Raw genomic sequence first — 56,372 nt, forward strand, 5'->3', positions numbered from 1 at the left:
GGAAGCTGAAGCCGCGTATTATCGACAACTCGACGAGTCAGCCCTGGCGGCATGACTCAAACCAGAGAGCCTCCGGAATTCCCGGGGCGGTTCAGCTGATCAACTCAAGATCGCTGTAATCCGCCAGCAGATCGCCGGCACAGTAGAACGCCAACGGCGCCACGCTGTTGGCGGGCATGAAATAGCGCACGCTCAGGCCCATCTTGCTGAAGTACGCATCAGTCAGTGAGTGCTCGTCCTGCCGATACTCAACCCCCAGTACCGGGTGCACGTTGTCGGTGCGCTGGTAGGTCTTGGTATGGGACACACTGAGGCAAATAAGTGGCGGCTTCTTGAAGTGCTCACGGTAGGCACTGGAGCTGACGAAGTGCTTGAACAGCTGCCCGTGCAGCTCGCCAAAGCCTTCGGGCACGCTGAACTCGGACTGATGCTGGTTATGCTCGAGCAGACGCACGCTGAAGTCGTAGTCGCGGACATACGAGGAGAAACTGTTGCCGACTACGCCGTCGATCTTTGCGTTTTTATGCCGATCGATGATGTTGGTTTTGAGCAGCTCGATCAGCGGCAGACACTGATCCGCGGCCTGCCCGGTCAGCCCGATGTCCACCGAGACGATCTCCAGCTCGACCGAATACCGATCACCGTTTGGATTATCCCAATGCGCCAGTGCGTTAAAGCGGTTGTCGATCATCTTCAGGGTATTGCGCAGGTTCTCCTGACGACGCGCCCCGCGGGCCAGATTGGCAAAGTTGGTGGTCAGCCGGGTATTTCCGGCCGGGACATAGTGCTCATCAAACCTCGTGCTGTTGACGGAAAACTGGAAGTCGGTACTCATATTCCACGCGCTCTGTACTTGAAATGGATCCTGACGGCGACATCGATCTTTTGGCCAACAGGCGCTGCGGCAGCGCTTGACCGTTTGTCTGGGATTCATTTTCAGCACCGGCAACCAATTAGACAAACTCATTTTATTCTTTGTGAAATAAAATTTTATTCATGATTGCAGGCGTGCGAGCACCGATCTCAACAGGGAACGGGTGATCGGTCTTGACGCAAATTGAACGGCGACTCTCTTCGTGGCGCATGCATCACGGGGCGCAAAACTACCGGCGATATACGCCCAACGCCGGTGCAAGCCCGCTGAATACAAGCGAAAGATCATGCTATGCTGCGGTCGCGACTGCAGTGGCAGAGGAGGCTGCGCCAGCCTGAAGCGAGACCTATCCGCTCGCCTTCCAGTGCTTGCCGGTCTGATGCCACACAACAACAAGCAGCCGAAGGCCACAAGCCGATGCGCTTGGAACAACCTCAAGAGGTACTTTCCTGAGCGCATCAAGACTCTGTGCAACCACAGCAAAACTGAGGGTTAGATCAAAAGATGTCCACCTCCAAAATTATCTATACCTTGACCGACGAAGCACCGGCGCTGGCCACCTACTCCCTGCTTCCGATCATCCAGGCCTACACCGCTTCTTCCGGTATTGCCGTTGAAACCCGGGACATCTCCCTCGCCGGCCGTATCATTGCCCTCTTCCCCGAATACCTGAAGCCCGAGCAGCAGATTGGTGATCACCTCACCGAGCTGGGCCAGCTGGCCACCACGCCTGAAGCCAACATCATCAAGCTGCCGAACATCAGTGCCTCCGTTCCGCAGCTGCTCGCCGCCATCAAAGAGCTGCAGAGCCAGGGTTATGCCCTGCCGGACTATCCGGAAAATCCGGCCAACGACACCGAAAAAGACATCAAGGCCCGCTACGACCGCGTCAAGGGCAGTGCCGTGAACCCGGTGCTGCGCGAGGGCAACTCCGATCGCCGCGCCCCGCTGTCGGTCAAGAACTACGCTCGCAAGAATCCGCACAAGATGGGTGCCTGGAGCGCTGATTCCCAGTCCCACATTGCCTTCATGACGCAGGGCGATTTCTACGGCAGTGAAAAGGCCGTGACCGTAGCCGCCGATGGCAGCGTGAAGATCGAGCTGATCGCCGCCGATGGCAACAGCACCGTGCTCAAGGCCAAGACCAGTGTCAAGGCGGGCGAGATCCTCGACTGCTCGGTGATGAGCAAGCAGGCGCTGCGCCAGTTCATCGCTGCCCAGATCGACGAAGCCAAGCAGCAGGGCGTGCTGCTCTCCGCGCACCTCAAGGCCACCATGATGAAGGTCTCCGACCCGATCATGTTCGGCCACATCGTCAGCGAGTACTACAAGGACGCCCTGACCAAGCACGCCGACGTGCTGGCGGAAGTCGGCTTCAATCCGAACAACGGCATTGGCGACCTGTACGCGCGCATCAAGGCGCTGCCGGCTGAGCAGCAGGCCGCCATCGAAGCCGATGTGCAGGCCGTCTACGCCGTGCGTCCGCCGCTGGCGATGGTCAACTCCGACAAGGGCATCACCAACCTGCATGTGCCGAGCGACATCATCGTCGACGCCTCGATGCCGGCCATGATCCGTGACTCCGGCAAGATGTGGGGCCCGGATGGTCAGCTGCACGACACCAAGGCACTGATCCCTGACCGCTGCTACGCCACCATCTACCAGGCGGTCATCGAGGACTGCAAAGCGCACGGCGCCTTCGATCCGGTGACCATGGGCAGCGTGCCCAACGTCGGTCTGATGGCGCAGAAGGCCGAGGAATACGGCTCCCACGACAAGACCTTTGAAATCGCCCAGGCCGGCGTGGTGCGCGTCAGCGACGAAGCCGGTCAGGTGCTGATGGAGCAGCCGGTTGAAGCCGGTGACATCTGGCGCATGTGCCAGGCCAAGGACGCACCGATCCAGGACTGGGTCAAGCTCGCCGTCAACCGCGCCCGCGCCAGCAACACCCCGGCCATCTTCTGGCTGGACGCCCAGCGCGCCCACGATGCCGAGATGATCAAGAAGGTCGAGCAGTGCCTGAAGGATCACGACACCAGCGGCCTGGATATCCGTGTCCTCGCCCCGGTAGAGGCGATGAAGCTGTCCCTGGAGCGCATCCGCGCCGGCCAAGACACCATCTCGGTGACCGGCAACGTGCTGCGTGACTACCTGACCGACCTGTTCCCGATCATGGAGCTGGGCACCTCCGCCAAGATGCTCTCCATCGTGCCGCTGATGAACGGCGGTGGTCTGTTCGAGACCGGCGCCGGTGGCTCCGCTCCCAAGCACGTGCAGCAGTTCCTCGAGGAAAACCACCTGCGCTGGGATTCGCTGGGTGAGTTCCTAGCACTGGCAGCCTCGCTGGAGCATCTGGCCGCAGCGACCGGTAACCGCAAGGCACAGGTTCTGGCCGATACCCTCGACCAGGCCAACGCCCAGTTCCTCGACAGCAACAAGTCGCCCTCGCGCAAGGTCGGTCAGCTCGACAACCGCGGCAGTCACTTCTACCTGGCCCTGTACTGGGCGCAGGCACTGGCTGCTCAGGACGTCGATGCGGAGCTCAAGGCTCAGTTCAGCGGTCTGGCCAAGACCCTGGCCGAGCAGGAGCAGCAGATCGTCACCGAGCTGAACGAGGTGCAAGGCAAGACGCTGGATATCGGCGGCTACTACCATGCCGATCCGGCGCTGACCAGCCAGGCCATGCGCCCGAGCGCAACCTTCAACGCCGCTCTGGCCACCCTGGCCTGAGCAACCCTGCGTTGACGAGCGCACCGTGACGCCTCTGGCGTCCAGACGACCCCGGCTGCGGCCGGGGTTGTCGTCTCTGCGGCGCGCCTGCCGTACCGAACAAGGAGAATGCCGATGGCACGCTTCACCCCCCATGTCACCGTGGCCACCGTCGTCGAGGATCAGGGCCGCTTCCTGCTGGTCGAAGAGCATGCCGAAGGGCGCGTGGTGCTCAATCAGCCCGCGGGTCATCTGGAAGCCAACGAAAGCCTGCTGGAAGCAGCGCTGCGTGAAACCCTGGAAGAAACCGGCTGGGAAGTCGAGCTGACCGGCGTCACCGGCCTCTACCTCTACACCGCCCCCAGCAATGGCGTGACCTACCAGCGCATCTGCTTTGCCGCCCGCCCGCTGCGCCACCGCCCGGATCTGCCGCTCGATCAGGGCATCATCGGCCCACGCTGGCTGACCCGCGCCGAGCTCGAGCAGCAGCAGGCCCAATGGCGCAGCCATCTGGTCGCCCGCTGCATCGACGACTACCTGGCCGGCCATCACTACCCGCTGACACTGATCCGCACCTCACCATGATCGCCTGCTAGAATCGTCCCTTTTCCAGCCCAGCGGTTTTCCGGATGACTATGCGTGACCCAGCCCATACCCGCGTGATCGTCGGCATGTCCGGCGGTGTCGACTCCTCGGTCTCTGCCCTCTTGCTGATGCAGCAGGGTTATCAGGTCGAAGGTCTGTTCATGAAGAACTGGGAAGAGGACGACGGCACCGAGTACTGCACCGCCAAGGAAGACCTCGCCGATGCCCAGGCGGTCTGTGACAAGCTGGGCATCCGGCTGCACACCGCCAACTTCGCCGCCGAATACTGGGATCATGTATTCGAACATTTTCTCGCCGAATACAAGGCTGGACGCACGCCCAACCCGGACATCCTTTGTAACCGGGAAATCAAGTTCAAGGCCTTCCTCGACTACGCGCTGATGCTCGGCGCTGATCTGATCGCCACCGGGCATTATGTGCGCCGCCGCGATATCGACGGGCGCAGCGAGCTGCTCAAGGGCCTCGATCCGAACAAGGATCAGAGCTACTTCCTGCACGCGGTCGGCGGTGAGCAGATCGCCCGCACTCTGTTCCCGGTCGGCGAGCTGGAGAAGCCTGCGGTGCGCGCCATTGCCGAGCAGCATGGCCTGGTCACCGCCAAGAAGAAGGACTCCACCGGCATCTGCTTCATCGGCGAGCGGCGCTTCCGTGATTTCCTCAAGCAGTACCTGCCGGCCCAGCCGGGGGAAATCCAGACCATCGACGGCCAGGTGATCGGCCAGCACCACGGCCTGATGTATCACACCATCGGCCAGCGTCAGGGGCTGGGCATCGGCGGCATGAAGGATGCCGGCGACGACGCCTGGTATGTGCTGGCCAAGGACATGGCGCGCAATGTGCTGATCGTCGGTCAGGGTAACGAACATCCCTGGCTGTTCTCACGCAGCCTGGAAGCCTCGCAGATCTTCTGGGTCAACCCGATCGCACTGGATGCCCCACGCCCGCTCACCGCCAAGGTGCGCTACCGCCAGCAGGATCAGGCCTGCACCCTAGAGCGTACCGCCAGCGGTTATCGGGTCACCTTCAGCGAGCCACAGCGCGCCGTCACCCCCGGGCAATCGGTGGTGTTCTATGACGGCGAGGTGTGCCTGGGCGGTGGCGTGATCGAGACCACCACGCCCTGGGATGCGGAGATCCAGCGCCCATGACCCCGCAACAGGAACGCCTGCTGGCCCTGTGTGGCGTCTTCGAGGCCGCCGCACTGGTTGATCGTCTGGCCAAGAGCGGCCAGGTCAGCGAGGCACCGCTCGGCTGTCTGCTCGGCAGCCTGCTGGTGCGCAACCCTAAAAACACCCTCGAAGTCTACGGCGGCGATCACTACAACCTGCGTGACGGTGTACGCGCCTTGGCCGGTGCGCTGGAGCGCAACCCACAGCAGCTACCGCGCGAAACGCTGCGCTATGCGGTGGCGCTGATCGCCCTGGAGCGCCAGCTGGCCAAGCGCTCGGGCATGCTGCAGGTCATCGGCAGCCGTCTGCAGCAGATCGAGCAGCAGGTCGAACTGTTCGGCATCACCCATGACAACGTGATCGCCGCCTGCGCCGCGCTCTATCAGGACACTCTCAGCACCTTCCGCCAGCGCATCCAGGTGCATGGCGAGATGCGCCACCTGCAAGACAGCCGCAATGCCGACCGGATCCGCGCCCTGCTGCTGGCCGGCATCCGCAGCGCCATGCTCTGGCGCCAGCTGGGTGGGCGACGCTGGCAACTGCTGCTCAGCCGCAAGCGCCTGCTGGATGATCTTTACCCGCTGCTGCGGGGCTGAGCCATGCCATCCACTACCCCGCTGCGCCGCCAGCAACCGCTGCGCGGTGCCGCCTTGCTGGCCCTGTCGGCGCTGTTCTTTGCCCTGATGGGCGTGTTCATCCGCGAGGCCACCGCCAGCGTCAACAACGAGATGATCGTGTTCTTTCGCAATGCGGTCGGCGTGCTGTTCTTCCTGCCGCTGGTGCTGACCCGCGGCCTGACACCGCTGCGTACCCAGCGCCCCTGGGCGCATATCAAGCGCAGCCTGTACGGGCTGGCGGCGATGTACTGCTACTTCTATGCCCTCGCCCACCTGCCGCTGACCGACGCCATGCTGTTCAGCTACGCCGCGCCGGTCTTCGTGCCGCTGATTGCTCGCGTCTGGCTCAAGGAGCCGCTGACCCGCCCGATGCTGGCCGCCACGGCCATCGGCTTCGTCGGTGTAGCGCTGGTGGCCAAACCGAGCGGCGCCCTGCTCTCGGGGCTGTCGCTGGTCGGCATCCTTGCTGCTGTACTGGCGGCCTGTGCCTTTGTCTCGATCCGCGAGATGAGCAGCAGCGAGCCGGCTTTTCGGATCGTGTTCTGGTTCGCGCTGGTCAGCACGCTGATCTCCGCCGTGCCGCTGCTTTGGGCCTGGCAGACGCTCACCGCCCCGCAGTGGCTGCTGCTGATCGCCGCCGGCCTGACCGCAAGCTTCGGGCAGATTGCCATGTCGCAAGCCTACAGCTGCGCACCGCCCGGCCTGATCGGCCCGGTCGCTTACCTCGCCATCGTGTTTGGCGGACTGATCGCCTGGCTGCGCTGGGACGAGGTACCTGGTCAGGCCTCGCTGATCGGGGCGGCCCTGGTCTTTGCCGCTGGCCTGCTGCCGCTGCTGTGGCGCACCAAGCCCGCAGCCTGACACGGCGCCCATCCCGGTCCGCCGGCAGAGCGGTCAATCATGTATAATCTGCACCCTTTCAGCACCCGACACCCACAGAGAACGTCCTCATGCAGCTCTCCCCGCTCACCGCAGTGTCTCCCGTCGATGGCCGCTATGGCAGCAAAACCAGCGCCCTGCGCCCGATCTTCAGCGAGTTCGGCCTGATCCGTAACCGCGTCAAGGTCGAGGTTCGCTGGCTGCAGCGTCTGGCTGCCCATGCCGGCATCCCGGAAGTCGCGCCGTTCTCCGCCGAGGCCCATGCCCTGCTGAACGCGCTGGCGGAGAACTTCCAGCTCGAGCACGCCGAGCGCATCAAGGAGATCGAGCGCACCACCAACCACGACGTCAAGGCCGTGGAGTACCTGCTCAAAGAGCAAGCCGCCCAGCTGCCGGAACTGGCTGCGGTCAGCGAGTTCATCCACTTCGCCTGCACCAGCGAGGACATCAACAACCTGTCCCATGCGCTGATGCTGCGCGAGGGCCGCGATGAGGTGCTGCTGCCGCTGATGCGCCAGTTGGCCGACGCCATCCGCGCCCTGGCCGTGCAGTTCGCCGAGGTGCCGATGCTCTCGCGCACCCACGGCCAGCCGGCCTCGCCGACCACCCTCGGCAAGGAAATGGCCAACGTGGTCTACCGTCTGGAGCGCCAGATTGCCCAGATCGCTGCCGTGCCGCTGCTCGGCAAGATCAATGGCGCGGTGGGCAACTACAACGCCCACCTGTCGGCCTACCCGGATATTGACTGGGAAACCAACGCCCGCGAGTTCATCGAAGGTGACCTGGGTCTTGCCTGGAACCCCTACACCACCCAGATCGAGCCGCACGACTACATCGCCGAGCTGTACGATGCGATCGCCCGCTTCAACACCATCCTGATCGATTTTGATCGCGACGTATGGGGCTACATCTCCCTCGGCTACTTCAAGCAGAAGACCGTGGCCGGCGAGATCGGCTCCTCGACCATGCCGCACAAGGTCAACCCGATCGACTTCGAGAACTCCGAAGGCAACCTCGGTATCGCCAACGCGATCATGCAGCACCTGGCCAGCAAGCTGCCGATCTCCCGCTGGCAGCGCGACCTGACCGACTCCACCGTGCTACGCAACCTCGGGGTGGGCCTGGCGCACAGCGTCATTGCCTACGAGGCCAGCCTCAAGGGCATCGGCAAGCTGGAACTGAACGCCGCCCGCGTCGCCGAAGACCTGGACAACTGCTGGGAAGTGCTGGCCGAGCCGGTGCAGACTGTGATGCGCCGCTACGCAGTGGAAAATGCCTACGAGAAGCTCAAGGAGCTGACCCGCGGCAAAGGCATCAGCGCCGACGCCCTGCGCGAGTTCATCGACACCCTGGACATCCCGGAAGCCGCCAAGGCCGAACTGCGTGTGATGACCCCGGCCAGCTACATCGGCAATGCCGTGGCTCAGGCCAAACGCATCTGATCCCAGCCTGAACGGCCCCTCGCCCGACCGTATAGACTGGTCATCGCCAGTCTTGCGGTCGGGCGTTTTCATATCAAAGAGTTGGATATGGCACCTGATACCCCGCTGCAACTGCTGGGCGGCCTGACGCCCCGCGAATTTCTCCGCGACTACTGGCAGCAGAAGCCGCTGCTGATCCGCCAGGCCATCCCCGGCTACCAGAGCCCGATCAGTGCGGACGAACTGGCCGGACTCTCCCTTGAGGAAGAGGTCGAGTCGCGCATCATCCTCGAACACGGCGACCAGCCCTGGGAGCTGCGCCGCGGCCCCTTTGGCGAGGACACCTACCAGCAATTGCCCGAGCGTGACTGGACCCTGCTGGTGCAGGCGGTCGATCAGTTCGTGCCGGAGTGCCGTGAACTGCTCGAGCAGTTCCAGTTCCTGCCCAGCTGGCGCATCGATGACCTGATGATCAGCTACGCCGCCCCCGGTGGTGGTGTGGGTCCGCACTACGACAACTACGACGTGTTCCTGCTGCAGGCCGAAGGCCGCCGGCGCTGGAAGCTTGGCCAGTGGTGCGACAGCGACACCGCGCTGCTCGAGCATGACGAGCTGCGCATCCTGGCCGGCTTCGAGCAGGATGAGGAGTTCGTGCTTGAGCCGGGCGACATGCTCTATCTGCCGCCGCGTCTGGCCCACTACGGCATTGCCGAAGATGAGTGCCTGACCTTCTCGGTAGGTTTTCGCGCGCCCAGCGCCAGTGAAGTGCTCAGCCACTTCACGGATTTTCTCGGCCAGTTTCTCCCCGACGAGGAGCGCTACAGCGACCTTGGCTGCGCGCCTACCCAGGATCCGCACCAGATCCAGCGTGATGCCCTGCTGCGCCTGAAAGGCCTGATCGACCGGCACATCAACAACGAACAGCTGCTGATGACCTGGTTTGGTCAGTTCATGACCGAGCCACGCTATCCGGAACTGGTCGGTGGACTGGACATCGAGCTGGGCGAGTGCTTCGGCGCACTGGCCGAGGGCGCCCTGCTGGTGCGCAACCCCAGCGCCCGCCTGGCCTGGAGTGAGCTCGATGACGGCGTGGTGCTGTTTGTCAGCGGCCTGAGTCGCCGCCTGGACGGCGAACTGCGCGAACTGCTCAAGCTGATCTGCAGCGCCGACATTTTCTACCTCGACAACCTTGCCCCGTGGCTGGACAACGATGAAGCGTTGACGCTGATCCACGAACTGGTCAAACAGGGCAGCCTGGAGTTTGCCAACGATGAGTAGGATCCATGTACGTATCGCCGACTGGCAGGCGGACAATGCCGATCTGCGGCGCATCCGTGAAGCGGTGTTTGTCACCGAGCAGGAGGTGCCGCCGGAGCTGGAGTGGGACGGCGAGGACGAAACCGCCGTGCACTTTCTCGCCCTTGAGGACGAATTTGCCGTAGGCACCGCACGCCTGCTGCCCGACGGGCGGATTGGCCGGGTCTCGGTACTCAAGGACTGGCGCGGTCTGCACATCGGCGAGCGCCTGATGGAAGCGGCGATTGCCGAAGCAGAGCGCCGCGGCCTGCGCCGTCAGTTCCTCACCGCGCAGAGCTATGCGATTGCCTTCTATGAGCGCCTGGGTTTCCAGGTCTGCAGCGAGGAGTTTCTCGAGGCTGGCATCCCGCATGTCGACATGGAGCGCGACAGCGCCTGAGTCGCCCGCGCACCCGGCACAGGCCGGGTGCGCTCACCTCGACAGAGCCCGGGGTTGCAGGCTCTCCCCCTTGATACTCCCCTCGCCTGCAGCGCTCTAGACTTTTGTAGTAGCTCCAGAAAAAAACTACAAAACCGATTGACGCTGCCATTCACCCGGCGCATGATGCCCTCGCTCCCGCTGACCAGAGGCCGTAAAACGCCCCTGAAGCACTCAGGTCAGGCTGACCGACTGAGGCTTCATGTCAGTACCCCATCCGGTGGTGCGACAAGGTAGCGACGGGGACACGGTTACAGCGAAGAACCGGAAGCAACCGCTTCACCTGATGGCCGAACGGGCCGGCACCTGCTGCTACGCAGGCTGTCTTTGCACGTCCCGGCGCAGCGTGTAGTGCCTTCCAGCTTCACTACAACCGCCCGTCCTGTTGCGACGCACTGCGGTGAGCCCCTGCAACACAGTGTTCAAACATTTGCGCTTGAATGGTTGTGTTGGTGCTCGATGAAACAACTTCCTGAAGGATTGAACATGTCCGCATACCAGAACGAGATCAAGGCCGTCGCCGCTCTGAAAGAAACGTATGGCAGCAGCTGGGACGCCATCAACCCCGAGTCCGCTGCGCGCATGCGCATCCAGAACCGCTTCAAGACCGGTCTGGACATCGCCAAGTACACCGCGGCCATCATGCGCAAGGACATGGCCGAGTACGACGCCGACTCCTCTGTCTACACCCAGTCCCTGGGCTGCTGGCATGGCTTCATCGGTCAGCAGAAGCTGATCTCCATCAAGAAGCACCTGAAGACCACCAACAAGCGCTACCTGTACCTGTCCGGCTGGATGGTTGCTGCCCTGCGCTCTGACTTCGGTCCGCTGCCGGACCAGTCGATGCACGAGAAGACCGCCGTTTCCGGTCTGATCGAAGAGCTGTACACCTTCCTGCGTCAGGCTGATGCCCGTGAGCTGGACCTGCTGTTCGTCGCGCTGGACAAGGCTCGTGCCGAAGGCGACAAGGCCAAGGAAGCTGAGCTGCTGGCCCAGATCGACGGCTACGAAACTCACGTTGTCCCGATCATCGCCGACATCGACGCCGGTTTCGGTAACGCTGAAGCGACCTACCTGCTGGCCAAGAAGATGATCGAAGCCGGTGCCTGCTGCATCCAGATCGAGAACCAGGTTTCCGACGAGAAGCAGTGCGGCCACCAGGACGGTAAAGTCACCGTTCCGCACGAAGACTTCCTCGCCAAGATCAACGCTGTGCGCTACGCCTTCCTCGAGCTGGGCGTTGACGATGGCGTGATCGTTGCCCGTACCGACTCCCTGGGCGCCGGTCTGACCAAGCAGATCGCCGTAACCCGCGAGCCGGGCGACCTGGGCGACAAGTACAACAGCTTCCTGGACTGCGAAGAGATCAGCCCGGCCGACATGAAGAATGGCGACGTGGTGCTGAACCGCGACGGCAAGCTGCTGCGTCCGAAGCGTCTGGCCTCCGGCCTGTTCCAGTTCCGTGCTGGCACCGGCGAAGACCGTTGCGTGCTGGACTGCATCACCAGCCTGCAGAACGGTGCTGACCTGCTGTGGATCGAAACCGAGAAGCCGCACGTTGGCCAGATCAAGGGCATGGTTGACCGCATCCGCGAAGTCATCCCGAATGCCAAGCTGGTGTACAACAACAGCCCGTCCTTCAACTGGACCCTGAACTTCCGTCAGCAGGTGTTCGACGCCATGGCTGCCGAAGGCAAGGACGTCTCCGCCTACGACCGCGCCAAGCTGATGAGTGTCGAGTACGACAACACCGAGCTGGCTCAGGTTGCCGACGAGAAGATCCGTACCTTCCAGCGCGACGGTTCCGCTCAGGCTGGCATCTTCCACCACCTGATCACCCTGCCGACCTACCACACTGCGGCCCTGTCCACCGACAACCTGGCCAAGGGCTATTTCGCCGACCTGGGCATGCTGGCCTACGTCAAGGGCGTGCAGCGTGAAGAACTGCGTCAGGGCATCGCCTGCGTCAAGCACCAGAACATGGCTGGCTCCGACATCGGCGACAACCACAAGGAATACTTTGCTGGTGAGGCCGCGCTGAAGGCCTCCGGTAAAGACAACACCATGAACCAGTTCCACTAAGAACTGGCTCAAGAGGGCAGTAACCTGCCCTCTCTGGTGTAAAAAACCCCGACGCTTGCGTCGGGGTTTTTGTTTGTCTGCACGGCAACGAGCGTTCAGCGCAGCAAGCCTGACCCACTCATCAGGGCGGCAGCGGCGGTTCGGCATGTCCCTGTCGGTGCGCAAGATACAAATCGATCAGATAGCGGGAGATCGAGCCCGGCGGCGGCAACAGCGGCAACTGGTCGAGCGCAAACCAGCGCGCATCGACGATCTCCTCCGGTTGAGGGACGATCTCACCACCGGCGTAGTCGGCATGAAAGCCCAGCATCAGCGAATGCGGGAACGGCCAGCTCTGGCTGGTCACATAGCGCAGGTTCTCGACCCGCACCGCCACCTCCTCCGCCACCTCACGGTGCACGCAGGCCTCGATCGATTCCCCCGGTTCGACAAAGCCGGCCAGCGTGCTGTACATGCCATTGGCAAAGCGCGGCGAGCGCGCCAGCAGCAGATGATCGCCGCGGGTCACCAGCACAATGATGCTGGGCGACAGGCGCGGATAGAAATGCACATGGCACGCCGGACACGCCATCGCCCGCTGCCCGGCCAGCGGCTGCAAGGCCACGCCACAGCCACCGCAGAAACGGTGCTGCCGCGCCCAGGTGGCGATCTGCGCCGCATAGCCGAGCAGGCGAAAGGCCGGTCGATCCCCTTCGACCAGAAACTGGCGCAGGCCTTTCCAGTAGCCCCCCGGCAGAGGAGCGGCCAGGGCCTCGGACAGCTCCAGCACAAACACCGGCTCGCCCTGCCAATAGCCGATGCCCTGCTCGCTCAGCACCCCTTCAAGCTGGCGCTCCCGGCCATCACGCCGCCATAGCGGCCCGTGCGCCGAGCAGAAAAACTGCTGGCGGCAATGCAGCACAAACCAGCCGCCCGTCTGCGACTCATCGATCACCGCGACCTGCCAATCCGTCATCACCTCACCTTCGCCTTCCCAAAACTTCACGCAGACTCACTCCAGCAGGCAGTCCACCGTATAGCGCCGCGCTCCCTGCACCTCATGCTCGCGCAAGCCCTGCACCTCGCTGCGAAACCCCGGAAACGCATCGGCCAGTGTCACCACAGCGCGCAGATAATCGATCAGGCTGTGCTGCAGCGTGCCGAAACGCTCTCCCGGCAGAATCAGCGCGATCCCCGGCGGATAAGGTACCAGTATGACCGCCGCGACCCGTCCAGGCAGTGCCTCCAGCGGCACCGCCTCGACCGCACCGCGCACCAGCCGCTCGAACGCCTCGGCTGGCGTCAGCACCATCGGTGGCCGCTGCCGGTGCAACTCCTCCAGCAGGGCCGGCAAGCGCGCGCGGCGATACGCCTCGTGCAGCTGCTGACACAGATCACGCAAGCCCAGCCCACGATAACGCTGCGGCTCATCCGCCAGCAGGCTGGGCAAGGCCTCCTCCAGCGGCGCATTGCCATCATGCAGGCGCTTGAAGGTCAGAAGCTCGGTGATCAGGCTGCTCCACTTGCCCTTGGTGACCCCCATCGAGAACAGCACCAGCAGCGAATAGAGGCCGGTCTTTTCCACCACCACGCCGCGCTCATGCAGAAAGCGGCTCAGCACGCGCGCCGGAATGCCCTGCGCCGCCAACTGGCCGTCCGGCATCAGCCCCGGCGTCACCAGGGTGACCTTGAGCGGATCCAGCAGGACATGCTCGCTCGCCAGCGCCCCAAAACCATGCCAGTGCGCCTCACTTTCCAGCACCCAGTCGGCCGACTGCAGCGTCGTGGCCCCCGTTGCCTGCGGCGGTTGCCACAGCTCGAACCACCAGTCACCCCGCACAAGTCCGGCGCGCAGACGCGCCATCGCGCGCCGGAACGCCAGCGCCTCGTCATGGCACTCCTGAATCAGTGACTGCCCGGCCTCGCCTTCCATCATCGCCGCCGCCACATCCAGCGAAGCGAGGATGGCGTATTGCGGCGAGGTGGAGGTGTGCATCATGAACGCCTCATTGAAGCGCGCCACATCCAGCGTCCGCTCCGGCGCATTGCGCACATGGATCATCGAGGCCTGACTGAACGCCGCCAGCATCTTGTGGCTGGACTGGGTGCTGCACACCAGCGGCATGGGCTCACCGGCGCTGCGGGTCACGCCCATGGCAAAACGCTCGGCATAGAACGGGTGGAAGGCCGCATAGGCAAACCAGGCTTCATCAACATGCAGCACCTCGGCAGACGCGCCCAGCGTGCGACAGATTTGCTCGAGGTTGTAGCACAGGCCGTCATAGGTCGAGTGAGTCAGCAACACCAGACGCACCCGGGGTGCGCGTCCGGCAGCCTGCGGACAGGCCGCAATTTTTGCGGCAATCGCCGCCTGGCTGAATTCTTCCAGCGGCACCGGCCCAATGAGCCCCAGGGCATTGCGCGCCGGCTCCAGATACAGCGGAATCGCACCGGTCATCACCAGCGCATGCACCACCGACTTGTGGCAGTTGCGATCCACCAGCACCAGATCCCCGCGACTGACCAGCGCGTGCCAGACGATCTTGTTGGCAGTCGACGTGCCATTGATCACGAAAAAGCTGTGATCAGCGGCAAAGATCCGCGCAGCGCGTTGCTCGGCGGCCGCCAGTGGCCCGCTGTGATCGAGCAGCGAACCCAGCTCGCCCACCGAGACCGACAGATCCGCCCGCAGGGTGTTCTCGCCAAAAAAGCGCTGAAACGCCAAGCCCACCGGACTCTTGCGATAAGCCACGCCACCGCCATGCCCCGGCGTGTGCCAGGTGTGCCGCGCCCGGGCGCTGTAGCGGCGCAGCGTCCGGAAAAACGGCGGCAGCAGGGTCTCGAAATAGTGCTCGATCGCCTGCAGCACCTGAGCGGCCAGAAAGGCCACGCTGTCCTCGAACAGGTAGAGAATGCCGCGCCACTGGCCCAGCTCACTGAAGGTTTCCGGCGGTGCCTGCTCCAGGGTCAGCTGCTCGCCCAGCGCGAACAGCGGCAGATGCGGAGCCCGCTGGCGGGCACTGTGCAGCAACGCGCTCATGGCCTGCAGGCGGGGCGCATCGCTGCCGGCATCCTCGGCGCCCAGCAGGATCGCCGCCAGCCCGTGCTGGGAGCTGGCAATCAGCTGCCCCTCGGACAGCTCCGCCGTAGCCAGCACCGCCTGACCGCGCTGCTCGAAGGCGGTAATCAGCTCACGCAGACGCACACCAGCAAGGCTATCGGCATGCAATTGGGGATGAATCAGCAGCAGGGAAAATCCAAGATCGTCATGCATGACGGCTACCTGTCAACGCCGGGTCACGCCTCAGGGTAGCCGCTTCAGTGGCGGGTCGCCGCCAACTCTGCCTCCAGGCGACTCCACAGCGCCTCCCCGCCGCAGGCCTTGGCCAGTGCCGCCAGCCGGGCCGCATGCTGCTGGCACTCCTCATCACTGGCGCGGATCACCGGCGTGCGCGGCCGCTCCACCGGCAAGCGACGGATCTCGCTGGTCTGCGCGCCGGGGCTGCTGTCCTCACCGCCCTGCCCGGCCAGCGACAGGCTGGTCTGGCCACCGGTCATCGCCAGGTAGACGTCGGCGAGAATCTCGGCATCCAGCAATGCGCCGTGCAGCTCACGGCCCGAGTTGTCTACGCCGTAGCGTTTGCACAGCGCATCGAGGCTGTTGCGCTGCCCAGGATGCCGCTCGCGGGCCATCCGCAGGGTGTCCAACACGCTGCAGTAATCCAGCACACTGCCCAGCGGCGGGCGGTCCTTGAGCAGGGCGAACTCGTGGTTGAGAAAGCCAATGTCGAAGGCCGCGTTATGGATTACCAGCTCGGCGCCGCGCACAAAGTCAAGAAATTCATCGACGATCTCGTGAAAGCGCGGCTTGTCGGCCAGAAACGCATCGGTGATGCCGTGCACCGCTACCGCGCCCTCGTCCACCTCGCGCTCGGGATTGATGTAGACATGAAAATGCCGGCCAGTCAGCCGGCGGCCGATCACCTCGACGCAGCCGATTTCGATGATGCGGTGTCCCTCGCGGGGCTCAAGGCCGGTGGTCTCGGTATCGAGAATGACCAGCCGCTCGATCGTGGTGTCTTGACTCATTGCAGTACCTTTTATTCAACGCGCAGGCTTCAGCGCCCGCCCAGCTCGGCCACGCCGCGGTTGGCCAACTGGTCGGCGCGCTCATTGCCGGGGTGGCCGTTATGGCCGCGCACCCACTGCCAGTGCACCTCATGGCGCGCCACCTGCTCATCCAGCGCCTGCCACAGATCGGCGTTCTTCACCGGCTGACGGCTGGCGGTCTTCCAGCCGCGCTTCTTCCAGTTGGGCAGCCACTCGCGGATGCCCTTCATCACATATTCAGAATCGGTGGTCAGCTGCACCCGGCAGGGTCGCTTGAGCAGCGCCAGCGCACGGATGGCCGCCGTCAACTCCATGCGGTTATTAGTGGTGGCCTGCTCGCCGCCCCACAGCTCACGCTCGACACCGCGGCAGACCAGCAGCGCCCCCCAGCCACCGGGGCCAGGATTGCCCTTGCAGGCACCATCGGTGTAGATCTCGACACTATCACTCATGATCGACTCGGATTATCCGGTTGATGTCCCACCTTGGCCACCGGCACGGCACGCAGCGGCAGGCGCGGCGCCCGACGGCTCTCTGGCAGCGGCCGCAATCCGGCCACCCGCTTGCAGGCGACCAGCACATAGCAGCCACCGCCGGGCAACTGCAGGCGCTGTGCCACCTGCTCGACACGCGAGCATCCGCCCGCCCGGGACATGCAAAGCGGCGGACGATAACACCCGAACTGACGATGCTCCAGCGCAAAGCCCAGAAGATGCAGCCAGTCGATCAGCCGTGCCGGGGACAGTGGATGCAGGCGCTGCTCGGCCGGGCCACACCAGCGGCCACGCAGCCCCCAGAGGCTCCAGGGATTCACGCCGACCATCACCAGATGCCCGCCGGGCCTAACGCAGCGCGCCGCCTCGCGCAGCAGCTGATGGGGCGAGTCGGCACACTCCAGGGCATTGAGCAGCAGCACCGCATCGGCGGCATGCTCACGCACCGGCCAGGCCGCCTCCTCGCTGAGCAGCTCGCTACCTGGATGCTGCATGCCCAGCCGGATGACATGCCGTACGCGCTCACGGGCTGGCCGCACCAGATCGCTGCCGTAATGCAGCAGATACTGCATGACCTTCCCGGCCAGCGCCGCCTCGAGCAGCGCCTGCTGCTGAGCCTGCAGATACTGACCGGCTGGCGTGGCCAGCCAGTCTTGCAGGCGCTGGGTGCGCGAATGGGCGGTTGATACCTGCATGTGCGATCTTGCTCCCCGTATGGCCGGACGGCGGCTTCTGTGCCTAAGATATTTGCCGTATTCCTCAACCGACAGAGCCTACCGATGCTGCAGATTACCCCGCTGCCCGCCTTCGACGACAACTATATCTGGCTGCTCAGCGACGCGGCGCTCGGCCGCTGCGCCGTGGTTGATCCGGGCGATGCCGCCCCGGTGCTCGAGTGGCTGGCAGCCCATCCACAGATGCGCCTTGAGGCCATCCTGATCACCCATCATCACGGCGATCATACCGGCGGCATTGCCGCGCTCAAGGCCGCGACCCAGGCCACCGTCTATGGCCCGGCGCTTGAGAACATCCCGGGCCGCGACATCGCCCTGGAAGACGGCCAATCCCTTGAGGTGCTGGGACATGCCTGGCAGATCATGCACGTGCCCGGACACACCGCCGGCCACATCGCCCTGTACGCCGACAGCGTCGCCGAGGGCGTGCTGTTCTGCGGTGACACCCTGTTCAGCGCCGGCTGTGGCCGCCTGTTCGAGGGCACGGCGGCGCAGATGCACGCTTCACTGCAGCGCCTGGCCGCCTTGCCGGCGACCACGGCGGTGTACTGCACCCACGAATACACCCTCAGCAACCTGCGCTTTGCCTTGGCGGTCGAGCCGCAGAATCAGGCGCTGCGGGACTACCAGCAGACCGCCGCCGCGCAGCGGGTCGCCGGGCAACCCACCCTGCCCTCAAGCCTGGCGCGCGAGCGGGCCATCAACCCGTTCCTGCGCGGCAATCAGCCGGCGATTCGCCAGCAGCTGGCCGCCGAGCGGGGCCAGTTGCCCGGCAGCGATGCCGAGGCGTTCGCCCTGCTGCGCGCCTGGAAGGATAGCTTCTGAGCCGACGGGCTTCCTTGACCCCGGCGGCGGCTCCTTCCTAGAATCCCAGCCCCTTCACGCTCAAAGTGCTGCAGCCGATGCCGTCGCCCCTTACCCGATCCCTGCCGCCGCGCCTGCTGTCCATGCCCCGCCTGCTGCTGGCGGGCGCCCTGTTGGCACTGGCCGGCTGCAGCAGTCTGGGGCCACCGCAGTCCACCGCCACGACCAAGACGCCCAGCCACGCGGTCACGACCACCCAGACCATCCCCTGGTACATGCCCCAGTACGGTGCGGAGTCCCCGGAAGCGGCGCAGGACATCTGGGAGCGCATCCGCAAGGGTTACCAGCTGCAGGCGCTGAGCGACGATAATCCGCGCATCGACCATCAGCGCTTTGGCTTTGCCAACCGTCCCGCCTCGCTGCAACGCATCGCCGAGCGCAGCAGTCCCTACATCCACTATGTGGTCGAGCGTCTTGAAGAACAGGGCATGCCGCTGGAGCTGGCCCTGCTGCCGATGATCGAAAGCTCCTACAACCCGCTGGCCCTGTCGCCGGCACAGGCGGCCGGACTCTGGCAGTTCATCCCCTCCACCGGGCGCCACTTCAACCTGCGTCAGACCCGCTGGTACGACGGCCGGCGCGACATCACCGCCTCGACCAACGCCGCCATCCGCTACCTGCGCCGCCTGCATGACATGTTCAACGGTGACTGGCTGCTGGCGCTGGCAGCCTATAACGCCGGCGAGGGCACCGTCAGCCGCGCCATCGAGCGCAACTTCAATCAGGGTCTGCCGACCGATTACTGGAACCTGCCGCTGCCGCGCGAAACCCAGGACTATGTGCCCAAGCTGCTCGCCCTGGCGCAGATCATCCAAGCCCCCCAAGGCTATGGCCTTGACCTGCCGGCGATTGCCAACGAGCCCTACTTCGAGCAGATCCGCCTGCCCCATCGACTGGATCTGGCCCGCATCGCCAGCCTGGCAGATATGGACGAGGACGAGCTGTTCAAGCTCAACCCGGCCTTCAAGCAGCGCATCGCCGTGGATGGCCCGCTGCGCCTGCTGGTGCCGATCCACAAGGCAGAGGAACTCAGCAGCAGCATCGCCAGCCTGCCGCCCAGCCCGCTGGTCATCAGCGAGCCTGAGCCGGTGGCCAAGCCAGCCCGCAGCCCAGCCCCGCACCGCTACCGGGTGCGCAGCGGCGACAACCTGTGGGAAGTGGCCCGTCGTCACCAGGTCAAGGTGGCGGATCTGCAGCGCTGGAATGGCCTCAAGGGTCATCGCCTGCGGGTCGGCCAGACCCTGCTGGTGCAGCAGGCCCCCGGCGCTCAGCGCAGCGCCACCACCAGCAACAGCACCCGCAAGGCGACCCGCTATCAGGTACGCCGCGGTGATTCGCTGTACAGCATCGCCAAGCGCTTCTCGATCGGGCTCAAGACCCTGCAGAGCTGGAACCCGCGTCTGGGGCGCCAGCTCAAGCCCGGCCAGACCGTGACCCTTTACCTGCCGGCCCGCTGAGCGGCACCTGCCACGCCCGGCGCAACCTTTTGCCGGGCAGTGCAAGCTGGTACTGTAGCCGGCTCAATCCCGCGCCTGCCACGGACCGGACCTGCCACCAATGCATCGTTTCCTTGCCCTGTTGCTGGGCCTGTCCTTCTGCCTGCCTGCCGCCGCCACCCTGGTCGAAAGCCACGGCTACGCCCAGTTCGGCAGCCTGAAATACCCGGCCAGTTTCCGGCATTTCGACTGGGTCAATCCGGAGGCGCCCAAGGGCGGCACCCTGCGGATCATGGGCAGCGGCACCTTCGATACCCTCAACCCGTATACCCTCAAGGGCACTAGCCCGATCAATACCGCCGGCTTCAGCAACTACGGCGTGCATGAGCTGAATGCCCCGCTGATGGTCGGCACCGGACTGTTCGACCCCTCCGGGGATGAGCCGGCCTCCAGCTACGGGCTGGTCGCCGCCTCGGTGGAATACAGCGAGGATCGCAGTTGGGTAGTCTTCAACCTGCGTCCTGAGGCGCGCTTTCACGACGGCAAACCGATCACCGCCTACGATGTGGCGTTCTCCTACCGCCTGCTCAGCCGCGAAGGGCATCCGCAATACCGCACCGCACTGCAGGAGGTCGCCCGGGTCGATATCCTCAATCGCCAGCGGGTGCGTTTTGTCTTCAAGCGCAGCGGCAATCCGCTGCTGATCCTGCGCCTCGGTGAGCTGCCGGTGCTGCCACAGCATTACTGGAGCGGCCGCGACTTCAAGGCCACCACCTACGAGCCGCCGCTGGGCAGTGGTCCGTATCGCATCACCCAGGTAGTGCCGGGGCGGCGCTTGGTGTTCGAGCGGGTCAAGGACTGGTGGGGTACGGAGCTGGCGGTCAATCGCGGCAAGTACAATTTCGAGCGCGTTGAAGTGGAGTTCTACCGCGATAACCACGTGGCCTTCGAGGCGTTCAAGGCCGGCGAGTTCGACATCTACCTGGAGAACCAGGCGAAGAACTGGGCCAGCGGCTACAACATCCCCGCCGTGGCGCGTGGCGAGATCGTCAAGGCGCAGATCCCCCACCAGATCCCCACCCAGACCCAGGCGCTGTTCATGAGCACCCGCCGCGCGCACTTTGCCGATCTGCGGGTGCGCGAGGCCATGGGCCTGCTGTTCGACTTCGAGTGGAGCAACCGCACGCTGTTCAACGACGCTTACCGGCGCAGCACCAGCTACTACCCCAACAGCGAGTTCGCAGCGCGTGGCATCCCGCAGGGTGAGGAATGGCTGCTGCTATCACAGCACCGCAAAGCACTGCCGGCCAGCCTGTTCAGCCAGGCACCGAGCCTGCCGCAGACCGATGGCCGCGGCCTGCCCCGCGAGACGCTGCGCCGCGCCTTGGAGCTTCTGGCGCAGGCCGGCTGGAAGCCTTCAGGCAATCAGCTGGTCAACGGGCACGGCCAGCCGCTGCGCTTTGAGATCCTGCTGGTCAACCCCAGCCTTGAGCGCATCCTGCAGCCCTACCGCGACAACCTGCGCCGCCTCGGCATCCAGGCCAGCCTGCGGACCGTCGATCGTGCCCAGTACAAGCAGCGCATCGACAGCTTCGATTTCGACATGGTGCTGATGACCCTGCCGCAGACACTGAGCCCGGGCCTTGAGCAGTGGCAGTACTTCCACTCCAGCCAGAGTGGCGTGCGCGGCAGCCGCAACTACGCCGGGGTGCGCCATCCGGTGGTGGACGACCTGCTCGACAAGCTCCTCGCCGCCCAGACCCGCGACCAGCAGATCGCCGCCGCCCGCGCCCTCGATCGTGTGCTGCTTTCTCAGCATTACAGCATTCCCAACTGGTACAGCGACTACCACCGCGTGGCTTGGCGCAACCGCTTCGCCCACGTCACCACACCGCCTTACACCCTGGGCCTGCGCGCCTGGTGGCTGACCCCTTCGGAGACTTCCCGATGAGCGCTTTCCTGCATGGCCTGCGCCACCTCGCTGCAGGCAGCGTGCTGCTGCTGGCTGGCCTCCTCGAGGCCGGTGCCGCCGGCCGCCACGCCCTGACCCTGTACGACGAGCCGCCGCGCTATCCGGCGGGGTTCAGCCACTTCGACTACGTCAACCCCGAAGCGCCCAAGGGCGGCACGCTGCGCCAGGCCGGGTTCGGCAGCTTCGACAGCCTCAACCCGTTCATCAACAAGGGCGTGGCGGCCGATGAGATCGGGCTGATTTACGACACCCTAACCAGGCGTAGCCTCGATGAGCCGTTCACCGAATACGGCCTGCTCGCCGAGCGCATCGAAAAGGCGCCCGACAACCGCTGGGTCCGCTTTCACCTGCGCCGCGAGGCGCGTTTTCACGATGGCCAGCCGGTCACCGCTGCCGATGTGGTGTTCACCTTCGACACCCTGATGAAAGACGGCGCACCGCAGTACAAGGCCTACTACGCCGATATCGAAAAAGCCGTGGCCGAGAGCGAACACAGCGTGCGCTTCGATTTTCGCCAGGCCGGCAACCGCGAACTGCCGATGATTGTCGGCCAGCTGCCGGTGTTGCCGCACCATTACTGGGCAGAACGCGACTTCAACCGCACCAGCCTGGAGCCGCCGCTGGGCAGCGGCCCCTACCGGGTGGCCGAGGTGCAGGCCGGGCGCAGCATCCGCTATGCGCGGGTCGAGGACTGGTGGGCCCGGGATCTGCCCCTCAACCGCGGCCAGTACAACTTCGATCATCTGGTGATCGACTACTACCGCGACAACACCGTGGCCCTTGAAGCCCTCAAGGCCGGGCAGTTCGATTTCTGGCTCGAGACCAGCGCCAAGAACTGGGCCACTGCCTACGACACCCCCGCGGTGCGCGAGGGCCGGCTGATCAAGGAAGAGATCACCAATCACAACCCGACCGGCATGCAAGGCTTTCTCTTCAACCTGCGCCGCCCGCTGTTCAAGGATGCGCGGGTACGTGAAGCGCTCGGGCTGCTGTTCGACTTCGAGTGGACCAACCGCCAGCTGTTCCACAACGCCTATGTACGCACCCACAGCTACTTCGAGAACTCTGAACTGGCAGCCCGTGGCCTGCCCACTGCCGAGGAGCTCACGCTGCTTGAGCCTTGGCGCGCCCAGCTGCCGGCGGCGGTGTTCGAGGCCGAGTATCAGGCGCCGCAGAGCGATGGCAGCGGGGTGATCCGCGAGCAGCGCCGCCGGGCCTTCGCCCTGCTGCAGGAGGCCGGCTGGCGGCTGGAAAACGACCGCATGCACGATGCCGAGGGCAAGCCGGTGGTGATCGAGTTCCTGCTCGCCCAGGTCGAGTTCGAGCGGGTGCTGCTGCCGTTCAAGCGCAACCTGGCAAGCCTTGGCATCGAGCTGCAGATCCGCCGCGCCGATGTCTCCCAGTACATCAACCGCCTGCGCTCGCGGGACTTCGACATGGTGGTCGGCAGCTTCGGCCAGTCCAGCTCGCCGGGCAACGAACAGCGCGAATACTGGCATTCGAGCAGCGCTGACAATCCCGGCAGCCGCAACCTGATCGGTCTCAAGGAGCCGGTGATCGATGCGCTGGTCGAGGGGCTGATCGCCGCCGACAGCCGCGCCGAGCTGCTGGCCCACACCCGCGCACTGGATCGCGTCCTGCTCTGGGGCCACTACGTGATCCCCAACTGGCATATCCGCACCTGGCGAGTCGCTCGCTGGGATCGCTTCGCCCATCCCGAGACCACCCCGCGCTACGACATCGGCCTGCACACCTGGTGGTGGCGCGGTGAGTCGCCGCCGGCAACCGACACCCCACGCGCCCCCGCCACCGACAGCACGCCGCCAGCGACCCCCGACGCTCAGGAGGCGCGCTGATGCTGGCCTATATCCTGCGGCGCCTGCTGCTGATCATCCCCACCCTGCTGGGCATCCTGCTGATCAACTTCGTGATCATCCAGGCTGCACCCGGCGGCCCGGTCGAGCAGATGATCGCCAAACTCGAGGGCCTTGATGCCGCCGCCGGCGGTGCCACCGGGCGGATTGCCGGTGGCGGCGCGGAAGTCGCCGCGGCGGGCGCCAGCTACCGCGGCGCTCAGGGCCTGGATCCTGAACTGGTCAAGGAAATCGAGAAGATGTACGGCTTCGACAAGCCGGCCAGCGAGCGCTTCTGGATCATGCTGCAGAACTACCTGCAGCTGGACTTTGGCTCGAGCTTCTTCCGCGATGCCACGGTGATCGAACTGATCGTTGAGAAGATGCCGGTCTCGATCTCGCTGGGGCTGTGGAGCACGCTGATCATGTACCTGGTGTCGATCCCGCTGGGGATCGCCAAGGCGATGCGGCACGGCAGCGCCTTCGATGTCTGGACCAGTACCGCCATCGTGGTCGGCTACGCGATCCCGGCCTTCCTGTTTGCCATCCTCTTGATCGTGCTGTTTGCCGGCGGCAGCTACTTCGACTGGTTCCCGCTGCGCGGGCTGACCTCGAACAATTTTGATGAGCTGAGCACCACCGGCAAGATCCTCGACTACTTCTGGCACCTGGCCCTGCCGGTGACCGCGCTGGTGATCGGCAACTTCGCCACCCTGACCCTGCTGACCAAGAACAGCTTCCTTGACGAGATCGGCAAGCAGTACGTGGTCACCGCGCGCGCCAAGGGCCTGACCGAAACCCGTGTGCTCTATGGCCATGTGTTCCGCAACGCCATGCTGATCATCATTGCCGGCTTTCCGGCCGCGTTCATTGGCCTGTTCTTCACCGGCTCCCTGCTGATCGAGGTGATCTTCTCCCTCGATGGCCTCGGCCTGCTGAGCTTCGAGGCGGCGATCAACCGTGACTATCCGGTGGTCTTTGGCACCCTGTTCATCTTCACCCTGCTGGGACTGGTCGTGAAACTGATCGGTGATCTCACCTACACCCTGGTCGATCCGCGCATCGACTTCGACAGCCGGGAGCACTGACCGATGGCGCTCTCTCCCCTGAACCGGCGGCGCTTTGCCCGCTTCAAGGCCCACAAGCGCGGCTGGTATGGCCTGTGGCTGTTCCTCGGCCTGTTCGTCCTTAGCCTCGGCGCTGAGCTGATCGCCAACGATCGCCCGCTGCTGCTCAGCTATGAGGGCGAGCTGTACGTGCCGGTGCTCAAGCGCTACCCAGAAACCGCCTTCGGCGGCGAGTTCCCGCTGGAAGCCGACTACAAGAGCCCCTACATGCGCGAGCTGATCGAGGCTGGTGGCGGCTGGATGCTCTGGCCGCCGATCCCGTTCAGCTACGACAGCATCAACTTCGACCTCACGGTCCCGGCGCCCGCCCCGCCCTCGGCGAACAACTGGCTGGGCACCGACGACCAGGGCCGCGACGTGCTGGCCCGGGTGATCTACGGCTTTCGCGTTTCGGTGCTGTTTGCCCTGGCCCTGACCCTGGCCAGCTCAGTGATCGGCGTCGCCGCCGGCGCCCTGCAGGGCTTCTATGGTGGCTGGGTGGATCTGTTGGGCCAGCGTTTTCTGGAGATCTGGTCAGGGCTGCCGGTGCTGTATCTTTTGATCATCCTCGCGAGCTTCGTCGAGCCGAACTTCTGGTGGCTGCTGGGCATCATGCTGCTGTTTTCGTGGATGAGCCTGGTGGATGTGGTGCGCGCCGAGTTCCTGCGCGGGCGCAACCTTGAGTACGTACGCGCCGCCCGTGCGCTGGGCATGGGCAATGGCGCGATCATGTACCGGCACATTCTGCCCAATGCGATGGTCTCGACCATGACCTTCCTGCCGTTCATCCTCACCGGGGCGATCGGCACCCTTACCGCACTGGATTTTCTCGGCTTCGGCCTGCCGCCGGGCTCGCCGTCGCTCGGTGAGCTGGTTGCCCAGGGCAAGTCCAACCTGCAGGCGCCGTGGCTGGGGATCAGCGCCTTTGCCGTACTGGCGCTGATGCTGACCCTGCTGGTGTTCATCGGTGAGGCGGCCCGTGATGCCTTCGACCCGAGGAAGTGAGCCGATGAGCGAGCCATTGATCGAGATCCGTGATCTGCAGGTGGCCTTCGCCCGCGAAGGCGGTATCCAGCCGGTGGTGCACGGGGTGAGCTTCGCCCTGCACGCCGGCGAAACCCTCGCGCTGGTCGGTGAGAGCGGTTCGGGCAAATCGGTCACCGCCCACTCCATCCTGCGCCTGTTGCCCTACCCGCTGGCCAGCCATCCGGCCGGCAGCATCCACTACCGCGGCGAAGACCTGCTGACCCTGGGCGAGCGGCGCCTGCGCGCCATCCGTGGCAACCGCATCGCGATGATCTTCCAGGAGCCGATGACCTCGCTGAACCCGCTGCACAGCGTCGGCCAGCAGATCATCGAGGTTCTGGCGCTGCACAAAGGCCTGCAGGGGGAAGCGGCGCGGGCGCGGGCCGAGGAGCTGCTGACCCTGGTCGGCATTCCGGAGCCGGCCAAGCGCCTCAAGGCCTACCCCCACGAGCTGTCCGGCGGGCAGCGCCAGCGGGTGATGATTGCCATGGCACTGGCCAATGAGCCGGAGGTGCTGATCGCCGACGAGCCGACCACCGCGCTGGATGTCACCGTGCAGCTGAAGATCCTCGACCTGCTCAAGGAGCTGCAGGCGCGTCTGGGCATGGCGCTGCTGCTGATCACCCATGACCTCAACCTGGTACGGCGCATCGCCCACCGGGTCTGCGTGATGCAGCAGGGACGCATCGTCGAACAGGGCGCGTGCGACGCACTGTTCCACGCCCCCCAGCACCCCTACACCCAGGAACTGCTCGGCGCCGACCCCAGTGGCGCCCCCGCCGATAACCCGCCCGGCCCGCCACTGATCGAGGCCGAGGATCTGCGGGTGTGGTTCCCGATCAAGAAAGGCTTGCTGCGCCGCACCGTCGATCACGTCAAGGCGGTCGATGGGGTCAGCTTCAGCCTCGCGCGCGGGCAGACCCTGGGGATCGTCGGGGAAAGCGGCTCAGGCAAGTCCACCCTCGGCATGGCACTGCTGCGCCTGATCAACAGCCGCGGCGCGATCCGCTTTGCGGGGCAGGCGATCGAGGGCCTCACGCAGGAGCAGGTGCGCCCGCTGCGCCGGCAGATTCAGGTGGTGTTCCAGGACCCGTTCGGCAGCCTCAGCCCGCGCATGTCGGTCGGGCAGATCATTGGCGAAGGGCTGGAGATCCACGCAATCGGCAGCCCCGCCGAGCGCGAGCAGGCGATCATTGCCGCGCTGCAGGAGGTGGGCCTGGACCCGGCCAGCCGGCACCGCTACCCCCATGAATTTTCCGGTGGCCAGCGCCAGCGCATCGCGATTGCCCGCGCGCTGGTGCTAAAACCTGAGCTGATCCTACTCGATGAGCCGACCTCGGCGCTCGATCGCACGGTGCAGCGTCAGGTGGTCGAGCTGCTGCGCAGCCTGCAGCAGAAGTACAATCTCACCTACCTGTTCATCAGCCATGACCTGGCCGTGGTCCGCGCCTTGAGCCATCAGCTGATGGTGGTGCGTCACGGGCAGGTGGTCGAACAGGGCGAGGCGGCGGCGATCTTTGCCGCGCCTCAGCATTCTTATACCCGGCAGCTGCTGGAGGCCGCGTTCATGGCCCCAGGCAGTGCCGATTAACCAGCAAGAGGAAGTACACCATGGGTTTCATGACCGGCAAGCGCGTGCTGATCGTCGGCGTCGCCAGCAAGCTGTCCATCGCCTCCGGCATTGCCGCCGCGATGCACCGTGAGGGCGCGGAACTGGCCTTCACCTACCAGAACGACAAGCTCAAGGGCCGCGTCGAGGAGTTCGCCGCCGGCTGGGGCTCCAGCGCCGAGATGTGCTTCCCCTGCGATGTGGCCAATGACGAGGACATCGCCCGCGTGTTCGAGGCCCTGAGCCAGAAGTGGGATGGCCTGGACTGCATCGTCCACTCGGTCGGTTTTGCGCCGGGCGACCAGCTCAACGGTGACTTCACTGAAGTCACCACCCGCGACGGCTTCAAGATCGCCCACGATATCAGCGCCTACAGCTTCGTCGCCCTGGCCAAGGCCGGCCGCGAGATGATGAAGGGCCGTAACGGCAGCCTGCTGACTCTCTCCTACCTGGGTGCCGAGCGCACCATGCCCAACTACAACGTGATGGGCATGGCCAAGGCCAGTCTGGAAGCCGGCGTGCGCTACCTGGCCGGCAGCCTCGGCCCGGAAGGCACCCGCGTCAACTGCGTGTCCGCCGGCCCGATCCGTACCCTGGCCGCTTCCGGCATCGCCAGCTTCCGCAAGATGCTGGCCGCCAACGAGCGCCAGACCCCACTGCGCCGCAACGTGACCATCGATGAAGTCGGCAACGCCGCGGCCTTCCTGTGCTCGGATCTGGCTTCTGGCATCAGCGGTGAGATCCTCTACGTCGATGGTGGCTTCAACACCACCGCAATGGGCGCCCTCGAAGAGTGATGCGTCCCTGCCGCCGCCGGCAGGCGGCGGCAGGTCTCAGCCGCGCTGGTCCAGCAGATCCGCAAACGCCTCAGCTTCAAGCGGCTTGGCAAACAGATAGCCCTGCCCGATATCGCAGCCATGGGCCAGCAGCCAGTCGCGCTGCAGCTCGGTTTCCACCCCCTCGGCCACGGTCTTGAGCCCCAGCGCATGGGCCATGCCGATGATCGCCAGGGTGATCGCCTCATCCTCACGCTCACGGCCCAGACCATCGACAAAGCGCTTGTCGATCTTCAGCTCCGCCAGCGGCAGGCGTTTGAGGCAGGCCAGTGATGAGTAGCCGGTACCAAAGTCATCCACCGCCAGGGTCACACCCGCCGCGTGCAGGCACTCGATATTGCCCAGCACCACCGGCAGATTATCGACCAGCACCCCCTCGGTGAACTCGACCTGCACCTGACTCGCCGCCACCCCCTGCTCGGCCAGTTGCGCCAGCACCCGCTCGGCACAGCCCTCCTCGCGGAAGCTGCGCGGCGACATGTTGAAGGCCACCCGCGGCAGCACCAAGCCCTGGGCCTGCCACGCCGCCAGTTTGGGCCAGCAGGCGGCTGACTTCATGGCCGACCTCAAGAATCAGCCCGCTCGACTCGGCCACCGGGATGAAATCCCCCGGCGATACCGAGCCCAGAATCGGATCATCCCAGCGCAGCAGCGCCTCGGCGCCGTCCAGCGCGCCATCGCCCAGCCGATACTGCGGCTGATAGACCAGGCGCAGACGCTGCTGGCGCAACGCCTCGCGCAGCAGGCGAAGGTGCAGCTCCGGCTTGAACAGCTCGAAGCGGTTGCGACCGGCCTCCTTGGCGCGGTACATCGCAGTGTCCGCAGCGCGGATCAGGCTGGCGCTGTCCTGACCGTCATCCGGGAAGAACGCCACCCCGATGCTGGCAGAGACGAACAGCGAGCGGCCACCGATATCAAAGGACGCCGACAGCTCATCGATCATCCGCCGCACCACCCGTTCGGCGCCTTCCACATCGGTGTCCATCAGCAGCGCGGTGAACTCATCACCGCCCATGCGCGCCACGGTATCCACCTCACGCACCACAGATCAGCCGCCAGCGCGGGCGGTAGCAGCGCGAAGTCGTTGCGCCCGACGTAATCGCGCCCCTCCAGACCAAACAGCGCCGCATGGCGTGCATTGATGTAGATGTGCGCGCCGCCCAGATCCTTCATGGCGAACAGCACCGTGGTGTTTTCCAAGAGGCTGGTCAGGCGCGCCTGGGACTGGCGCAGCTCCGCCTGGGTGCGGGTGATGTCACTGACATCGACCAGGGTGACCACCAGCGTGCTGATGTGCCCGGCGGCGTCCAGCCCCGGCGTGATGATCAGGCGCAGGGTCTGGGAGCCGTCCTGCAGCAGCGCCTCATCACGGTCGGCATGCGCCAGCACACCGCCCAGACGCTGCTCAAGGTCAGCCAGAAACGCCGGCAGACGCAGGCGCGCGACCGGCTGCATCAGCGCGGTGGGGCGCAGATCGAAGCGGCGCGTGGCGGAAGCATTGAAGCGGATCAGCTGCCCCTGACGATCGAACACCAGAAGCGGAAATTCCAGCGCATCGTAGAGATGGGCGTACTCCTCAGCCAGACGGCTGAGCTCGCTGCTCTTGACGCTCAATTCCTCATTGAGGCTGACCAGCTCCTCGTTGGTGGCCTGCATTTCCTCGTTGGCCGCTTCCAGCTCCTCATTGGTCGCCTGCAGCTCTTCATTGGAGGCCTGCGCCTCCTCGTTCAGGGCCTGCATTTCCTCGTTGGCGGTGGCCAGCTCCTCCACCAGGCTCTGCAGGTGCTCACGGGTGGCGAGCAGTTCATCCTCGAGCTGCGCGCTGGGTGCCACCTGTACCGCCACCCCCTCCTCGGGCGCCGGCACCGGTACGAACAGCACCAGCAGGCGCGGCTCATCGCCGACGCCCACCGGATCGACAAACAGGCGCACGTGCTGGTTGCCGAGCGTGCGGGTGCGCCCGCGCTGCGATTTGCTCAGCTGACGGCAGCGGTGCATCAGGGTCAAGAGCTCACCGCGCAGGCTCTTGGTCGCGGTATCGGCCAGGGTCAGGCGCGCCGCGCCCACCGGGAACTGCAGGTAGCGCTCCACCGGCCCTGCGGTGTGCTGCACCACGCCCTCGGCATCACAAAGCACGGCCGCCAGATCAAAATGACGCACCAGCGCAGCCAAGAGGTGCTCAAGGCCACGGTCGCGCTGCAGCGCTGTAACTGGGTGAGGGACGCAGGGCCAGCGGCATTCCGCTCGGCAGGCTGGCACTGCCCACCTTGCGAAACAGCCGTTCGCGACGATCCTCGGCGCTGAACAGCTGCTCGGCCTGGGCCACGCTCTCCGAGCGGCCGAGGAACAGATAGCCCTGACGGACCAGCCCGAAATGGAAGGTCTGCAGCACCCGCGACTGCAGCAGCGTATCGAAGTAAATCAGCACATTGCGGCAACTGATCAGATCCAGGCGCAGGAACGGTGGATCGCTGACCAGGTTATGGCGGGCAAAGACGATCATGTCGCGCAGCAGCTTGCCGGCCTCGACGTGATGATTGCTGCTAAGGAAGTAGCGCTCGCGCAGCGCCGGCGGCACATCATTGAGCGCGGCGACCGGATACAGGCCGCGCCGCCCGACGTTGAGGGCTTGCTCATCGATGTCGGTGGCAAAGATCTGCAGCCGGTAATCGGCCAGCCGCTCCTGCAGCACGTCGGCAAACAGCATTGCGATCGAATAGGCTTCCTCGCCAGTGGCACACCCGGCCACCCAGACACGAATTTCCGCGCCGGGCGGCTTGTGCGTGCAGATCTCATGCACTGCCCGGCGCAGGGTTTCAAACGCGGCGGCATCGCGGAAGAAGGCCGTCACCGAGATGAGGATGTCACGGGCCAGCAGATCCAGCTCCTGGGGATTGCTGTCGATGCTGCGCAGGTAACCGGCCAGATCGACGTTACCGGTGGCCGCTTCCCGGCGGCGAATCCGCCGCATCAGGGTCCCGACCTTGTAGCCGGAAAAATCGCAGTCCAGCCGCTCCCGCAGGCGAGCCAGCAGCTGGGCCAGCAGATCCTCGGGGATCGGTGCCTCGTCACTGGCCAGCGGCATCAGCAGACGGGCGAGCCGCTCGGCCATCTGCTCGGGTGCCAGCACATGATCCGCCACGCCGGCATCGATGGCGGCCTGGGGCATGCCGTCGTATTTGGCGGTATCCGGCTGCTGAGCGAAGGTCAGCCCCCCTGCGGCCTGAATGCTGCGCAGGCCGCTCACCCCGTCCGAGCCGGTACCCGAGAGCAAAATGCCCACCGCCGACTCGCCCTGCTCGGCCGCCAGCGAAATCAGGAACTCGTTGATCGAAGGTTTGGGGACCACCTCGGGCGGTGGTGTCCTAAGGTGGAAGCGGCCGTCCTTGAGCAGGGCATTGCGGTTGGCCGGCACCACATAGATCACCCCGGCCTCCGGGGTATCGCCCTCCTGCAACTCCTGCACGCGCAACGGAGTTTCACGGGCGAGGATGTCGACCATCATGCTGCGCTAGCTGGGCGACAGGTGCTGCAGCACTACATAGGCACAGGGCAGCTCGGCCGGCAGCGTGCCGACCAGCCTGGAGATCGCTTCCAGCCCGCCGGCTGAGGCCCCGATGGCAACGATGAACAGCTTGCAGGGCATTGCAGGCTCCTTCAGGGCCATGGCCAGACCTTGGCGAGCAAGGCCGACCGGTGGACGGAGGCGGCCGGTGGCCGCCCGGCATGGTCAGTCGAACAGGCCTGTGGCCGAGAGGCCCTGGCTTTCCAGCAGTACGCGCAGTTGCTGCAAGGCCTCCACCTGGATCTGCCGCACCCGCTCGCGGGTCAGGCCGATGCTGCGCCCAACCTCCTCGAGGGTGGACGGCTCACACCCGCGCAGGCCAAAGCGGCGCACCACCACCTCGCACTGCTTGTCCGGCAACTGCGACAGCCACTGATCGAGGCTGGCATGCAGATTCTGATCCTGCAAGAGCACCAAGGGATCCCCCGGCTGCTGGTCGCTCAGGGTATCGAGCAGGGTGCGTTCGCTGCCCTCGCCCAGGGTTGCGTCCACCGAGGCGATGCGCTCGTTCAGGCCCAGCAGGCGATTGATGTCGTCCACCGAGCGATCCAGCAGGCTGGCCACTTCCTCGGCGGTCGGCTCATGGTCGAGCTTTTGGGTCAGCTCCCGAGCGGCGCGCAGGCACAGGTTGAGCTCCTTAACCACATGCACCGGCAAACGGATGGTGCGGGTCTGGCTCATCAGCGCCCGCTCGATGGTCTGGCGAATCCACCAGGTGGCGTAAGTGGAAAAGCGAAAACCACGCTCGGGGTCGAACTTTTTCACCGCGCGGATCAATCCCAGATTGCCCTCCTCGATCAGATCGAGCAGCGACAGGCCGCGGTGGTTGTAGCGGCGGGCAATCTTCACCACCAGGCGCAGGTTGCTCTCGATCATCCGGTGGCGTGCGGCCTCATCACCGTTTCGGGAGCGCCTGGCGAAATAGACTTCCTCTTCGGCGCTGAGTAGCGGCGAGAAGCCGATCTCGTTGAGGTAGAGCTGAATCGCATCGGCCGACTCCACGCGCTCGACCGGGCGCCGGGCGCGCACTGGCGAGTCGGGGATCTCGGCGCGCAGGTCGAGGTGGGAAGGCTCATCCAGAGCACCGCTGTCCATGCGGCTGAAATTGAAATCCGAGGAATCCGTCATCGTGGCATCCTTTGCTGCGTTCTTGTCGTTTTTGTCCGCTCGCGCGCCCGGCCTGTCCTTGCCGGGCTGACGAGTTCAACGACAGCGGATCCTAGCGACGCGGCAGATACTGCAGCGGGTCCACCGGCTTGCCTTGGCGACGGATCTCAAAGTGCAGCTTGACCCGGTCGGTATCGGTGGAACCCATCTCGGCAATCTGCTGGCCAGCCGTGACACGCTGCCCCTCTTTCACCAGCAGTCGGCGGTTGTGCCCGTAGGCACTGACGTAGGTGTCACTGTGCTTGATGATGATCAGCTCACCGTAACCGCGTAGACCGCTGCCAGCATACACCACGCTGCCTGCAAGGGAAGCCAGCACCGGCTGCCCCGCCTCGCCGGCGATATCGATGCCTTTGTTGAGGCTGCTGCTGGCGGAAAAGCTCTCGATCACCGTGCCACTGGCCGGCCAAGCCCAGCCGGTCGGTGAGCCAGCCGCCGGTTTCACCGAGGCCGGCGCGCTGGCCAGCGGGGTGATCCGGGTCGCCGGGGTACTCACACGGCTCGGTGTGCTGGCCGCGGCACTGCGCGGCGCGGGAGTGCTGGCGACGCGGGTGCCCTGCCCGAGGCGCAGCACCTGCCCGACGCGGAGGGTATAGGGCGGCGCGATGCCATTTTGCGCCGCGAGTGTCTGCCAGTCCCAGCCGTAGCGCTTGGCAATCGAGTAGAGGGTTTCTCCGCGCTGCACGCGATGCTGGCCCTGCCAGCCGGTGCGCGGGGCCGCGCTTTCCACGCCAGTGCTGCTGCCGGTCGAGGTTGCGCAGCCACCGAGCAGCAGGCCAAACAGCAGTACGCTGCCACCCAGCAGCAGACGCCGGGCGGAGGGGAATATCGGATCGCGGGCGAACTTCACGGTTTGCTTACCTCATGGCGAAGGGACGGACGGCGCGCCATAAACTCAAGGCCCAGCACCAGCGCAACGGCCGCCAGCGCCAGCGCCAGCGCCGGCCAGAACTGCGGGTCTTGCCCGGTGATCAGCGCATAGCGCTCCGGCAATACCGCCTGCTCCAGCAGCGGCTGCTGCACGCCGTGGCGATCCGTGCGCCAGCTTAAAGTTTCCTTCCAGGGCCAGACCTTGTTCAGGGAACCGATCATAAGACCCGTGAGAAAACTCAGGGTCAGGTTACGGGCATGCTGCAGCAACCAGCTGAGCAGATGGGCAAAACTCAGCAGCCCGCCGAGGCAACCCACCGCAAACAGTGCCAGCACGCCCAGATTCAGGCTGATCAGCGCCTCGAGAATAAAGCCATACAGCCCCATCAATACCAGCAGGAAACTGCCGGAAATCCCCGGCAGAATCATCGCGCAGATGGCAATCGCCCCCGCCAGCACCAGGCTCAGCGGGTCATGCCCCCACTGCATCGGCGCTGCCACGGTGATCCACCAGGCGCCGAGCGTGCCGGCCAGCAGGCTGAGGAGCCCCGGCAGGTGCCAGCGGCTGATCTGTCGCCCGACCAGCCAGACCGAGACCAGAATCAGGCCGAAGAAGAAGCTCCAGAGCAAAATCGGCTGATGCACCAGCAACCAGCCGATCAGCCGTGCCAGGGTCAGGATGCTGCAGAGAATCCCACCGAGCAGCACCAGCAAGAAGCGAGCGTTGGCGGTCTGCCAGGCCTCGCGCAGACGCCAGCGCAGCAACTGGCGCGCGGCCAGCGGCACCTGGGCGATCGAGCGCAGCAGCTCATCGTAAATACCGGTGATGAAGGCAATGGTGCCCCCGGACACGCCGGGTACGACATCGGCCGCGCCCATCGCCATGCCCTTGGCAAACAGCAAAAAAGGATTGTGCATCGGAAGATCCGTTGGGAAGCGACAGAAAATTCAGCCGACCACGCCCTCAAGCAGCGGCACAAAGCGTACCGGCTCAAGCAGCTGATGGGAGAAGTGGGAGCCTTCACGGGTGATCAGCAGCAGTTGCTGGGTCTGCTCACCGAACGGCATCACCAGACGCCCGCCAGGTGCCAGCTGCTCCAGCAGCGCGCGGGGGACTTCACGCGCTGCCGCCGTGACCAGGATGCCGTGGTAAGGCGCCAGCGCCGCCCAGCCCTCATGGCCATCGCCCCAGCGCAGCACCACGTTGCGCAGATCCAGCGTCTGCAGACGCTCGCGGGCGCGCTCCTGCAGGTGCTGGATGCGCTCGACAGAGAAGACCCGCTCGACCAGCCGGGCCAGCACCGCGGTCTGATAGCCGGAGCCGGTGCCAATCTCCAGCACCTTGTCCAGCGGCCCGCCGGCCAATAGCAGCTGGCTCATGCGCGCCACGGTATAGGGCTGGGACAGCGTCTGGTTGTGGCCGATCGGCAGAGCGGTGTCTTCGTAGGCGCGGTGCGCCAGCGCCTCATCGACAAACAGGTGTCGCGGCAGGCTGCGAATCACCTCCAGCACTCGCGCATCGCTCACGCCCTCCTCGCGCAGCCGCTGCACCAGGCGCTCACGGGTGCGCTGCGAGGTCATGCCGATGCCGTCGTGCTGGAGACTGCTGTTCACAGCAGCGACTCCAGCGCCGTCAGCCCGGCAAAGCCTTCATGGAAGGTGCGATCCAGCTGCAGGGGCGTCACCGAGACATAGCCCTGCATCACCGCGTGAAAATCAGTCCCCGGCGCGCCATCCTCGATATCGCCCGCCGCCGCGATCCAGTAGCCGGCCTTGCCGCGCGGGTCCACCGAGCGCACCGGCGCCGCCGCCCGCGCCCGGTGGCCAAGGCGCGTCAGCTGCACGCCGCGCAAACGCTCCAACGGCAGGTTGGGGATGTTGACGTTGATCACCGTGCGCGGCGGCAGATCCAGATCCGCGTAGCGCTCGACCATGCGCCGGGCGATTTCCGCTGCGGCGGGCAGGTTGTCGCTCTGGCGCGACATCAGCGAGAAGGCAAAGGCCGGGCGACTCAGGAAGCGCCCTTCCAACGCTGCCGCCACCGTACCGGAATACAGCACGTCATCACCCAGATTGGCGCCCATGTTGATGCCGGCCACCACCATGTCCTGCGGCTCCTCAAGCAGGCCGTTCAGGCCCAGATGCACACAGTCGGTGGGGGTACCGTTCAGGCTGATGAAGCCATTGGCCAGTCGTTGCGGGTGCAGGGGGCGATCCAGGGTCAGCGAGCTGCTGGCCCCACTGCGGTCCCCGTCCGGGGCGATCACTGTGCAGGTGGCAAGGCCGGAGAGGGCCTGATGGAGGGCGACGATACCGGGGGCGTGTACGCCATCGTCATTGGCAATCAGTATGCGCATGGGCTTTCCGTGGCGTCGGCCGGATGCAGGGCTAGCAGTTCGCGCACCACGACGGTGGCAAAGCAGCCGGACGGCAGAACGAAGTGCAGTTGCAGGGTTTCGGGGTCGGGATGATGCCATGCCAGATGGGCGATGGGGAGGCGCAGGATACGCCGCTCCTGACGCAGCCCCGCCGCGCTCAGCCAGTCGGCCAGCACCCGCTCCTCGTCCAGAAGCTGCTGCTCCTGCAGGGCGATGCGCCCGCCACTCTCCAGCACACCCTCGCCCCACAGCGGCGCAGTGGGATGCAGATCCAGCGCGGCCAGGCGCGGGTCCTGGCACTCGGCCTCACCGGCCATGAAGAAGCTGCGGCTGGCGGTGAACGCCAGCAGATCACCCGGCTCGGCACGATTCCAGCTACCCTCGGCGACTCGCCGTGCCAGCTGGCGATTGAACAGGTAGGCGCGCGCCGCCGACAGCACCCGCGAGCGGCGATTGCGCTGCTCGGGCAGGCTGCCCTGCGCCGCCCAGTGCCGGGCCTCGGCCAGGTTGCCGCCATCAAAGCCAAAGCGCTGCAGGCCATAGTAGTTGGGCACGCCCTGGGCCTTGATCTGCTGCAGGCGCGCCTCCAGCAGTGGCCGATCCGCCTCAAGGGCGGTCAGGCGCAGGGTGAAGCGATTGGCCGCATGGGCGCCGCGCTGCAGCTTGCGGCTGTGGCGCTGACGCTCGAGGATCGCCAGCTGGGCATCCTCGGCGCGGCTCAGATCCGGATCGGCCTTGCCCGGCAGGTGCAGGCTGAACCACTGGCGAGTCAGCGCCTGACGGTCCTTGAGACCGGCATAGCTGATCGCCTTGACCGGCACTCCTGCAGCACCGGCCAAGCGCCGGGCGGCTTCCTCGGTGTTCAGATCGCGCTTTTCCACCCACAGCCACAGGTGCTCGCCACTGCCGCTCAGGGGAATGCCCAGCACCTCATCGACCTGAAAGTCCTCTGGCGTCTGCTTGAAACGCGCCAGGCCACAGGGTTCGCCCCAGGCGCGCGGGCCCAGCAGGCTCAGCTCGTCCAGCGCGCTCATGCCGCCACCAGCAGGACCACCGCCTGTGCGGCGATGCCCTCCTCGCGCCCGCAAAAACCCAGCCGCTCGGTGGTGGTGGCCTTGACGTTGACCGCCTCGCGCCCGACCTGCAGATCGCTGGCGATATGCGCGCACATCGCCTCGATGTGCGGGGCCATCTTCGGTGCCTGGGCGATGAGGGTGGCATCGACGTTGCCGACCCGCCAGCCCTTGGCCTGCACCAGCGCCACGACATGACGCAGCAAGGCGCGGCTGTCCGCGCCTTTGAACTGCGGATCGCTGTCCGGGAAGTGCCGGCCAATGTCGCCAAGCGCTGCGGCGCCGAGCAGGGCATCGCTCAGCGCATGCAGCAGTACGTCACCGTCGGAGTGGGCGAGCAGCCCGAAGCGGTGGGGAATCTGCACGCCGCCAAGGGTGATGAACTCACCCTCGCCGAAGCGATGCACGTCATAGCCGTGGCCGATACGCATCGAAAAGCTCCCTTCAGAAGTGGATGACGCTGCGGATGCTCTTGCCTTCTTCCATCAGCTCGAAGGCTTGGTTGATGTCTTCAAGGCCCATGGTGTGAGTGATGAAGGTATCCAACGGGATCTCGCCGCGTTGCGATTTTTCGACGTAACCCGGCAGCTCCGTGCGGCCCTTGACGCCACCAAAGGCGCTGCCGCGCCAGACGCGGCCGGTGACCAGCTGGAACGGCCGGGTGCTGATCTCGGCGCCGGCCGGGGCCACGCCAATGATGGTCGACTCGCCCCAGCCCTTGTGGCAGCACTCCAGCGCCGCGCGCATCAGCTGCACGTTGCCGATGCACTCGAAGCTGTAGTCGACGCCGCCGTCGGTCATCTCGACGATCACCTCCTGAATCGGCTTAGCGTGATCTTTGGGGTTAACGAAGTCAGTCAGGCCCAGCTCGCGGGCCACAGACTCCTTGGCCGGGTTGATGTCGATGCCGATGATCCGGCTGGCCTTGGCCATCTTCGCGCCGATGATCGCGGCAAGACCAATACCACCCAGACCAAAGATCGCCACGGTCGAGCCCTCGGTGACCTTGGCGGTGTTGAGCACCGCGCCGATGCCGGTGGTCACCCCGCAGCCGAGCAGGCAGACCTTCTCCAGCGGCGCGTCCTTGGGAATCACTGCCACCGAGACTTCCGGCAGCACGGTGTACTCGGAGAAGGTCGAGCAGCCCATGTAGTGGTAGATCGGCTGGCCGTTGTAGCTGAAGCGGCTGGTGCCGTCCGGCATCAGGCCCTTGCCCTGGGTGGCGCGCACCGCGCTGCACAGGTTGGTCTTGTTGGAGGTGCAGAACTTGCACTGGCCGCATTCGGCGGTATACAGCGGGATCACATGATCACCGACCTTGACCGAGGTCACGCCCTCGCCCACCGCCTCGACAATGCCGCCGCCCTCGTGGCCGAGGATGCAGGGGAATACGCCCTCGCTGTCCTGGCCGGACAGGGTGTAGGCATCGGTGTGGCACACGCCGGAAGCGACGATGCGCACCAGCACCTCGCCCTTTTGCGGCGGCGCAACATCCACCTCGACGATTTCAAGCGGCTGATTGGGAGCGAAGGCCACGGCGGCACGGGACTTGATCATGGGTAACTCCTGACGATGCGGTGAGGCAGTGGAGAGGCCGCCGCGCGGGGCGGCAGCCGGAAAGTGCGCAGTCTATCACCGCCAGCCGCTCTGCCGTGCACCTCACCCGGCGTGGCGATTCAGGACGCCTCGCGCACCTGATGCTCCAGCTCCACACGCAGGGCCGGGTCCAGCCGTAGCTGACGGGCCAGCTCGTCCAGATAGGCACGCTCCATGAAGCTCTGCTCATCGATCACCAGCAGGCTGGCCAGAAACATCTCGGCCGCCAGCTCCGGCGTAGTGGCGGCCTGCGCCACCTCGCGCGGATCGAGCGGACGACGCAGCTCGGCATCGATCCAGGCCAGCAGCGCGGCATCCCCCTGCAGGCGCGCCACCTCGGCATCGATCAGCTCGCGCTCGCGGTCATCGATGTGCCCATCGGACTTGGCGGCGGCAATCAGCGCACGCAGGATCGCGTGGCTGTGCTGCTCGACCAGTGGCGCGGGCAGACGATCGAGGGTCTGCGGCTCCTGAGCGGCGACAGCGCCTTGCTGCTTCTGCCAGTTGCCATAGGCCTTCCAGGCCATCACCCCCAGCGCCGCCAGTCCACCGTAAGTCAGCGCCTTGCCGCCGTACTGGCGAGCCTTCTTGCTGCCCAGCAGCAGGCTGACCAGCCCACCGGCCAGCGCGCCGCCCCCGGCGCTGGAGAGCAGCCCGCCCAGCGCGTCTTTCTGACCAGCTGGCGCTGCCGGCTGGCGGTGGGATCGTTTGGCATTGCCGCCCAGCAGGCCGGGCGCCGCCTTGAGCAACTGATCGAGCAGGGAGCGGGTATCCATCGAGGCATCCTCCAAAGAAAGGGATCGGGCACGCGCAGCGCCCGCACAGCAACAAAGCCGCGGGGGCCACTTAGTCCAGCTCGACCAGCAGCTCGCGGAACGGCGTATCGCGCCGCGCCGCCCGCACATACTGCGCCGGCCAGGCCATGCAGTGGCCGAGCGCCTCGGCGGCGTGCAGCGGCCAGTTGGGATCGCGCAACAGCTCGCGGGCCAGCAGCACCAGATCGGCCTGTTCGGTACGCAGGATATGCTCGGCCTGCGCCGGCTCAGTGATCAGCCCGACTGCACCGGTCGCAATGCCGGCCTCGCGGCGCACCCGCTCGGCAAAGCGGGTCTGATAGCCGGGACCGACCGGGATCTGCGCTGACGGCGCCAGCCCGCCGGAGGAGACATCGATCAGGTCCACGCCCAGATCCTTGAGCTGCGCACTGATCGCCACGGTCTCTGCCTCACACCAACCGCCTTCCAGCCAGTCGGTGGCCGAGAGGCGGACCAGGAGCGGAATGCCCTCGGGCATCACCGCGCGCACCGCCTGGGTGACTTCACGCAGCAGACGGGTGCGATTTTCGAAGCTGCCGCCATACGCATCGCAGCGCTGGTTGCTCAGCGGCGAGAGAAACTGGTGCAGCAGATAGCCGTGCGCGGCATGCAGCTCGATGACCCGAAAACCGGCGGCCAGTGCCCGTTCGGTGGCGCGGGCAAAGTCCCCGATCAGCGTGGCGATCTGCGCGCTGCTCATCGCCTCGGGGGTGTGATGCTGCTCATCAAAGGCCAGCGCCGAGGGCGCCCGCGGGATCCAGCCGCCCTGCTCCAGCGGTACCGAGCCGCGCTGGGCATCCCACGGACGCCAGCAGCCGGCCTTGCGCCCGGCGTGGGCCAGCTGGATGCCGGGCACCGCGCCCTGACTGTCGAGAAAGCGGTTGATGCGGCGCAGCGGCTCGATCTGCTGATCATTCCACAGCCCCAGGCACTGCGGACTGATACGCCCCTCAGGGCTGACCGCGGTAGCTTCAAACAGGATCAGCCCGGCCCCGCCACTGGCACGACTGCCCAGGTGCACCAGATGCCAGTCGTTGGCCAGCCCGTCACGGGCGCTGTACTGGCACATCGGCGAGACCGCGATGCGGTTGGGCAGGGTCACCTCACGCAGGGTAAGGGGCTGGAACAGCTGGATCATGGCAGGCTCCGCAAGTCAGTGATCGGGCCGGGGCCAAGGGTGCTCCCGGGCCGGCAGGGTTCAAGGTCGGGGTTCAGCGCGGCGCCAGATGCGCCACCAGCAGCTGCACGCTTTCCCGGCCACGGTATTCGTTGACATCCAGCTTGTAGGCCGCCTCGACCCAGCGGATGTTCGGGTTGGGCCAGCGCTCACGGTCGATGTTGAAGGCGATCGCATCCAGCTCCGGCCCACCCGCCTCGGCGCGCAGCAGCAGCTTGAGGTGGCGCTCGCCGACCAGGCGCTGCTGGAGGATCTCGAACACGCCATGAAACAGCGGCTCCGGGAAGTGCTGCCCCCAGGGCCCGGCCTGACGCAGCGCCTGGGCCAGCTCAAGCTGGAACTCCTCGGCCTGCAGCGCACCGTCGCTGAGCAGGCGGCCGGCCAGATCGTCCTCGACCAGCTGGCGGCGCGCCTCGGCATCGAAGGCCTCGGTAAAGACGCTGAAGTTGGCCGCCGGCAGCGACAGCCCGGCCGCCATGGCATGCCCGCCAAACTTGCTGATCAGCCCCGGGTGACGGGCGGCCACCGCATCCAGCGCATCGCGGATGTGAAAGCCTGGAATCGAGCGCGCCGAACCCTTGAGCAGCCCGTCACCGGCATCGGCAAAGGCAATGACCGGTCGGTGATAGCGCTCCTTGAGCCGCGAGGCGAGGATGCCGATCACCCCCTGATGCCAGTCGGGATCGAACAAGCACAGGCCAAAGGGCAGTGCCTGCAGATCCAGATCCTTGAGCTGGGCCAGCGCCTCGCGCTGCATGCCCTGCTCGATGGCCTTGCGGTCGTGGTTGAGCTGATCGAGCTGGCGGGCCATCTCCAGCGCTTGGGCCTCGTCCTCGCAGAGCAGGCACTCGATGCCAAGACTCATGTCATCCAGTCGCCCGGCGGCGTTCAGGCGCGGGCCGAGGATGAAGCCAAGATCGGTCGAGGTGATGCGCCGATGATCACGCCCAGCCACCTCCAAGAGCGCCCGCAGGCCCGGCCGGGCGCGGCCAGCGCGAATCCGCGCCAGCCCCTGATGGACCAGAATGCGGTTGTTGGCATCCAGCGGCACCACATCGGCCACACTGCCCAGCGCCACCAGATCCAGCAGTTCGGCCAGGTTCGGCTCCGGCAGCGCCCGCCGGGCGAACCAGCCCCGCTCGCGCAGCCGAGCGCGCAGCGCCAGCAGCACATAGAAGATCACCCCCACGCCAGCCAGCGACTTGCTGGGGAACGGGCAGCCCGGCTGGTTGGGATTGACGATCGCCTCGGCCGCCGGCAGCGCGGCACCAGGCAGGTGGTGATCGGTGACCAGCACCTTGAGCCCGGCCGCCTGAGCCGCCGCGACCCCTTCCAGGCTGGAAATGCCGTTATCGACCGTCACCAGCAGCTGCGGATGCCGCTCCAGCGCCACGGCGACGATCTCAGGGGTCAGGCCGTAGCCGTACTCAAAGCGGTTGGGCACCAGATAATCGACGTGGGCGGCGCCCAGGGCGCGCAGCCCTAGCACCGCCACGCTGCTGGCCGTGGCACCGTCGGCATCGAAGTCACCGACGATCAGGATCCGCTCACCCTGCGCCAGCGCCTGCTCCAGCAGATCCACCGCCGCCTCGATGCCCTTGAGCTGCGTGTAGGGGATCAGCCGGGCCAGCGTCTTGTCCAGCTCCGCCGCCGATTGCACGCCACGGGCGGCATACAGGCGGGTCAGCAAGGGCGGCAGATTGCCCAGATCCGGCAGCGGGCTGGGCAGCGGGCGGGGGATGATGTGCATGGCTCAGCCGCGCTCCCCCAGCAGCCACTCCAGCGGCACCTCGTGCTGGCCGCGCTCATCGGTGACAAACAGCACACCGTCACTGATCATCACGCTCCAGCTGATCGAGCGCGGCAGATCATGGGCAAGGGTTTCCAGCGCGGCCGGCTCCACAGCCACCACATTAAGGTTTTTCAGCGAGCGCACACTATCCAGAACCTTAGTCTGCCAGACGCGCAGATTGCCGTAGGCCAGCACACTGACCCGCTCGGCGCGCCGCGAGCACCAGGTCATGCGCTCGGCATCCGGCTGGCCGACCTCGATCCAGTGCAGGACCCGGTCATCGAGGCTCTTCTCCCACAGCGCCGGCTCATCGACATCCGACAGCCCGCGCCCAAAGGCCAGCTGCTCGCCATACCAGAGCGCATAGGCGATCAGCCGCACCGCCAGACGCTCCTCAGTCTCCGAGGGGTGGCGGGCCACGGTGAAGCGCAGGGTCTCGTAGATATGACGGTCGAGATCGGTGAGGTTGAGTTCGACTTTATAGGGCGTGGACGGCAGGGCCATGGGTGCGCTCGCGACGGATCGATTAGGCCGCGCAGTGTACCGGAATCCGCCGGATCAGGCGGCGGGCGGTGCCTCGCCGCTGGCCTTGGCCGCGGCCAGCTCGGCCAGTTGCTGACGCAGACGCGCCGACTCGCGGCGGCTGCGCGTCAGCGCCAGGCGCAGGCGCGCCTGCACATACAGATTGAGCAGCAGCACACTGGCGCCGCCGGCGACAAACGCCAGCGTCACCAGGAAGGCCACCGGCAGCTCCGGGCTTTGCAGGCTCAGAAACTGCAACCGCGCCAGCCCCTGATTCTCCAGCACGAACACCAGTGTCAGGGCCGCCACCGACAGGACAGCCAGCAGGGCCAGTACACGCTTGATCCACAACATCAGAAAGTCTCCGCAAGGACCGGCAGACACATCACGACAACTCGTTGACGCGCTCGCGCAGCTCCTTGCCGGGTTTGAAGTGAGGGACGAACTTGCCGTCCAGACTGACCGACTCGCCGGTCTTGGGGTTGCGCCCGACCCGGGGCGCACGGTAGTGCAGGGAGAAGCTGCCGAAACCGCGAATCTCGATCCGCTCGCCGCAGGCCAGCGCACTGGCCATCTGCTCGAGCATGGTCTTGATTGCCAGTTCGACGTCGCGAGGTGACAGCTGCCCCTGATGGGTCACGATGCGCTCGATCAATTCCGACTTGGTCATGGTTTTCCCTTTGCTTTCAAGCGGCTAGATCACTCTGGATGGTTTTAGCATGCCCGGCAGGATTTGCCTAGCCCGCCACACTTGACAGCTTCGGGACATTCTGGATGCACTCTCGCACTTGCCGGGCACAGGCCGCCGATTTACCGTGGCGTCCTCGCCCCGGAGGATCCCATGCGCCCTGTTTTTCATCTGCTCGCGCCGTTGCTGCTATCGCTACCCCTGACCGGCCTGGCCGCACCGGAGCAACCGGCGAGCGAGCGCCTGCAGGGTGATCTGTTCTCGGATGGCCGGCGTCTGCTGCTGCGCCCGTGCGGCGAGCAGTACGGCTATCCGCTGCTGATCGACAGCACGGCGGATCCCGAGGGTCTGATTGCCGAGGTAATTGCCCTCAGCCCGCTGCCGCTGTTTGTCGATGTGCGCGGCACGCTGTTCAGCGATGCCGAGGGCATCCCCTCGCTGAAGCTGCGCACGCTCTATCGCCTGGAATATGAGGGCCACGGCTGCGCCGACAGCGGCCTTGCCTCACGGCTGATCGGCGCCCAGGGCAACGAGCCCGGCTGGTGGGTGCAGGTTAGTGCCCGGGGGCTGGTCTTTGAGCGTCAGGGTGAGGAGCGCATGGCTCTGCCCTATCTGGAGGAGCAGTTGCCCGATGGGGGTCTCAGCCTCTCCAGTGAGGCCGATGGCCAGCAGCTTGAGCTATGGCTGACCCCGGGCCTGTGTCAGGACAGCATGAGCGGCGCGCTCTATCACCTGCGCGCGCGCTTGCAGATTGATGGTCAGCCGCCTCTGCAGGGCTGCGCCAGCTTCGGCGCGGCCCGTGACTAGCACTCGCCGCCGCCACGGACAACCGGCTATCCTGCGATCAAATCATCACACAGGAGAACGGCCATGCTGCGCATTGCCATCAACGGTTACGGACGCATCGGGCGGGCGATCGTGCGCGCCCTGTTCCAGAAAGGGCTCAGCGAGCGCATCCAGATCGTAGCCATCAACGATCTGGGCAGCCACGCCACCCTCGCCCACCTCACCCGTTTCGACTCGACTTTCGGGCGCTTCCCGGGCGAAGTGCGTCTGGATGGCGAGTACCTGCAGGTCGGTGGGCAGCGCGTGCGCCTGTTGCAGGAGCCGGATCCGCAGCGCCTGCCGTGGGCTGAGCTGGGCGTCGATCTGGTACTGGAGTGCAGCGGCAAGTTCAAGAAGCACGAGCAGGCCGAACAGCATCTGGCGGCCGGGGCCGTGCGCGTGCTGCTCAGCCACCCGCTGGAAAGTGCTGATCTGACCGTGGTCTATGGCGTCAATCATCAGCAGCTGGGCGCCGCGCAGCGCATCGTCTCCAACGGCTCCTGCACCACCAACTGCCTGGCCCCGCTGGCCAAGGCCCTGCACGAGAGCGTCGGCATCCGTCAGGGGCTGATCAACACCGTGCACGCCTACACCAACGATCAGAACCTGCTCGACCAGAACCACAAGGACCTGTACCGGGCGCGTGCGGCGGCGCTGTCGATCATCCCGACCAGCACCGGCGCGGCCAAGACCATCGGTCTGGTGCTGCCTGCCCTTGAAGGGCGTCTGGACGGTCTGGCGGTGCGCGTGCCGACACCCACCGTCTCCCTGCTCGATCTGACCTTCACCGCCGAGCGCCCGACCAGCCGCGAGCAGATCAATGCCGCCTTGGAGGCCGCCAGCGCGCAGATGCCCGCCGGGGTGATGAGCTGCAACAGCCTGCCGCTGGTTTCCAGTGACTTCACCGGGGATCCGGCGTCCTGCATCGTCGATCTGACCCAGACCCGCGTGCAGGGCGAGCTGGTCAAGGTACTGGCCTGGTACGACAACGAATGGGCGTTCTCCGAGCGCATGCTCGATGTGGCCCTCTACTGGCAGTCCTGCCAGGGCTGACGTGTTGCCGACCGCGCCCGCGCGGTCGGCAGCTCACTGCTCCCAGGGCCGCCCGCGGGTATTGCGGTGCAGGCGCAGCTTGAGCTGCATGGCCGCGCGGGCCAGCATCTGCGCACTGACCGGTGCGGTGATGAACAGGAACAGGGTCAGCAGCAGTTCATGCACGCTGAGGGCGCCGTCGCGGTAACTGAAGTGAATCAGCGAGGCCAGCGCCATGCTACCCACCCCGAGCGTGGTGGCCTTGGTCGGGCCGTGCAGGCGGGTATAGAAGTCCGGCAGACGGTACAGGCCAATCGAGCCGATCAGCGCAAACAGGCTGCCGGTCAGCAGGAGAAAGGCCACCAGCGCCTCGATCCAGGGTGCAAGCATCACAGCCTCCTCATTCGATGATGTCGCCGCGCAGCAGGTACTTGCAGACCGCCACGGTCCCGACAAAGCCCATGACCGCAATCAGCAGCGCCGCCTCAAAGAACAGCGACGAGCCGAGCCACAGGCCGAACAGCACCAACAGCGCCAGCGACAGGATGTACAGGGTATCCAGCGCCAGGATGCGGTCGGGCAGATCCGGCCCCTTGATCAGGCGCAGGGTGGTCAGCAGCATCGACAGGCCGAGCAGGCCCATGCACAGCGGAATCACCTGGTCGAGCATGCAAAGATCTCCTTGAGCGGTGCCTCGTAACGCTGTTTGATCGACTGAATCAGCGCCGCCTCGTCATCGACATCCAGACCATGCACCAGCAGAGTGCGATGATCCGCCGAGAGATCGGCCGACACCGTGCCGGGCGTCAGGCTGACCACGCAGGCCAGTACAGTGAGCAGCATCTGGTCATCCAGATCCATCGGCACCTCGACGAAGGCCGGGCGCAGTGCAAAACGTGGGCCGAGAATCCGCCGCGCCACCTGAAAATTGGCCACCACGATGTCACCCAGCACCAGCGCCACAAAGCCCAGCAGTCGCCGCGGGCTGCGCAGCGCCGGCGTCGCCGGCCAGAAGGGACGCACCAGCCAGGCGATGCCCCAGCCGAGAAAGGCGCCCAGCAACCAGTGCCCGGGGCTGAAGTCATTGACCAGCAGCAGCCAGACCAGCAGCAGGAACAGACTGAGCAGCGGATAAGGAAGCAGACGGGATCTCATCAGCGCGGCCCTCCCGGCAGGATGTGCTGCTGATACAGCTCGACGGCTCGCAACTGCTCGGCGGTGGCTTCCAGATAGCCGCTCAGCGGCTGAGCCACCACGACCAGCAGCGGACTGAGGGCCAGCAGCGCCGCGCAGGCCAGCAGGCGACCGTGATCACGCTCGGCCGAGCCCATCATCACTCGCCCGGCCCGCCAGAACAGCACACTGCCCGCCCGGCTCAGCGCCACCAGACTGCCGAGGCTGCCCAACAGCAGCACCGGCCACAGCCACAGCGCCTCACGGCTGCCCGCCGCGGCATCCAGCAGCAGCAGCTTGGCGAAGAAGCCCGACAGAGGCGGCAGGCCCGCCATGCCGATCGCACCAATAAAGAACAGCCCACCCAGCAGCTGCGGCTGCAGCAACGCCGGCCCGGCCTCCAGGCGAGTGCCCTTGCCGCCGCGCTGGCGGGCAATCAGATCAGCCAGCAGGAACATCCCGGCCGTGACCCAGGTGCTGTGCATCAGGTAATAGAGCGTCGCAACCAGCGCCTGCGAATTGCCCAGCGCCACGCCAGCCAGCAGGGTGCCCACCGAGACGATCACCAGGTACGCCAGCAGCAGGTGCAGGCTGCTCGCCGCCAGCGCGCCGATCACCCCCAGCAGCAGGGTCAGGAGCGACAGCGGCCACAGCCACGGCTCGAGCAGCTCGGTCAGAAGGCCCGCCTCAATGCCAAACACCATAGTAGAGACCCGCAGGATCGCGTAGACCCCCACCTTGGTCATGATCGCAAACAGCGCCGCCACCGGCGCCGTGGCCGCGGCATAGGCGCGCGGCAGCCAGAAATACAGCGGCAGGATCGCAGCCTTGAGGCCGAACACCAGCAGCAGCAGCAGACCGGCGGCGCCCAGCAGTGGTGCCTGATCGTAGCTGGCGTTGGCCACTTCACGGGCCAGATCCGCCATGTTCAGGGTACCGGCGATGCCATAGATCGGCCCGAGGGCAATCAGGAACAGCGACGAGCCCAGCAGGTTGAGCAGCACATAATGCAGCCCGGCCCGCACCCGCTCGGCCCCGCCGCCATGCAGCAGCAAGGCGTAGGAGGCGATCAGCAGGATCTCGAAGAACACGAACAGGTTGAACAGATCACCGGTCAGGAACGCCCCGTTGATGCCCATCAGCTGGAACTGGAACAGCGCATGGAAGCCCGGCCCGCGGGCGTCATCGCCGCGCACCGCATAGCCCAGCGCCAGCACCGCGAGCAGCGCGGTGACCAGCAGCATCAGCGCACTGAGGCGATCGAGCACCAGCACGATGCCAAACGGCGCCACCCAGTTGCCCAGCGCATACACCTGCAACAGACCCAGATGGGCTTCGGCCACCAGCCACAGCGCCAGCGGCAACAGCGCCAGGGTCGCCAGCAGCGCCAGGGTGCGCTGCATGCCCTCGCTCAGCCAGCGGCCGCTCACCAGCAGCAGGCTGCCAACGAACATTGGCAGCAGGATCGGCAGGATCAGCAGGTGATTCATCGCTTGCGCTCCTGACCGTCCACGTGATCGGTGCGCAGCTCCGCCAGGCTACGCAGTGCCAGCACCACCACAAAGGCGGTCATGGCAAAGCTGATGACGATGGCGGTGAGTACCAGCGCCTGGGGCAGCGGGTCGGTGTAACGCTCGCTCTGACCGATGATGGCCGGAATCCCGCTGGACAGACGGCCCATGGCCAGCAGGAACAGGTTGACCGCGTAGGAAATCAGCGTCAGTCCCATCACCACCGGGAAGGTGCGCGCGCGCAGCAGCAGGTAGATCCCGCAGGCAGTGAGAATGCCCAGCGTCAGGGCAAATAGCAGCTCCATCAGTGCAGCTCCTTGGCGTCATCGTGGCGGGTCAGCCGACCCAGGTTGGCCAGGATCAGCAGGGTCGAACCGACCACCGTCAGGTAGACGCCCAGATCGAACAACATGGCCGTCGCCAGCTCGAACTCGCCCACCAGCGGCAGGTGAAAATGACCGAACGAAGAGGTCAGGAACGGATAGCCAAAGGCCCAGCTGCCCAGCCCGGTAAGACCGGCGATCAGCACCCCCGCCCCCGCCATGCTGCGATAGTCCAGCGGCAGACGCGCATGGATCCAGCTCGCCCCGCTGGCGATGTACTGCAGGATCAGCGCCACCGCGGTGATCAGCCCGGCAATGAAGCCGCCGCCCGGCAGGTTGTGCCCGCGCAGGAAGATGAACACCGACACCAGCAGGGCCAGCGGCAGCAGCACCCGCGACAGCATGGCCAGTATCAGCGAATGCCCATCGCGCGCCCAGGGGCGACCCAGCGGATCCTCGGTCGGCGTCGGCAGGCGCATGCCCTGCAGCAGGGCAAAGATCCCCAGCCCCGCCAGCGCCAGTACGCTGATCTCGCCCAGGGTATCGAAGCCGCGGAAATCGACGAGGATCACGTTGACCACGTTGGTTCCGCCACCGCCCGGTACGCTGTTGTCGAGGAAGAAGCCGGCAATGCTGTGGTACGGACGGGTCAGCACGGCAAAGGTCAGCAGGGCCATCACCCCGCCTCCGGCCAGCGCCAGTACAAAGTCACGCAAGCTGCGCAGGCTGCTGGTTTCGGACGGCGTCTGCGCCGGCAGGAAATACAGCGCCAGCATCAGGAGGATCACCGTGACCACCTCCACCGACAGCTGAGTGAGGGCCAGATCCGGTGCCGAGAAGCGCACGAACGCCAGTGAAACCAGCAGACCGACCACGCTGAGCATCACCAGTGCCACCAAGCGCTGACGATGCAGGGCCACACTCAGCAGCGCCATCACGCACAGCAGCACCAGCCCCAGCGCCGTGACCAGATCAGGCGGGGTCTGCGCCACGGTACCGGCCAGGGTGGGCAGATCCCAGATCCCCACCACCACTGCGACCAGCGCGGCGATCAGCATCAGCGCCAGATAGCGCTGCAACGAGCCGTTCTCCAGGGCGCTGGTGAGGCGCACCGCCAGCGCAACCACCTGGCGCACCGCCATCTCGAACACGGCCTTGGCGTCCATGTCCGGCAGCCCTGCATACCAGTGGAACAGCGGACGCCGGCAGGCGTAGACCAGGATGCCGCCCAGCAGGGCGATCACGCTCATCAGCAGCGGCAGGTTGAAGCCATGCCAGATCGACAGGCTGTAGACCGGCGGCGTTGCCCCGAGGGTAGCGGTGGCCGCGGCGTGCAGCAGTCCGGCCACGCTCAGGCCCGGCAGTACGCCGACCAGTACGCAGAGGAAGACCAGAATCTCCACCGGCACCTTCATGTAGCGCGGCGGCTCATGGGGCGGATACTTGGGCAGGTTGACCGGCTCACCGTTAAAGAACACGTCATGAATGAAGCGCAGCGAGTAGGCCACGGAGAACACCGCCGCCAGGGTCGCCGCGGCCGGGATCAGCCAGTAGAAGCTGCCCAGCAGGTGGTGCTCGAAGGCCAGGGTCTCGCCGAAGAACATCTCCTTGCTGAGAAAGCCATTGAGTAGCGGCACCCCGGCCATCGCCGAGGAGGCGACCATCGCCAACGCCGCGGTATGCGGCATGTACTTCCACATGCCGTTGATTCGTCGCATGTCGCGGCTGCCGGTCTCGTGATCGATGATCCCCGCGGCCATGAACAGGGAAGCCTTGAAGGTCGCGTGGTTGATGATGTGGAAGATCGCTGCCACCGCTGCCAGCGGGGTGTCGAGGCCGAACAGCAGGGTGATCAGGCCAAGGTGGCTGATGGTCGAGAAGGCCAGCAGGCCCTTGAGGTCATGCTGGAACAGCGCCATCAGCGCGCCAACCAGCAGGGTCGCCAGGCCGGCCAGGCTGACGATGTAGAACCACCAGTCCGAGCCGGACAGCACCGGGTACAGCCGCGCCAGCAGGAACACCCCGGCCTTGACCATGGTCGCCGAGTGCAGATAAGCCGACACTGGAGTCGGTGCCGCCATCGCGTGGGGCAGCCAGAAATGGAAAGGGAACTGCGCCGACTTGGTGAATACGCCCAGCAGAATCAGGCAGAGCACCAGCGGATATAGCTCATGATTGCGAATGAAGTGTCCGGCGGCCAATACCTCGGACAGCTCGAAACTGCCGACCAGATGCCCCAGCAGCAGCACCCCGGCGAGCAGCGCCAGGCCACCCGCGCCGGTCACGGTCAGCGCCATGCGCGCGCCACGCCGCGCATCCGAGCGATGCCCCCAGAAGCCGATCAACAGGAAGGATGACAGGCTGGTCAGCTCCCAGAACACCATCATCAGCAGCAGGTTTTCCGACAGCACCACACCAAGCATGGCGCCCATGAACAGCAGCAGGAAGGCATAAAAACGCCCCGCTGCTTCCTGTTTGCTCAGGTAATAGCGGGCGTAGAGGATGACCAGAAGGCCGATGCCGAGGATCAGCAGGGCAAACAGGAAGGCCAGCCCGTCCAGACGCAGGCTGAAATTCAGTCCAAGGCTTGGCAGCCACTCCCATTTGAGCCGCAGCACCTCGCCGCCAAATACCCGGCTGCGCTCGCCGAGCAGCAGACCCAGACCGATCAGCGGCGCCAGTGCGGTGGCGGCAGCGCATAGCGAGCGGCCGTAACGCTCGGTCACAAGCGGCAGCAGCGTACCCAGCAGCGGTAGCGCAATCAGCAGCGCAAGCGTCATTGAAATCCCCTTGAGTCGTCTTCGCCGCCCGTGGTGGAAGCGGCTGTGGCTGTCATCTGCAGCCTTACAAGATTCATGCCTGACCCCGAATACGGCGCGTACAAAGCTGCCGATTCAGGCCATCACGACTGAAACGATGCGCAGCATATAACCAGAGGCTGCACCGGGATGCGATTAAATCTTTGCAAAGGTTTTAATGAAAAAGGCTATCGACCCACCCCGATGGAGCAGAATCGATAGCCTGATGCCTTAATGGGCGACGCGGCTGGTGCCGTTGACGGTCAGGATGCGCACCCGCTCACCAACCCGGAAGATCTGGTTGGGGCTGACTTCCTGCACATAGGCGCGCATCACCCCATCGTCCTCACGCACGGTGATTTCTACGCCTTGCGTGCGGGTCATCCCCTCCTCGGCTGCCGCACCCAGCAGGCCACCGGCCACGGCACCGATCACCGCAGCCACGGCACTGCCGCGCCCGCCGCCGATGGTGCTGCCACCGATTCCGCCGACGATGGCCCCCGCACCGCCACCGATCGGGGTCTTGGTGCCCTCGATCTGTACCGGGCGCAGCGACACGATGGTGCCGGTACGCACCGTTTGCACCTGACGGGCCTCCTCGCGGGAGTAGGTCTGCCCGTCGAGGGTCGAGGCACACCCGGTCACCCCCAGCAGGGCGATGGCGAGCGTGGAGAACAGGGCTGTCTTGCGCATGGTCATTTCCTCAAGTTAGCGGATCACAAGACCACTGTAGACGGTCGCGATCAGGGTGCCAGACGCTGGCGCTGCCAGTGGCCGTCCTGCAGACGGTAGTCGAGACGATCGTGCAGGCGGCTCGGCCGGCCCTGCCAGAATTCGATGCGCTCCGGCACCAGGCGGTAGCCGCCCCAGTGCTCGGGGCAATGCGGCGCGCTGTCCATGAAGCGCTGGCGAGTCTGCTCAAGCAGCTGCTCCAGCGCCGCGCGATCGGCAATCACCCGGCTCTGCGGTGAAGCCCAGGCGCCTAGGCGACTGCCCAGCGGGCGCACCTGGAAGTAGGCATCCGACTCCACCGGCGTCACCCGCTCCACCCGGCCCTCGATCCGCACCTGACGCTCAAGTCCCGGCCAGAAAAAGGTCATCGCGGCGGCTGGATTGGCCTGCAGCTGGCAGCCCTTGTCACTGTCGTAGTTGGTGAAGAAGGTAAAGCCGCGAGCATCCAGCGCCTTGAGCAGCAGGACCCGGCAGTGCGGCTGCCCGCCCGCATCGACCGTCGCCAGCATCATCGCGTTGGCTTCTACCGGCGGCTGCTCGGTGGCCACCGCCTCGGCAAACCACTGATGGAACAGGGCGAACGGCTCGGCCGGCGCCTGGGCCTCACTCAGCCCGTCACGGGTATAGTCGCGACGCATGTCGGCCAGTGACTGATTCATCACTCAACTCCTTTTACGAGGGATCGAAAGCCCGGCAGGCCTCAGCGCTGCTGCTGGGCGAGCAGGGTCGGCAGGCCGCTGCGCATGGTCAGCAGCAGCTCGACCCGGCGATTCTGCGCCCGGCCGGCGGCATTCGCGTTACTGGCACGCGGCTGGTCCGCCCCAGCCCCGCGCATCACCAGACGCTCGCCCGGCAGACCGCTCAGGCGGAAGATTGCCGCCATCGAGCGGGCCCGCTCAAGGCTCAACAGGCGATTGGCCGCGGCATCGCCCCGGCTGTCGGCGTGCCCGACGATCAGCACGGCGCTCTCAGGATCGGCGGCCGCCAGCTTGGCGACCTGGGTGAGCGGGCGTAGCGAGACCGGCAGCAGCATCGCGGGACGATCCGGATTGAAGGCGCGATCCGCCGGGGCAATGATCGCCAGCGCCTCGCCGCGCCGTTCAACACTGAAGGCACTGCCGGTCAGGGCCTTGCGCACGCGCTGCTCGGCAGCGTCCAGCCAGGCCTTGTCGACCGCCGGGGCCTTGGCCAGCGTCTTCGAGGTGGCGGGCGCCTTCTTTTGACTGACCTCACGCGCCTTGTCACCCGACAAGGCGCAGCCCGACAGCACGGCACACAGCAGCAGAATGCTCGGTTTCAACACGGACATCATGATCTTCTTCCCGTATACGCCATCCAGTGAGGGGCGGGCTGCTTGCGGCCCGCCCGCTGATTTCAGCGCCGACGAAAGCCCGGGCGCTGGCCTTCACCGCTCGGCTTGGGCCGGCGCGCGGCGCCAGTGGCCGGCTTGCGGGGCGAACGCTCGGTCAGGTTCGGCTCGCTGCGCTCCTCGCGCGGCTTGCCAGGGCGCTTGCCGCGCACGTCAGCCGGACGCTCGGCCAGCGGCGTGGCGACCGGACGCCCCCGGCCCTCGTCGCGCCCGGAGCGGCCTGCCCGCTCACCGCGCTCACTGCGCTCAGCGCGCCCGCCCCGCCCAGACTCCAGCGGCGCACCGGATTTGCGCTGCATGCGCGCCAGCTTCTCGCGGGCCTTGCCCTTCATGTCCGGCAGCGCCAGCGGCCGCAGCCCCACTTCGGCGGCGAGAATATCCACCTCGCTCTGACTCATCTCGCGCCAGCGCCCCACAGACAGATCCGCGGTCAGGAACACCGGGCCAAAGCGCACACGCTTCAGACGGCTGACCACCAGCCCCTGGGATTCCCACAGGCGGCGCACCTCGCGGTTGCGGCCTTCCATCACCACGCAGTGGAACCAGTGGTTGAAGCCATCGCCTTGCGGGGCTTCCTGAATGTCGGTGAACTTGGCAGGACCATCCTCAAGCATCACGCCGTTCTTGAGGTTGTCGATCATCTCCTCGGTCACCTCGCCACGCACCCGCACCGCGTACTCGCGGTCCATCTCATAGGAGGGGTGCATCAGGCGGTTGGCCAGTTCACCGTCGGTGGTGAACAGCAGCAGGCCGGTGGTGTTGATGTCCAGACGACCGATGTTGATCCAGCGCCCGCTCTTGGCACGCGGCAGACGGTCGAACACGGTCGGACGACCTTCCGGATCAGAGCGGGTGCAGACCTCGCCTTCGGGCTTGTTATAGATCAGCACGCGGCGCACCACCTGATCGTCCTCACGGCGCAGCAGGCGTCCATCGAGGGCAATGGCATCGCCTGGCATCACCCGCTGGCCAAGGGTGGCATCACTGCCGTTGACCTTGACCCGGCCCTGGCTGATCCAGGCCTCGACATCGCGGCGCGAACCTACGCCCATGCGGGCCAGGACTTTCTGCAGCTTTTCGCCAGCGGGACGCGGCTCGCTGTGCTCTTCAGGGGACAGGATTTCATTCATGGTGGGGCACCTCCCGGTGTGACCGGATGCAAGTCGTGCAAAAATTCGTGATCCGGTTCCTGGAACCGGGACCGCCGATGATACGCGCAACCACAGGGGCACGCACGCCGGGGCGCTCTGCGGTATCAGGGCGCCTCAGGCGGCGGCTCATCCGGCAGCAGGTCGTCGAAATCGCTCTTGAGCCCCTGCTCCATGGCATCCAGCTCGGCCAGCAGGCTGCGAAAGCTTGGCGCCTCGGGGGCCTCGGGGGCTGGCGGCTCGCGCTCCGCGGACTCGGCCAGCGCCAGATCAGCCCGCGCCTGTAGCGCCGCGGGCACTGGGCGATCATCGTCCTCATCAGAAAGCGGGCCGCGCGGCTCCAGCTCACGCAGCGCCGAGAGCGGCGGCAGCTCCTCCAGGCTCTTGAGGTTGAAGTCATCGAGAAACTGGCGGGTGGTGGCCAGCAGCGCCGGGCGACCCGGCACCTCGCGGTGCCCGACCACACGGATCCAGTCGCGCTCCTGCAGGGTGCGGATGATGTTGCTGTTGACCGCCACGCCACGCACCTCCTCGATCTCGCCACGGGTGACCGGCTGGCGATAGGCAATCAGCGCCAGGGTCTCCAGCAGCGCCCGCGAGTAGCGCGCCGGGCGCTCCTCCCACAGGCGGCTGACCCACGGCGCAAAGCGCGCCCGCACCTGCAGGCGATAGCCCGAAGCCACCTCGACCAGCTCACAGCCGCGCCCAAGGCAGGAACCGCCCAGCACCCCCAGCGCCTCACGCAGCTGCTGGGCGCTGGGCCGCTCGGCGTCATCAAACAGCTCACCCAGCGCGGCCAGACTCAACGGCCGGCCGGCAGCCAGCAGAATCGCCTCCAGCACCGGGGCCAGCTGACGGGGATCACTCGGCGTCATCACTCACCTCAACAACCGCTTCCGCACCACGCAGGCGCACATGAATCGCCGCAAAGGGCTCGTTCTGGACCAGCTCCAGCAGACGCTCCTTGATCAGCTCAAGAATCGCCATGAAGGTCACCACCACCCCCAGACGCCCCTCCTCGGCGCGAAACAGGCTGACAAAGGCGACGAAACCACCCGCCTGCAGATGCGCCAGCACCTCGCTCATCCGCTCGCGCACCGACAGCAGCTCACGACTGACCTGGTGATGCTCGAACAGCTCGGCGCGACGCAGCACATCGGCCATCGCCATCAGCAGCTCATCCAGCCCGACCTCGGGCAACCGGGTACGCGGCCGGGCTTCGGCGGCGCTGAGCTGCGCCACGTGCAGCTCGCGGCCGACCCGCGGCAGGTCATCCAGCTCCTCGGCGGCCTGACGAAAACGCTCGTACTCCTGCAGGCGGCGGATCAGCTCGGCGCGCGGATCCTCCTCCTCGGCCGGGCTGCTTTCCGGGCGCGGCAGCAGCATCCGCGACTTGATCTCGGCCAGCATCGCCGCCATCACCAGGTACTCGGCGGCCAGCTCCAGGCGCACCGCCTTCATCAGCTCGACATAGCCCATGTACTGGCGGGTGATGTCGGCCACCGGGATGTCGAGGATGTCGATGTTCTGCTTGCGAATCAGGTAGAGCAGCAGATCCAGCGGCCCCTCGAAGGCCTCGAGAAACACTTCCAGCGCATCGGGCGGGATGTACAGATCCTGCGGCAGCTCGCTGACCTCGCGTCCATAGACCCGCGCCAAGGGCAGCATGGCCGGCAGCGCCTCCGGCGCATCGCGCATGTCAGATCG

General features: G+C 65.8%; 53 protein-coding genes and 3 pseudogenes. 19 read left to right on the top strand and 37 right to left on the bottom strand.

Going from position 1 to position 56,372, the window contains the following annotated elements:
• Nucleotides 1-94: 94 nt before the first annotated feature.
• Nucleotides 95-835, bottom strand: a pseudogene (locus MXC11_RS04635) (putative oxygenase MesX); the annotation flags it as partial.
• A 543-nt stretch (nt 836-1,378) separates the two neighbouring features.
• On the opposite strand from MXC11_RS04635, the gene MXC11_RS04640 reads away from it, so the two are divergent.
• The 9 genes from MXC11_RS04640 (at nt 1,379) to MXC11_RS04680 (ending at nt 12,092) form a co-directional block, all read left to right on the top strand.
• Nucleotides 1,379-3,604 carry an NADP-dependent isocitrate dehydrogenase gene (locus MXC11_RS04640; RefSeq protein ID WP_250005974.1) on the top strand — a complete coding sequence of 742 codons (2,226 nt, stop codon included), beginning with the start codon at nt 1,379-1,381 and terminating at the stop codon, nt 3,602-3,604.
• 114 nt (nt 3,605-3,718) lie between these two features.
• Nucleotides 3,719-4,168 carry an NUDIX hydrolase gene (locus tag MXC11_RS04645; protein WP_250005976.1) on the top strand — a complete coding sequence of 150 codons (450 nt, stop codon included), beginning with the start codon at nt 3,719-3,721 and terminating at the stop codon, nt 4,166-4,168.
• Nucleotides 4,169-4,218: 50 nt separating this feature from the next.
• Entirely contained in the window at nt 4,219-5,337 is a 1,119-nt protein-coding gene (gene mnmA / locus MXC11_RS04650) for a tRNA 2-thiouridine(34) synthase MnmA (RefSeq protein ID WP_250006224.1), read from the top strand.
• Nucleotides 5,334-5,954: a high frequency lysogenization protein HflD gene (hflD, locus tag MXC11_RS04655; RefSeq protein ID WP_250005978.1), complete on the top strand. Its 621-nt coding sequence runs from the start codon at nt 5,334-5,336 to the stop codon at nt 5,952-5,954. Before mnmA ends, hflD begins: the two co-directional genes overlap by 4 nt.
• A gap of 3 nt (nt 5,955-5,957) precedes the next feature.
• Nucleotides 5,958-6,836 (top strand): DMT family transporter, encoded by an 879-nt coding sequence (locus MXC11_RS04660; RefSeq protein WP_250005980.1) that lies wholly within the window; start codon nt 5,958-5,960, stop codon nt 6,834-6,836.
• 89 nt (nt 6,837-6,925) lie between these two features.
• Nucleotides 6,926-8,296 (top strand): adenylosuccinate lyase, encoded by a 1,371-nt coding sequence (gene purB, locus MXC11_RS04665; RefSeq protein WP_250005982.1) that lies wholly within the window; start codon nt 6,926-6,928, stop codon nt 8,294-8,296.
• A gap of 87 nt (nt 8,297-8,383) precedes the next feature.
• Complete coding sequence (locus MXC11_RS04670; protein WP_250005984.1) at nt 8,384-9,553, top strand: ribosomal protein uL16 3-hydroxylase; 1,170 nt, start codon at nt 8,384-8,386, stop codon at nt 9,551-9,553.
• Entirely contained in the window at nt 9,546-9,971 is a 426-nt protein-coding gene (locus tag MXC11_RS04675) for a GNAT family N-acetyltransferase (RefSeq protein WP_250005986.1), read from the top strand. The genes MXC11_RS04670 and MXC11_RS04675 overlap by 8 nt, the downstream gene beginning before the upstream one ends.
• 525 nt (nt 9,972-10,496) lie before the next feature.
• Nucleotides 10,497-12,092, top strand: a complete 1,596-nt coding sequence (locus tag MXC11_RS04680) for an isocitrate lyase (protein ID WP_250005988.1) — start codon at nt 10,497-10,499, stop codon at nt 12,090-12,092.
• A 121-nt stretch (nt 12,093-12,213) separates the two neighbouring features.
• Here the strand turns inward: MXC11_RS04680 and nudC are convergent, their stop codons facing one another.
• Genes nudC through MXC11_RS04705 form a run of 5 tightly spaced genes read right to left on the bottom strand, consistent with a single transcriptional unit; the run spans nt 12,214 to nt 17,370 of the window.
• Nucleotides 12,214-13,047, bottom strand: a complete 834-nt coding sequence (gene nudC, locus MXC11_RS04685; protein WP_284060391.1) for an NAD(+) diphosphatase — start codon at nt 13,045-13,047, stop codon at nt 12,214-12,216.
• 36 nt (nt 13,048-13,083) lie between these two features.
• A complete protein-coding gene (locus MXC11_RS04690; RefSeq protein WP_250005989.1) occupies nt 13,084-15,345 on the bottom strand; it encodes an Orn/Lys/Arg family decarboxylase in 2,262 nt (753 codons plus the stop codon).
• Nucleotides 15,346-15,389: 44 nt separating this feature from the next.
• Entirely contained in the window at nt 15,390-16,160 is a 771-nt protein-coding gene (gene dnaQ / locus MXC11_RS04695) for a DNA polymerase III subunit epsilon (RefSeq protein WP_250005991.1), read from the bottom strand.
• Nucleotides 16,161-16,189: 29 nt separating this feature from the next.
• Complete coding sequence (rnhA, locus tag MXC11_RS04700; protein ID WP_250005993.1) at nt 16,190-16,633, bottom strand: ribonuclease HI; 444 nt, start codon at nt 16,631-16,633, stop codon at nt 16,190-16,192.
• Complete coding sequence (locus tag MXC11_RS04705; protein WP_250005995.1) at nt 16,630-17,370, bottom strand: methyltransferase domain-containing protein; 741 nt, start codon at nt 17,368-17,370, stop codon at nt 16,630-16,632. The genes rnhA and MXC11_RS04705 overlap by 4 nt, the downstream gene beginning before the upstream one ends.
• Before the next feature lie 84 nt (nt 17,371-17,454).
• On the opposite strand from MXC11_RS04705, the gene gloB reads away from it, so the two are divergent.
• The 8 genes from gloB (at nt 17,455) to fabI (ending at nt 28,072) form a co-directional block, all read left to right on the top strand.
• Nucleotides 17,455-18,234 (top strand): hydroxyacylglutathione hydrolase, encoded by a 780-nt coding sequence (gene gloB, locus MXC11_RS04710; protein WP_250005997.1) that lies wholly within the window; start codon nt 17,455-17,457, stop codon nt 18,232-18,234.
• Nucleotides 18,235-18,311: 77 nt separating this feature from the next.
• Nucleotides 18,312-19,730, top strand: coding sequence for a transglycosylase SLT domain-containing protein (locus MXC11_RS04715; RefSeq protein WP_250005999.1), 1,419 nt, complete (start codon nt 18,312-18,314; stop codon nt 19,728-19,730).
• A 100-nt stretch (nt 19,731-19,830) separates the two neighbouring features.
• Nucleotides 19,831-21,660, top strand: coding sequence for an extracellular solute-binding protein (locus MXC11_RS04720; protein WP_250006001.1), 1,830 nt, complete (start codon nt 19,831-19,833; stop codon nt 21,658-21,660).
• Complete coding sequence (locus MXC11_RS04725) at nt 21,657-23,537, top strand: extracellular solute-binding protein (RefSeq protein ID WP_250006003.1); 1,881 nt, start codon at nt 21,657-21,659, stop codon at nt 23,535-23,537. Before MXC11_RS04720 ends, MXC11_RS04725 begins: the two co-directional genes overlap by 4 nt.
• Nucleotides 23,537-24,622 carry a microcin C ABC transporter permease YejB gene (locus tag MXC11_RS04730; RefSeq protein WP_250006005.1) on the top strand — a complete coding sequence of 362 codons (1,086 nt, stop codon included), beginning with the start codon at nt 23,537-23,539 and terminating at the stop codon, nt 24,620-24,622. The genes MXC11_RS04725 and MXC11_RS04730 overlap by 1 nt, the downstream gene beginning before the upstream one ends.
• 3 nt (nt 24,623-24,625) lie before the next feature.
• Nucleotides 24,626-25,645, top strand: coding sequence for an ABC transporter permease (locus tag MXC11_RS04735; protein ID WP_250006007.1), 1,020 nt, complete (start codon nt 24,626-24,628; stop codon nt 25,643-25,645).
• Nucleotides 25,646-25,649: 4 nt separating this feature from the next.
• On the top strand, nt 25,650-27,257 hold the full coding sequence (locus MXC11_RS04740) for an ABC transporter ATP-binding protein (RefSeq protein WP_250006009.1): 1,608 nt from the start codon (nt 25,650-25,652) through the stop codon (nt 27,255-27,257).
• A 20-nt stretch (nt 27,258-27,277) separates the two neighbouring features.
• A complete protein-coding gene (gene fabI / locus MXC11_RS04745; protein WP_250006011.1) occupies nt 27,278-28,072 on the top strand; it encodes an enoyl-ACP reductase FabI in 795 nt (264 codons plus the stop codon).
• 36 nt (nt 28,073-28,108) lie between these two features.
• On the opposite strand, the gene MXC11_RS12145 is transcribed toward fabI, so the two are convergent.
• The 19 genes and pseudogenes from MXC11_RS12145 to ihfB all read right to left on the bottom strand — a co-directional run bounded on the left by MXC11_RS12145 (nt 28,109) and on the right by ihfB (nt 43,736).
• Complete coding sequence (locus tag MXC11_RS12145) at nt 28,109-28,591, bottom strand: EAL domain-containing protein (protein WP_284060390.1); 483 nt, start codon at nt 28,589-28,591, stop codon at nt 28,109-28,111.
• Between the two features lie 91 nt (nt 28,592-28,682).
• A pseudogene (locus tag MXC11_RS12150) lies at nt 28,683-29,126 on the bottom strand (diguanylate cyclase domain-containing protein); the annotation flags it as partial.
• Nucleotides 29,096-30,283 carry a hypothetical protein gene (locus MXC11_RS04755; protein ID WP_250006013.1) on the bottom strand — a complete coding sequence of 396 codons (1,188 nt, stop codon included), beginning with the start codon at nt 30,281-30,283 and terminating at the stop codon, nt 29,096-29,098. The pseudogene MXC11_RS12150 and the gene MXC11_RS04755, both read right to left, overlap by 31 nt.
• Before the next feature lie 7 nt (nt 30,284-30,290).
• Complete coding sequence (locus MXC11_RS04760; protein ID WP_349665493.1) at nt 30,291-31,223, bottom strand: CheR family methyltransferase; 933 nt, start codon at nt 31,221-31,223, stop codon at nt 30,291-30,293.
• Nucleotides 31,221-31,778: pseudogene (locus MXC11_RS04765) on the bottom strand (chemotaxis protein CheB); the annotation flags it as partial. The gene MXC11_RS04760 and the pseudogene MXC11_RS04765, both read right to left, overlap by 3 nt.
• 63 nt (nt 31,779-31,841) lie before the next feature.
• Nucleotides 31,842-32,771, bottom strand: a complete 930-nt coding sequence (gene rpoS / locus MXC11_RS04770; protein ID WP_250006230.1) for an RNA polymerase sigma factor RpoS — start codon at nt 32,769-32,771, stop codon at nt 31,842-31,844.
• A 124-nt stretch (nt 32,772-32,895) separates the two neighbouring features.
• Nucleotides 32,896-33,693: a peptidoglycan DD-metalloendopeptidase family protein gene (locus MXC11_RS04775; protein ID WP_250006015.1), complete on the bottom strand. Its 798-nt coding sequence runs from the start codon at nt 33,691-33,693 to the stop codon at nt 32,896-32,898.
• Nucleotides 33,690-34,631: a polyprenyl-phosphate transporter gene (locus MXC11_RS04780; protein ID WP_250006017.1), complete on the bottom strand. Its 942-nt coding sequence runs from the start codon at nt 34,629-34,631 to the stop codon at nt 33,690-33,692. Before MXC11_RS04780 ends, MXC11_RS04775 begins: the two co-directional genes overlap by 4 nt.
• Before the next feature lie 30 nt (nt 34,632-34,661).
• Nucleotides 34,662-35,294, bottom strand: a complete 633-nt coding sequence (locus MXC11_RS04785; RefSeq protein ID WP_250006232.1) for a protein-L-isoaspartate(D-aspartate) O-methyltransferase — start codon at nt 35,292-35,294, stop codon at nt 34,662-34,664.
• A gap of 29 nt (nt 35,295-35,323) precedes the next feature.
• Nucleotides 35,324-36,070: a 5'/3'-nucleotidase SurE gene (gene surE, locus MXC11_RS04790; protein WP_250006019.1), complete on the bottom strand. Its 747-nt coding sequence runs from the start codon at nt 36,068-36,070 to the stop codon at nt 35,324-35,326.
• Nucleotides 36,058-37,116: a tRNA pseudouridine(13) synthase TruD gene (gene truD, locus MXC11_RS04795; protein ID WP_250006234.1), complete on the bottom strand. Its 1,059-nt coding sequence runs from the start codon at nt 37,114-37,116 to the stop codon at nt 36,058-36,060. Before truD ends, surE begins: the two co-directional genes overlap by 13 nt.
• 5 nt (nt 37,117-37,121) lie before the next feature.
• On the bottom strand, nt 37,122-37,595 hold the full coding sequence (gene ispF, locus MXC11_RS04800; protein ID WP_250006021.1) for a 2-C-methyl-D-erythritol 2,4-cyclodiphosphate synthase: 474 nt from the start codon (nt 37,593-37,595) through the stop codon (nt 37,122-37,124).
• A gap of 13 nt (nt 37,596-37,608) precedes the next feature.
• A complete protein-coding gene (locus tag MXC11_RS04805; RefSeq protein ID WP_250006023.1) occupies nt 37,609-38,721 on the bottom strand; it encodes an S-(hydroxymethyl)glutathione dehydrogenase/class III alcohol dehydrogenase in 1,113 nt (370 codons plus the stop codon).
• Nucleotides 38,722-38,840: 119 nt separating this feature from the next.
• Nucleotides 38,841-39,536, bottom strand: coding sequence for a tellurite resistance TerB family protein (locus MXC11_RS04810; protein ID WP_250006025.1), 696 nt, complete (start codon nt 39,534-39,536; stop codon nt 38,841-38,843).
• 70 nt (nt 39,537-39,606) lie between these two features.
• A complete protein-coding gene (locus MXC11_RS04815; RefSeq protein ID WP_250006027.1) occupies nt 39,607-40,713 on the bottom strand; it encodes an NADH:flavin oxidoreductase/NADH oxidase in 1,107 nt (368 codons plus the stop codon).
• A 73-nt stretch (nt 40,714-40,786) separates the two neighbouring features.
• Nucleotides 40,787-42,502 (bottom strand): single-stranded-DNA-specific exonuclease RecJ, encoded by a 1,716-nt coding sequence (gene recJ, locus MXC11_RS04820; RefSeq protein ID WP_250006029.1) that lies wholly within the window; start codon nt 42,500-42,502, stop codon nt 40,787-40,789.
• Nucleotides 42,503-42,505: 3 nt separating this feature from the next.
• Complete coding sequence (locus tag MXC11_RS04825) at nt 42,506-43,048, bottom strand: YaeQ family protein (protein ID WP_250006032.1); 543 nt, start codon at nt 43,046-43,048, stop codon at nt 42,506-42,508.
• A gap of 54 nt (nt 43,049-43,102) precedes the next feature.
• Entirely contained in the window at nt 43,103-43,420 is a 318-nt protein-coding gene (locus tag MXC11_RS04830; RefSeq protein ID WP_250006033.1) for a lipopolysaccharide assembly protein LapA domain-containing protein, read from the bottom strand.
• 31 nt (nt 43,421-43,451) lie between these two features.
• Nucleotides 43,452-43,736: an integration host factor subunit beta gene (gene ihfB / locus MXC11_RS04835; RefSeq protein WP_250006035.1), complete on the bottom strand. Its 285-nt coding sequence runs from the start codon at nt 43,734-43,736 to the stop codon at nt 43,452-43,454.
• A 171-nt stretch (nt 43,737-43,907) separates the two neighbouring features.
• Between ihfB and MXC11_RS04840 the strand changes: the two genes are divergently transcribed.
• A complete protein-coding gene (locus MXC11_RS04840) occupies nt 43,908-44,561 on the top strand; it encodes a COG3650 family protein (RefSeq protein WP_250006037.1) in 654 nt (217 codons plus the stop codon).
• 63 nt (nt 44,562-44,624) lie between these two features.
• Nucleotides 44,625-45,632: a type I glyceraldehyde-3-phosphate dehydrogenase gene (gene gap, locus MXC11_RS04845; protein ID WP_250006039.1), complete on the top strand. Its 1,008-nt coding sequence runs from the start codon at nt 44,625-44,627 to the stop codon at nt 45,630-45,632.
• A 33-nt stretch (nt 45,633-45,665) separates the two neighbouring features.
• On the opposite strand, the gene MXC11_RS04850 is transcribed toward gap, so the two are convergent.
• The 12 genes from MXC11_RS04850 to MXC11_RS04905 form a co-directional block, all read right to left on the bottom strand.
• A complete protein-coding gene (locus tag MXC11_RS04850) occupies nt 45,666-46,001 on the bottom strand; it encodes a Na+/H+ antiporter subunit G (RefSeq protein ID WP_250006041.1) in 336 nt (111 codons plus the stop codon).
• A 10-nt stretch (nt 46,002-46,011) separates the two neighbouring features.
• Nucleotides 46,012-46,281, bottom strand: coding sequence for a K+/H+ antiporter subunit F (locus tag MXC11_RS04855; protein ID WP_250006043.1), 270 nt, complete (start codon nt 46,279-46,281; stop codon nt 46,012-46,014).
• Nucleotides 46,266-46,766, bottom strand: a complete 501-nt coding sequence (locus MXC11_RS04860; protein ID WP_250006044.1) for a Na+/H+ antiporter subunit E — start codon at nt 46,764-46,766, stop codon at nt 46,266-46,268. The genes MXC11_RS04855 and MXC11_RS04860 overlap by 16 nt, the downstream gene beginning before the upstream one ends.
• Nucleotides 46,766-48,274: a monovalent cation/H+ antiporter subunit D gene (locus tag MXC11_RS04865; RefSeq protein ID WP_250006046.1), complete on the bottom strand. Its 1,509-nt coding sequence runs from the start codon at nt 48,272-48,274 to the stop codon at nt 46,766-46,768. The genes MXC11_RS04860 and MXC11_RS04865 overlap by 1 nt, the downstream gene beginning before the upstream one ends.
• Complete coding sequence (locus MXC11_RS04870; RefSeq protein WP_250006049.1) at nt 48,271-48,600, bottom strand: Na+/H+ antiporter subunit C; 330 nt, start codon at nt 48,598-48,600, stop codon at nt 48,271-48,273. Before MXC11_RS04870 ends, MXC11_RS04865 begins: the two co-directional genes overlap by 4 nt.
• The gene (locus MXC11_RS04875; protein ID WP_250006051.1) at nt 48,600-51,398 is read right to left on the bottom strand and encodes a monovalent cation/H+ antiporter subunit A; all 2,799 of its coding nucleotides are present in this window, start codon (nt 51,396-51,398) and stop codon (nt 48,600-48,602) included. Before MXC11_RS04875 ends, MXC11_RS04870 begins: the two co-directional genes overlap by 1 nt.
• Before the next feature lie 249 nt (nt 51,399-51,647).
• A complete protein-coding gene (locus MXC11_RS04880) occupies nt 51,648-52,109 on the bottom strand; it encodes an outer membrane lipoprotein (RefSeq protein ID WP_250006053.1) in 462 nt (153 codons plus the stop codon).
• A gap of 50 nt (nt 52,110-52,159) precedes the next feature.
• A complete protein-coding gene (gene pdxH / locus MXC11_RS04885; RefSeq protein ID WP_250006055.1) occupies nt 52,160-52,807 on the bottom strand; it encodes a pyridoxamine 5'-phosphate oxidase in 648 nt (215 codons plus the stop codon).
• Nucleotides 52,808-52,848: 41 nt separating this feature from the next.
• Nucleotides 52,849-53,460 (bottom strand): OmpA family protein, encoded by a 612-nt coding sequence (locus MXC11_RS04890; RefSeq protein ID WP_250006057.1) that lies wholly within the window; start codon nt 53,458-53,460, stop codon nt 52,849-52,851.
• Nucleotides 53,461-53,522: 62 nt separating this feature from the next.
• Entirely contained in the window at nt 53,523-54,647 is a 1,125-nt protein-coding gene (rluB, locus tag MXC11_RS04895; protein WP_250006059.1) for a 23S rRNA pseudouridine(2605) synthase RluB, read from the bottom strand.
• Between the two features lie 125 nt (nt 54,648-54,772).
• Complete coding sequence (gene scpB, locus MXC11_RS04900) at nt 54,773-55,540, bottom strand: SMC-Scp complex subunit ScpB (protein ID WP_250006061.1); 768 nt, start codon at nt 55,538-55,540, stop codon at nt 54,773-54,775.
• Nucleotides 55,527-56,258, bottom strand: coding sequence for a segregation and condensation protein A (locus MXC11_RS04905; RefSeq protein WP_250006235.1), 732 nt, complete (start codon nt 56,256-56,258; stop codon nt 55,527-55,529). The genes scpB and MXC11_RS04905 overlap by 14 nt, the downstream gene beginning before the upstream one ends.
• Nucleotides 56,259-56,372: the final 114 nt, after the last annotated feature.

Origin of the sequence: Pseudomonas eutrophicaquae (assembly GCF_023544715.1) — a bacterium.
In the GTDB taxonomy this organism is placed as follows: domain Bacteria; phylum Pseudomonadota; class Gammaproteobacteria; order Pseudomonadales; family Pseudomonadaceae; genus Geopseudomonas.

What these genes read in the sequence shown, in the direction of transcription:
- purB (WP_250005982.1), top strand. Translation starts at nt 6,926, where the DNA reads ATGCAGCTCTCCCCGCTCACCGCAGTGTCTCCCGTCGATGGCCGCTAT.
- ihfB (WP_250006035.1), bottom strand. Translation starts at nt 43,736, where the DNA reads ATGACCAAGTCGGAATTGATCGAGCGCATCGTGACCCATCAGGGGCAG.
- MXC11_RS04720 (WP_250006001.1), top strand. Translation starts at nt 19,831, where the DNA reads ATGCATCGTTTCCTTGCCCTGTTGCTGGGCCTGTCCTTCTGCCTGCCT.
- MXC11_RS04760 (WP_349665493.1), bottom strand. Translation starts at nt 31,223, where the DNA reads ATGGCCGAGCGGCTCGCCCGTCTGCTGATGCCGCTGGCCAGTGACGAG.
- MXC11_RS04830 (WP_250006033.1), bottom strand. Translation starts at nt 43,420, where the DNA reads ATGTTGTGGATCAAGCGTGTACTGGCCCTGCTGGCTGTCCTGTCGGTG.
- hflD (WP_250005978.1), top strand. Translation starts at nt 5,334, where the DNA reads ATGACCCCGCAACAGGAACGCCTGCTGGCCCTGTGTGGCGTCTTCGAG.
- gloB (WP_250005997.1), top strand. Translation starts at nt 17,455, where the DNA reads ATGCTGCAGATTACCCCGCTGCCCGCCTTCGACGACAACTATATCTGG.
- MXC11_RS04785 (WP_250006232.1), bottom strand. Translation starts at nt 35,294, where the DNA reads ATGACCTCGCAGCGCACCCGTGAGCGCCTGGTGCAGCGGCTGCGCGAG.
- MXC11_RS04840 (WP_250006037.1), top strand. Translation starts at nt 43,908, where the DNA reads ATGCGCCCTGTTTTTCATCTGCTCGCGCCGTTGCTGCTATCGCTACCC.
- MXC11_RS04675 (WP_250005986.1), top strand. Translation starts at nt 9,546, where the DNA reads ATGAGTAGGATCCATGTACGTATCGCCGACTGGCAGGCGGACAATGCC.
- ispF (WP_250006021.1), bottom strand. Translation starts at nt 37,595, where the DNA reads ATGCGTATCGGCCACGGCTATGACGTGCATCGCTTCGGCGAGGGTGAG.
- MXC11_RS04890 (WP_250006057.1), bottom strand. Translation starts at nt 53,460, where the DNA reads ATGATGTCCGTGTTGAAACCGAGCATTCTGCTGCTGTGTGCCGTGCTG.
- MXC11_RS04735 (WP_250006007.1), top strand. Translation starts at nt 24,626, where the DNA reads ATGGCGCTCTCTCCCCTGAACCGGCGGCGCTTTGCCCGCTTCAAGGCC.
- MXC11_RS04645 (WP_250005976.1), top strand. Translation starts at nt 3,719, where the DNA reads ATGGCACGCTTCACCCCCCATGTCACCGTGGCCACCGTCGTCGAGGAT.
- recJ (WP_250006029.1), bottom strand. Translation starts at nt 42,502, where the DNA reads ATGCACATCATCCCCCGCCCGCTGCCCAGCCCGCTGCCGGATCTGGGC.
- rluB (WP_250006059.1), bottom strand. Translation starts at nt 54,647, where the DNA reads ATGAATGAAATCCTGTCCCCTGAAGAGCACAGCGAGCCGCGTCCCGCT.
- gap (WP_250006039.1), top strand. Translation starts at nt 44,625, where the DNA reads ATGCTGCGCATTGCCATCAACGGTTACGGACGCATCGGGCGGGCGATC.
- MXC11_RS04875 (WP_250006051.1), bottom strand. Translation starts at nt 51,398, where the DNA reads ATGACGCTTGCGCTGCTGATTGCGCTACCGCTGCTGGGTACGCTGCTG.
- surE (WP_250006019.1), bottom strand. Translation starts at nt 36,070, where the DNA reads ATGCGCATACTGATTGCCAATGACGATGGCGTACACGCCCCCGGTATC.
- rnhA (WP_250005993.1), bottom strand. Translation starts at nt 16,633, where the DNA reads ATGAGTGATAGTGTCGAGATCTACACCGATGGTGCCTGCAAGGGCAAT.
- MXC11_RS04660 (WP_250005980.1), top strand. Translation starts at nt 5,958, where the DNA reads ATGCCATCCACTACCCCGCTGCGCCGCCAGCAACCGCTGCGCGGTGCC.
- MXC11_RS04690 (WP_250005989.1), bottom strand. Translation starts at nt 15,345, where the DNA reads ATGCATGACGATCTTGGATTTTCCCTGCTGCTGATTCATCCCCAATTG.
- MXC11_RS04725 (WP_250006003.1), top strand. Translation starts at nt 21,657, where the DNA reads ATGAGCGCTTTCCTGCATGGCCTGCGCCACCTCGCTGCAGGCAGCGTG.
- MXC11_RS04855 (WP_250006043.1), bottom strand. Translation starts at nt 46,281, where the DNA reads ATGCTCGACCAGGTGATTCCGCTGTGCATGGGCCTGCTCGGCCTGTCG.
- MXC11_RS04870 (WP_250006049.1), bottom strand. Translation starts at nt 48,600, where the DNA reads ATGGAGCTGCTATTTGCCCTGACGCTGGGCATTCTCACTGCCTGCGGG.
- MXC11_RS04825 (WP_250006032.1), bottom strand. Translation starts at nt 43,048, where the DNA reads ATGGCCCTGCCGTCCACGCCCTATAAAGTCGAACTCAACCTCACCGAT.
- MXC11_RS12145 (WP_284060390.1), bottom strand. Translation starts at nt 28,591, where the DNA reads ATGTCGCCGCGCAGCTTCCGCGAGGAGGGCTGTGCCGAGCGGGTGCTG.
- MXC11_RS04810 (WP_250006025.1), bottom strand. Translation starts at nt 39,536, where the DNA reads ATGGATACCCGCTCCCTGCTCGATCAGTTGCTCAAGGCGGCGCCCGGC.
- MXC11_RS04850 (WP_250006041.1), bottom strand. Translation starts at nt 46,001, where the DNA reads ATGCTTGCACCCTGGATCGAGGCGCTGGTGGCCTTTCTCCTGCTGACC.
- MXC11_RS04860 (WP_250006044.1), bottom strand. Translation starts at nt 46,766, where the DNA reads ATGAGATCCCGTCTGCTTCCTTATCCGCTGCTCAGTCTGTTCCTGCTG.
- MXC11_RS04730 (WP_250006005.1), top strand. Translation starts at nt 23,537, where the DNA reads ATGCTGGCCTATATCCTGCGGCGCCTGCTGCTGATCATCCCCACCCTG.
- MXC11_RS04740 (WP_250006009.1), top strand. Translation starts at nt 25,650, where the DNA reads ATGAGCGAGCCATTGATCGAGATCCGTGATCTGCAGGTGGCCTTCGCC.
- mnmA (WP_250006224.1), top strand. Translation starts at nt 4,219, where the DNA reads ATGCGTGACCCAGCCCATACCCGCGTGATCGTCGGCATGTCCGGCGGT.
- MXC11_RS04640 (WP_250005974.1), top strand. Translation starts at nt 1,379, where the DNA reads ATGTCCACCTCCAAAATTATCTATACCTTGACCGACGAAGCACCGGCG.
- MXC11_RS04705 (WP_250005995.1), bottom strand. Translation starts at nt 17,370, where the DNA reads ATGCAGGTATCAACCGCCCATTCGCGCACCCAGCGCCTGCAAGACTGG.
- MXC11_RS04680 (WP_250005988.1), top strand. Translation starts at nt 10,497, where the DNA reads ATGTCCGCATACCAGAACGAGATCAAGGCCGTCGCCGCTCTGAAAGAA.
- MXC11_RS04805 (WP_250006023.1), bottom strand. Translation starts at nt 38,721, where the DNA reads ATGATCAAGTCCCGTGCCGCCGTGGCCTTCGCTCCCAATCAGCCGCTT.
- MXC11_RS04670 (WP_250005984.1), top strand. Translation starts at nt 8,384, where the DNA reads ATGGCACCTGATACCCCGCTGCAACTGCTGGGCGGCCTGACGCCCCGC.
- MXC11_RS04865 (WP_250006046.1), bottom strand. Translation starts at nt 48,274, where the DNA reads ATGAATCACCTGCTGATCCTGCCGATCCTGCTGCCAATGTTCGTTGGC.
- nudC (WP_284060391.1), bottom strand. Translation starts at nt 13,047, where the DNA reads ATGACGGATTGGCAGGTCGCGGTGATCGATGAGTCGCAGACGGGCGGC.
- rpoS (WP_250006230.1), bottom strand. Translation starts at nt 32,771, where the DNA reads ATGGACAGCGGTGCTCTGGATGAGCCTTCCCACCTCGACCTGCGCGCC.
- fabI (WP_250006011.1), top strand. Translation starts at nt 27,278, where the DNA reads ATGGGTTTCATGACCGGCAAGCGCGTGCTGATCGTCGGCGTCGCCAGC.
- MXC11_RS04880 (WP_250006053.1), bottom strand. Translation starts at nt 52,109, where the DNA reads ATGCGCAAGACAGCCCTGTTCTCCACGCTCGCCATCGCCCTGCTGGGG.
- MXC11_RS04815 (WP_250006027.1), bottom strand. Translation starts at nt 40,713, where the DNA reads ATGATCCAGCTGTTCCAGCCCCTTACCCTGCGTGAGGTGACCCTGCCC.
- MXC11_RS04715 (WP_250005999.1), top strand. Translation starts at nt 18,312, where the DNA reads ATGCCGTCGCCCCTTACCCGATCCCTGCCGCCGCGCCTGCTGTCCATG.
- dnaQ (WP_250005991.1), bottom strand. Translation starts at nt 16,160, where the DNA reads ATGAGTCAAGACACCACGATCGAGCGGCTGGTCATTCTCGATACCGAG.
- scpB (WP_250006061.1), bottom strand. Translation starts at nt 55,540, where the DNA reads ATGACGCCGAGTGATCCCCGTCAGCTGGCCCCGGTGCTGGAGGCGATT.
- pdxH (WP_250006055.1), bottom strand. Translation starts at nt 52,807, where the DNA reads ATGAATCAGTCACTGGCCGACATGCGTCGCGACTATACCCGTGACGGG.
- MXC11_RS04780 (WP_250006017.1), bottom strand. Translation starts at nt 34,631, where the DNA reads ATGCACAATCCTTTTTTGCTGTTTGCCAAGGGCATGGCGATGGGCGCG.